The sequence below is a fragment of the Methylobacterium sp. WL64 genome (assembly GCF_008039945.1).
Taxonomy (GTDB): domain Bacteria; phylum Pseudomonadota; class Alphaproteobacteria; order Rhizobiales; family Beijerinckiaceae; genus Methylobacterium.
In genome coordinates this window covers 1-50,320 of the sequence record NZ_VRVA01000033.1, presented here as the reverse complement: position 1 = coordinate 50,320, position 50,320 = coordinate 1, and the positions used below count along the sequence as shown (strand labels likewise).

The 50,320-nt window shown below is 70.9% G+C and carries 50 protein-coding genes and 1 pseudogene; 35 read left to right on the top strand and 16 right to left on the bottom strand.

What is annotated here, in order from left to right:
* From FV242_RS15910 to FV242_RS15890, 5 genes are all read right to left on the bottom strand, one after another.
* On the bottom strand, window positions 1–438 hold a 438-nt coding region (locus tag FV242_RS15910; protein ID WP_187278438.1), incomplete at its 3' end, for an Hpt domain-containing protein.
* Window positions 439–451: 13 nt separating this feature from the next.
* Window positions 452–2,125 (bottom strand): methyl-accepting chemotaxis protein, encoded by a 1,674-nt coding sequence (locus FV242_RS15905; RefSeq protein ID WP_147939576.1) that lies wholly within the window; start codon window positions 2,123–2,125, stop codon window positions 452–454.
* 41 nt (window positions 2,126–2,166) lie between these two features.
* Window positions 2,167–2,769, bottom strand: coding sequence for a chemotaxis protein CheW (locus FV242_RS15900; protein WP_147939575.1), 603 nt, complete (start codon window positions 2,767–2,769; stop codon window positions 2,167–2,169).
* Complete coding sequence (locus tag FV242_RS15895; protein WP_147939574.1) at window positions 2,769–4,271, bottom strand: protein-glutamate O-methyltransferase CheR; 1,503 nt, start codon at window positions 4,269–4,271, stop codon at window positions 2,769–2,771. Before FV242_RS15895 ends, FV242_RS15900 begins: the two co-directional genes overlap by 1 nt.
* Before the next feature lie 7 nt (window positions 4,272–4,278).
* The gene (locus FV242_RS15890) at window positions 4,279–4,773 is read right to left on the bottom strand and encodes a chemotaxis protein CheW (protein ID WP_147909187.1); all 495 of its coding nucleotides are present in this window, start codon (window positions 4,771–4,773) and stop codon (window positions 4,279–4,281) included.
* 209 nt (window positions 4,774–4,982) lie between these two features.
* On the opposite strand from FV242_RS15890, the gene FV242_RS15885 reads away from it, so the two are divergent.
* From FV242_RS15885 to FV242_RS15855, 7 genes are all read left to right on the top strand, one after another.
* Entirely contained in the window at window positions 4,983–5,231 is a 249-nt protein-coding gene (locus FV242_RS15885; RefSeq protein WP_147857686.1) for a hypothetical protein, read from the top strand.
* Between the two features lie 316 nt (window positions 5,232–5,547).
* Window positions 5,548–6,369, top strand: coding sequence for a DeoR/GlpR family DNA-binding transcription regulator (locus tag FV242_RS15880; RefSeq protein ID WP_147939573.1), 822 nt, complete (start codon window positions 5,548–5,550; stop codon window positions 6,367–6,369).
* 85 nt (window positions 6,370–6,454) lie between these two features.
* Window positions 6,455–7,987 carry a glycerol-3-phosphate dehydrogenase gene (glpD, locus tag FV242_RS15875; protein ID WP_147939572.1) on the top strand — a complete coding sequence of 511 codons (1,533 nt, stop codon included), beginning with the start codon at window positions 6,455–6,457 and terminating at the stop codon, window positions 7,985–7,987.
* A 56-nt stretch (window positions 7,988–8,043) separates the two neighbouring features.
* A complete protein-coding gene (gene glpK / locus FV242_RS15870; protein WP_147939571.1) occupies window positions 8,044–9,549 on the top strand; it encodes a glycerol kinase GlpK in 1,506 nt (501 codons plus the stop codon).
* Between the two features lie 217 nt (window positions 9,550–9,766).
* On the top strand, window positions 9,767–10,498 hold the full coding sequence (locus FV242_RS15865) for an MIP/aquaporin family protein (protein ID WP_147939570.1): 732 nt from the start codon (window positions 9,767–9,769) through the stop codon (window positions 10,496–10,498).
* A 128-nt stretch (window positions 10,499–10,626) separates the two neighbouring features.
* Window positions 10,627–11,622, top strand: coding sequence for a lipoyl synthase (lipA, locus tag FV242_RS15860; protein WP_147909192.1), 996 nt, complete (start codon window positions 10,627–10,629; stop codon window positions 11,620–11,622).
* A 16-nt stretch (window positions 11,623–11,638) separates the two neighbouring features.
* Entirely contained in the window at window positions 11,639–12,109 is a 471-nt protein-coding gene (locus FV242_RS15855) for a type II toxin-antitoxin system RatA family toxin (protein WP_147939569.1), read from the top strand.
* 5 nt (window positions 12,110–12,114) lie between these two features.
* Here the strand turns inward: FV242_RS15855 and FV242_RS15850 are convergent, their stop codons facing one another.
* Both FV242_RS15850 and FV242_RS15845 read right to left on the bottom strand, forming a co-directional pair.
* Window positions 12,115–13,332 carry an FAD-dependent oxidoreductase gene (locus tag FV242_RS15850; RefSeq protein WP_147939568.1) on the bottom strand — a complete coding sequence of 406 codons (1,218 nt, stop codon included), beginning with the start codon at window positions 13,330–13,332 and terminating at the stop codon, window positions 12,115–12,117.
* Window positions 13,333–13,352: 20 nt separating this feature from the next.
* The gene (locus tag FV242_RS15845) at window positions 13,353–13,850 is read right to left on the bottom strand and encodes a CinA family protein (RefSeq protein WP_147939567.1); all 498 of its coding nucleotides are present in this window, start codon (window positions 13,848–13,850) and stop codon (window positions 13,353–13,355) included.
* A gap of 101 nt (window positions 13,851–13,951) precedes the next feature.
* On the opposite strand from FV242_RS15845, the gene FV242_RS15840 reads away from it, so the two are divergent.
* On the top strand, window positions 13,952–14,350 hold the full coding sequence (locus FV242_RS15840) for an MAPEG family protein (protein ID WP_147939566.1): 399 nt from the start codon (window positions 13,952–13,954) through the stop codon (window positions 14,348–14,350).
* A gap of 254 nt (window positions 14,351–14,604) precedes the next feature.
* Here FV242_RS15840 and FV242_RS15835 read toward each other — a convergent pair whose 3' ends face one another.
* Complete coding sequence (locus FV242_RS15835; RefSeq protein WP_147909197.1) at window positions 14,605–15,936, bottom strand: bifunctional 2-C-methyl-D-erythritol 4-phosphate cytidylyltransferase/2-C-methyl-D-erythritol 2,4-cyclodiphosphate synthase; 1,332 nt, start codon at window positions 15,934–15,936, stop codon at window positions 14,605–14,607.
* Between the two features lie 172 nt (window positions 15,937–16,108).
* Between FV242_RS15835 and dusB the strand changes: the two genes are divergently transcribed.
* The 3 genes from dusB to ntrC are packed head-to-tail and all read left to right on the top strand — an operon-like array spanning window position 16,109 to window position 19,779.
* Complete coding sequence (gene dusB / locus FV242_RS15830) at window positions 16,109–17,131, top strand: tRNA dihydrouridine synthase DusB (RefSeq protein WP_147939565.1); 1,023 nt, start codon at window positions 16,109–16,111, stop codon at window positions 17,129–17,131.
* A gap of 41 nt (window positions 17,132–17,172) precedes the next feature.
* Window positions 17,173–18,270 (top strand): nitrogen regulation protein NR(II), encoded by a 1,098-nt coding sequence (locus tag FV242_RS15825; protein WP_147939580.1) that lies wholly within the window; start codon window positions 17,173–17,175, stop codon window positions 18,268–18,270.
* A 48-nt stretch (window positions 18,271–18,318) separates the two neighbouring features.
* Complete coding sequence (ntrC, locus tag FV242_RS15820) at window positions 18,319–19,779, top strand: nitrogen regulation protein NR(I) (RefSeq protein WP_147939564.1); 1,461 nt, start codon at window positions 18,319–18,321, stop codon at window positions 19,777–19,779.
* Window positions 19,780–19,830: 51 nt separating this feature from the next.
* On the opposite strand, the gene FV242_RS15815 is transcribed toward ntrC, so the two are convergent.
* On the bottom strand, window positions 19,831–20,133 hold the full coding sequence (locus FV242_RS15815) for a hypothetical protein (RefSeq protein ID WP_246692262.1): 303 nt from the start codon (window positions 20,131–20,133) through the stop codon (window positions 19,831–19,833).
* 74 nt (window positions 20,134–20,207) lie between these two features.
* Here FV242_RS15815 and FV242_RS15810 point away from each other — a divergent pair, with 74 nt between their 5' ends.
* Window positions 20,208–20,381: an Rmf/CrpP family protein gene (locus FV242_RS15810; protein ID WP_187193593.1), complete on the top strand. Its 174-nt coding sequence runs from the start codon at window positions 20,208–20,210 to the stop codon at window positions 20,379–20,381.
* A gap of 29 nt (window positions 20,382–20,410) precedes the next feature.
* Here the strand turns inward: FV242_RS15810 and FV242_RS15805 are convergent, their stop codons facing one another.
* Both FV242_RS15805 and FV242_RS15800 read right to left on the bottom strand, forming a co-directional pair.
* A complete protein-coding gene (locus FV242_RS15805; RefSeq protein WP_147909202.1) occupies window positions 20,411–20,770 on the bottom strand; it encodes a type II toxin-antitoxin system HicB family antitoxin in 360 nt (119 codons plus the stop codon).
* Entirely contained in the window at window positions 20,767–21,033 is a 267-nt protein-coding gene (locus FV242_RS15800; protein ID WP_147939563.1) for a type II toxin-antitoxin system HicA family toxin, read from the bottom strand. Before FV242_RS15800 ends, FV242_RS15805 begins: the two co-directional genes overlap by 4 nt.
* A gap of 164 nt (window positions 21,034–21,197) precedes the next feature.
* On the opposite strand from FV242_RS15800, the gene metC reads away from it, so the two are divergent.
* From metC to FV242_RS15755, 9 genes are all read left to right on the top strand, one after another.
* A complete protein-coding gene (gene metC, locus FV242_RS15795; protein WP_147939562.1) occupies window positions 21,198–22,388 on the top strand; it encodes a cystathionine beta-lyase in 1,191 nt (396 codons plus the stop codon).
* A gap of 82 nt (window positions 22,389–22,470) precedes the next feature.
* Window positions 22,471–24,192: a glycosyltransferase family 39 protein gene (locus FV242_RS15790; protein ID WP_147939561.1), complete on the top strand. Its 1,722-nt coding sequence runs from the start codon at window positions 22,471–22,473 to the stop codon at window positions 24,190–24,192.
* The gene (locus FV242_RS15785; protein WP_147939560.1) at window positions 24,189–24,971 is read left to right on the top strand and encodes a glycosyltransferase; all 783 of its coding nucleotides are present in this window, start codon (window positions 24,189–24,191) and stop codon (window positions 24,969–24,971) included. The genes FV242_RS15790 and FV242_RS15785 overlap by 4 nt, the downstream gene beginning before the upstream one ends.
* The gene (locus tag FV242_RS15780) at window positions 24,965–25,300 is read left to right on the top strand and encodes a lipid-A-disaccharide synthase N-terminal domain-containing protein (RefSeq protein ID WP_147909207.1); all 336 of its coding nucleotides are present in this window, start codon (window positions 24,965–24,967) and stop codon (window positions 25,298–25,300) included. Before FV242_RS15785 ends, FV242_RS15780 begins: the two co-directional genes overlap by 7 nt.
* Window positions 25,297–25,896: a pyridoxamine 5'-phosphate oxidase family protein gene (locus FV242_RS15775; protein WP_147909208.1), complete on the top strand. Its 600-nt coding sequence runs from the start codon at window positions 25,297–25,299 to the stop codon at window positions 25,894–25,896. The genes FV242_RS15780 and FV242_RS15775 overlap by 4 nt, the downstream gene beginning before the upstream one ends.
* 250 nt (window positions 25,897–26,146) lie before the next feature.
* The gene (locus tag FV242_RS15770) at window positions 26,147–27,838 is read left to right on the top strand and encodes a methyl-accepting chemotaxis protein (protein WP_147939559.1); all 1,692 of its coding nucleotides are present in this window, start codon (window positions 26,147–26,149) and stop codon (window positions 27,836–27,838) included.
* A gap of 139 nt (window positions 27,839–27,977) precedes the next feature.
* Complete coding sequence (gene rarD / locus FV242_RS15765; protein WP_147939558.1) at window positions 27,978–28,877, top strand: EamA family transporter RarD; 900 nt, start codon at window positions 27,978–27,980, stop codon at window positions 28,875–28,877.
* Between the two features lie 48 nt (window positions 28,878–28,925).
* Window positions 28,926–31,325 (top strand): response regulator, encoded by a 2,400-nt coding sequence (locus FV242_RS15760; RefSeq protein ID WP_147939557.1) that lies wholly within the window; start codon window positions 28,926–28,928, stop codon window positions 31,323–31,325.
* Window positions 31,322–31,603, top strand: coding sequence for a hypothetical protein (locus FV242_RS15755; RefSeq protein WP_147939556.1), 282 nt, complete (start codon window positions 31,322–31,324; stop codon window positions 31,601–31,603). The genes FV242_RS15760 and FV242_RS15755 overlap by 4 nt, the downstream gene beginning before the upstream one ends.
* A gap of 30 nt (window positions 31,604–31,633) precedes the next feature.
* Here FV242_RS15755 and FV242_RS15750 read toward each other — a convergent pair whose 3' ends face one another.
* A complete protein-coding gene (locus FV242_RS15750; protein WP_147939555.1) occupies window positions 31,634–32,659 on the bottom strand; it encodes a P1 family peptidase in 1,026 nt (341 codons plus the stop codon).
* A gap of 95 nt (window positions 32,660–32,754) precedes the next feature.
* Here FV242_RS15750 and FV242_RS15745 point away from each other — a divergent pair.
* Window positions 32,755–33,623, top strand: a pseudogene (locus FV242_RS15745) (NAD(P)-dependent oxidoreductase).
* 13 nt (window positions 33,624–33,636) lie between these two features.
* Here FV242_RS15745 and FV242_RS15740 read toward each other — a convergent pair.
* Complete coding sequence (locus FV242_RS15740; protein ID WP_147939554.1) at window positions 33,637–34,488, bottom strand: S49 family peptidase; 852 nt, start codon at window positions 34,486–34,488, stop codon at window positions 33,637–33,639.
* 217 nt (window positions 34,489–34,705) lie between these two features.
* On the opposite strand from FV242_RS15740, the gene FV242_RS15735 reads away from it, so the two are divergent.
* From FV242_RS15735 to FV242_RS15705, 7 genes are all read left to right on the top strand, one after another.
* Complete coding sequence (locus tag FV242_RS15735; protein ID WP_147909654.1) at window positions 34,706–35,008, top strand: hypothetical protein; 303 nt, start codon at window positions 34,706–34,708, stop codon at window positions 35,006–35,008.
* 176 nt (window positions 35,009–35,184) lie between these two features.
* A complete protein-coding gene (gene gyrA / locus FV242_RS15730; protein WP_147939553.1) occupies window positions 35,185–37,959 on the top strand; it encodes a DNA gyrase subunit A in 2,775 nt (924 codons plus the stop codon).
* Between the two features lie 61 nt (window positions 37,960–38,020).
* A complete protein-coding gene (gene coaD / locus FV242_RS15725) occupies window positions 38,021–38,524 on the top strand; it encodes a pantetheine-phosphate adenylyltransferase (RefSeq protein WP_147909652.1) in 504 nt (167 codons plus the stop codon).
* Between the two features lie 27 nt (window positions 38,525–38,551).
* The gene (locus tag FV242_RS15720) at window positions 38,552–39,100 is read left to right on the top strand and encodes a peptidylprolyl isomerase (RefSeq protein WP_147909651.1); all 549 of its coding nucleotides are present in this window, start codon (window positions 38,552–38,554) and stop codon (window positions 39,098–39,100) included.
* A gap of 10 nt (window positions 39,101–39,110) precedes the next feature.
* Window positions 39,111–39,608, top strand: a complete 498-nt coding sequence (locus FV242_RS15715) for a hypothetical protein (protein WP_147909650.1) — start codon at window positions 39,111–39,113, stop codon at window positions 39,606–39,608.
* 66 nt (window positions 39,609–39,674) lie between these two features.
* Window positions 39,675–40,136: a peptidylprolyl isomerase gene (locus FV242_RS15710; protein WP_147855449.1), complete on the top strand. Its 462-nt coding sequence runs from the start codon at window positions 39,675–39,677 to the stop codon at window positions 40,134–40,136.
* Window positions 40,137–40,236: 100 nt separating this feature from the next.
* Window positions 40,237–41,124 carry an EamA family transporter gene (locus tag FV242_RS15705; protein ID WP_147939552.1) on the top strand — a complete coding sequence of 296 codons (888 nt, stop codon included), beginning with the start codon at window positions 40,237–40,239 and terminating at the stop codon, window positions 41,122–41,124.
* Window positions 41,125–41,132: 8 nt separating this feature from the next.
* Here FV242_RS15705 and mobA read toward each other — a convergent pair whose 3' ends face one another.
* Complete coding sequence (gene mobA / locus FV242_RS15700) at window positions 41,133–41,759, bottom strand: molybdenum cofactor guanylyltransferase MobA (protein ID WP_281407071.1); 627 nt, start codon at window positions 41,757–41,759, stop codon at window positions 41,133–41,135.
* 10 nt (window positions 41,760–41,769) lie between these two features.
* Entirely contained in the window at window positions 41,770–42,918 is a 1,149-nt protein-coding gene (gene apbC, locus FV242_RS15695; RefSeq protein ID WP_147939578.1) for an iron-sulfur cluster carrier protein ApbC, read from the bottom strand.
* Between the two features lie 175 nt (window positions 42,919–43,093).
* Between apbC and FV242_RS15690 the strand changes: the two genes are divergently transcribed.
* Window positions 43,094–43,411, top strand: coding sequence for a DUF1778 domain-containing protein (locus FV242_RS15690; protein WP_147939577.1), 318 nt, complete (start codon window positions 43,094–43,096; stop codon window positions 43,409–43,411).
* Window positions 43,408–43,926, top strand: coding sequence for a GNAT family N-acetyltransferase (locus tag FV242_RS15685; RefSeq protein WP_147939551.1), 519 nt, complete (start codon window positions 43,408–43,410; stop codon window positions 43,924–43,926). Before FV242_RS15690 ends, FV242_RS15685 begins: the two co-directional genes overlap by 4 nt.
* A gap of 16 nt (window positions 43,927–43,942) precedes the next feature.
* On the opposite strand, the gene FV242_RS35510 is transcribed toward FV242_RS15685, so the two are convergent.
* A complete protein-coding gene (locus FV242_RS35510; protein WP_147939550.1) occupies window positions 43,943–44,242 on the bottom strand; it encodes a hypothetical protein in 300 nt (99 codons plus the stop codon).
* Window positions 44,243–44,369: 127 nt separating this feature from the next.
* On the opposite strand from FV242_RS35510, the gene FV242_RS15675 reads away from it, so the two are divergent.
* The 4 genes from FV242_RS15675 (at window position 44,370) to FV242_RS15660 (ending at window position 50,259) form a co-directional block, all read left to right on the top strand.
* Window positions 44,370–44,873 carry a pyridoxamine 5'-phosphate oxidase family protein gene (locus FV242_RS15675; RefSeq protein ID WP_147856598.1) on the top strand — a complete coding sequence of 168 codons (504 nt, stop codon included), beginning with the start codon at window positions 44,370–44,372 and terminating at the stop codon, window positions 44,871–44,873.
* A 127-nt stretch (window positions 44,874–45,000) separates the two neighbouring features.
* Window positions 45,001–46,293 carry a nicotinate phosphoribosyltransferase gene (locus FV242_RS15670; RefSeq protein ID WP_147939549.1) on the top strand — a complete coding sequence of 431 codons (1,293 nt, stop codon included), beginning with the start codon at window positions 45,001–45,003 and terminating at the stop codon, window positions 46,291–46,293.
* A 310-nt stretch (window positions 46,294–46,603) separates the two neighbouring features.
* A complete protein-coding gene (locus FV242_RS15665) occupies window positions 46,604–48,067 on the top strand; it encodes an MmgE/PrpD family protein (protein ID WP_147939548.1) in 1,464 nt (487 codons plus the stop codon).
* Between the two features lie 137 nt (window positions 48,068–48,204).
* Entirely contained in the window at window positions 48,205–50,259 is a 2,055-nt protein-coding gene (locus tag FV242_RS15660) for an AI-2E family transporter (protein WP_147939547.1), read from the top strand.
* Window positions 50,260–50,320: the final 61 nt, after the last annotated feature.

Sequence of the window (50,320 nt, the reverse complement as noted above, 5' to 3'; positions counted from 1 at the left end):
GGGTTCGGCAGCCCGCGCGACCGGTGGCGGTGGCGCAGCCGGCGGCGGGGCTTCCTCCGCGGCCTCCCCGGGGAGGCCGAGGCATTGCCCGAGGGCCGATAGGGCGTCGGCCGGCATGTCCGGCCCGGCCCCGTCCTGGAGGCCGGCGACGTAGCTCTCGATCCGGTCGAGGGCCAAGTGGACGGCGTTGGCCGCCTCGCGGTCGACCGGTTGCGCGTTGGTGCGGACCCGCTCGAACAGGGTCTCCAGGCGGTGGGCGACCGCCTCCACGGCCGGGAGATCGACGGCGCGGGCGGCACCCTTGAGGCTGTGGGCGCGGCGGAACACGTCGTTCCAGTCCGGGGTCGCGCTCCCGAGCGCCGCCCGGATCGCCGTGACGTGCTCGCGGTGCTCGACCTCGAAGGCCGCGAGCAGGAGCTGGCGGATATCGGCGGGCAAGGCGGTACCGCCCTCAGTGCCGGTAGCGTTCGGCCAGGGCCATGAGGGCCTGGGCGAGTTCGGTGAGGTTGGCCGAGGCCGCCTCGACCTCGCGGGTGCCGGCCGCCGTCTGCTGGCTGGCCTGGCGGATGTTCTGCAGCGCGCCCATCACCTGCTCGATCCCGAGCTGCTGCTGGTTGGTCGAGGCCACGATCTGCTGGAACGTCTGCACGTTCTCCTCCACCCGCGCCGTGATCTCCTCGATCGTCCGCTGGGTGGTGTCCGAGCGCGTCTTGCCGGCCGCTGCGCGCTTGACCGCCTCCTCGGTGAGCATCACCGACGTGTTGATGCCCCGCTGGATCTCGCCCAGGATCCCCCGGACCTGACCGGTGGCCGCCTTGGCCTGGTCGGCCAGCAGCTTCATCTCGGAGGCCACAACGGCGAAGCTGCGCCCGCTTTCGCCGGCCGCCGCCGCCTCGATCGCGGCGTTCAGCGCCAGCAGGTGCGTGCGCTCCGAGATGTCGTTGACCGTCTCGATGATGTCGCCGATCGTCTGTGTCTTCTCCGACAGGCTGACGATGTTGCCGGCCACCGCCTCGGCCTGCTCGCGGATCGCGTCCATCGCCTTGGCGGTGTCGGAGACCGCGCGCAGGCCCTGCCGGGAGGTCTGGGCCGTGGCTTGGGCGGTGGCGATCACCTCGGTGGCACGCTTGCCGATCTGGGCGCCGGAATGGGTGATCTCGTCCACCGTGGCCGCAGTCTCCTGCACGGCCGCGAACTGCTCCTCGACCGACGCCGCCTGCTGCTGCGCCGAGGCGCGGATCTCGGCCGCGGCGGCGTTGAGGTCGGCGGTGGCCGCCCGGCTCGTGCGGGCGAGGTCCGACAGGTTGTCCACCATCGCGTTCAGGGTCCGCCCCAGGCGCGCGATCTCGTCGCCGCCGCGCATGTCGAGCCGGCCCGAGAGATCCCCGTCGCCGACCCGCTCCACGAAGCCCATCACGGTCTCCAGCGGGCGCACCACGGCCTGCCGGATCATCCAGGTGACGATGATCGCCAGCAGCACGGCTGCAGTCAGCGTCAGGTAGATCGACAGGCGCGAGCGCTCGTAGACCTCGTGGGCGGCGCGCTGCCCCAGGGCCATACCGCCGTCGAGCAGGGTGCGCAGGTTCGTGATGCCCCCCAGGAACGGCGCCTGCAGTCGGCTGATCTCGTCGTTGCGCGCCTCGACCCCGGCGACGTCCTGTCGGGCGATGGCGGCGAACTGCGCCTCGCCGACGCTCCGCACCTCCCGGAACGAGCGCTGCACGTCTGCCGCGGCCGTGGCGATGCGGTCCCAGACGGCGTTGCGCTCGGTGGAGATCGACTGGGTCCGGTACTCGCCGGCGAGTTGCATCGTGGCGGCGAGGCCGCTCTCGATCTGGGCGGCGGTCCGGCGCCAGGTCGTCAGGGTATCGTCGGCGCGCGCCGGCCGCCCTTGCGCCTGCGACAGCATCGCAATCACGGCGCTGCGCCGCAGGAGCCCGAGATCCCGGGCCTGGTTGCCGAGGTCGTCGAGCTGGCGCAGCACCGACATATCGCGCCGGACGATGGCGTCGGTGGTGTCGCGCACCGCCCCGATCTGCTCCAGCGCGTAGAAGCCGAGCGCCACGATCACCACGGTGACGGCCACGAAACCGAGGAGGATGCGTCTTCCGATCGAGAACGTCACGGTCGGGGCTGGCTCCGGTGGAGGGGCGCGCGGACGGGATTTTAGGGCAGTACGCGACGCAAGAGGCGGGGAAGGTCGACGACGACGAAATCCGGTCGGCCGTCGCCGGCCGAGGCGGGGGCATAACCCGAAGCGGCGGCATTGCCCAATCCGGCCGGATCGGCGTCCTCCGCGGTCGAGTCGACAGAGGCGGTGGCGATGCCCAGCACCCGGTCGACCGCCAGAGCGACGGGTTGAGCCTGGCCGCCGCGCAGCACGACGAGATGCCCGCCCCCGCGCTCGCCTTCGGGGGGCGATTCAGGGCGGCCCAGCGCCCGGGCAAGGCCCAGGACGCCGACGATCCGGCCCGACAGCGCGATCAGGCCGAGCAGCGCCGGCACCGCTCCCGGCATCGGCGTGCACGGGCGCATCGGCAGAACGTGCGCTACCGCGCCGAGCGGCAGCCCGTAGCGCTCGGCCCCGCAGGCGCAAACGAGGTGGTCGATGCCGGTCTCCAGCCCGGCAGAGAAGACTCTGCGCTGGGCCAGCGCTGCGGTGCGCTCGGCCACCAGGTCCCGGTCGGACTTGAACGCCCGGTCGGACTCGAGAGCCTGGTCGGACTTGGGGCGCCCGCCGCGATCCGGCGCGCTGGGCTGCGCTTCCATCAGGGGCTCCCGATGCCGCTGTCAGGGCCACGCTCCGGCCCGAGCCCGGCGCGGGCGGCGGTGGCACCGGCGGCGATCTCGCAGGCCGCGGCGCCGTCGCCCTCGAGCAGGAGCGTGTTCGGTCCGAGGGCTTGGCTCAACGCGATGGCGTTGTCGAGGGCGCGGGCCGCCTCGACGGGACGGTCGAGCCCGATCAGCAGCAGCCCGAGATGGTAGTGGGCCATCACGAAGCCCCGGTCGAGGTAGAGCGCTGCCCGCAGCGCGCGCTCGGCTTCGTCGTCCCGGCCGAGGGTGCGGGCGAGCAGGCCCTCGTAGAAGCGCAGGGCCGGATCGGTCGGGTCGTGCGCAAGGGCGCCGCGCAGGACCCGCCAGGCGGCGCCGGTTTCGCCGGCATCGGCGAGCGCACGGATGCGGGCGAGGTCACCGGCCGGCGCGTCCGGGTCGGCGGCCACGATCTCGACAGAGGACCGCTCGGCCACCTCCATTGCGGGCGGGCGCGGCTGCGCCAGGGTCGCCACGACGGTCTCGAGCGCCGCCCGCGGTTCCTCGACAGGCCGGGGGCGGGGCTCTGGCTCGGCCGGCGGCGGGACCGGCCGGGGCGCGGGCGGCACCGCGTCGGCAAGGCGGCGGTAGGCCACGGTCCCGGGCAGGCTTACGGGATCGAGGAACCCCGAGAAGGTCGGGTTCGGCTCGGCATGGCCCAGCAGCAGCCAGCCGTCCGGCCGAAGTCTGCGCCCGAGGCCGCGCACCACCGCGGCCACCGTCTCGGCCTCGAAATAGATCAGCACGTTGCGGCACAGGATCAGGTCGTACCCTTCGCCCGGCGGGGTCTTGGGCTCGATGAGGCTTAACAAGTTGCCCCGCTCGAACCGCACCAGCGCGCGGAATTCCGGCCGCAGGGCGTAACCGCCCTCGCGGCGGATCCCGGGGGCGGGGGGCAGGCGCGTGAAGTAGCGCAGCCGGTCCTCCGGCGGCATGGTGCGAAGCGCCCAGCGCCCGTACTCGGCGGCCCGGGCGGTGGCCAGCGCCTCGACGCTGATATCGGTGCCAAGGATCGCGATCCGCCAGTCGGGCAGGGCGTCGCCCAGGGCCTCGCGGACCAGGATCGCCAGGGAATAGGGCTCGGCGCCGGTCGAGCAGCCGGCGCTCCAGATCCGGAGGGTGCGGTCGAGGCTGTGAGCCGCGATCAGCGCGGGCAGGATCGTCTGGCGCAGGGCCTGGAACTGCTCCGCGTACCGGAAGAAGAAGGTCTCGCCGACGGTGATCTCGGCCTCCAGGCAGGCCCATTCCGCCTCGCCCCGGGACCGGTCGGCCAGCAAGACGCTGTAGGCGGCGCAGTCGGCGACGGCGGTGGCCCGGAAGCGCCGGCGCAGGCGCTCGATCAGGAGTTCGTCCTTGTCGATATAATAATGGTGACCCGTGCGGGCGATGATGCGTGCCTTCAGGGCAGCATAGGCGGGGTCGTCGCCCGGATGGGGGCGGGGCGGAACTTGGCGCGCCATCGTGGGATCACGCGGACGGCGGCAAAGCGGCGAGACGCTCGGCGGCGGCCCGGGTCAGCGCCGCGATCCGGGCCCGTTCCTGCGCGGTCAGCAACCCCTCGGGCGCCAGGGCGTGCACCAGGCTGTCGCCGATCACGAGTTCGGCGGCCACGCAGCCGTTGAGCGTCCCGGCCTCCTCGGCCGGCCGGATCGCGGAATCCGGGACGACCACGAGGTCGGCGGCGCGATCGACGAGGTACGCGACAGCGTCGTCGCGGGTCAGTACGAGATGCGCGTAGAGGCTCGGAGCCGTCGCGGCCTGGCGCAGGCCGAGCAGCGGGGCCAGATCGATCACCGGAATCGGCGCGCCGCCGAGGTTGAGGAAGCCGGCGAGCCAGCCGCCCGTGGCGGGGGGATTGTGCAGGGCCGGCAGGGGCAGGATCTCGGACACCGCCGCGCGCGGCAGGGCGCAGGGCGTGCCGGCGACATCCAGGAGCAGATAGGCCGAACCGCTGCTGGCCAAAGCCGCCCCCTCCCGAACGCATCCCGGGCGCGGTCGCGCCGGGACAGGTCGCGAAATAGGCCCTCGGACCCCGCCAAGCAATCATTCGTCTCCGAAACGCGGGATCGGGGAACCAAGTCTCCTCTGGGCCGCTTATTTTCCGACGCAGCGGCACCACCCAGACGACGGACGGCGCCTCGCCTGCGACAGTCTACGCCCAGGGATTGATCATGAGGAAACTTCTGTTGGCCGCCGCGTCGCTGACGCTGCTCGCGGGCTCCGCCTACGCCCAGGGCAACTCGCCCTACAACTCCTCCGGCGCCCAGGCGGGCGGTCCCCGCGGCGGCATGGAGCGCGCTGGCGAAGCCGCCGCCATGGAGCGCGGTGCAGCCCCGGTCGAGCGTCCGATGATGCGCAAGCGCATGAAGCACAAGCGCATGATGAAGCACCACCGCCGGATGCGTCACCACCAGATGTGATCTGCCGGGACGCCGCACGGCGGCGTCACCCGGACGATCAGGCCTGTCGCACCCGCGACAGGCCTTTTTTGCGGGCTTTTGGCCGCAGGCCCGCGGGATCGGTACGGCGAATACGAGCGGAGCCGCGCACAGCGCGAACCTCCCACGGGGCAGGCGTAGCCTCCGGCAGGTCTGTGAATCCATCGGTTCACAGCACCGAAGCGGTTGCCCGGCCACGCCCGCCGGTTCACTCTCCTGCGAAAGCCGCTGCACGCACACAATGTTCGCAAACGAACATCCGCGTCTTCGAGCGGATCGGGGAACGCCAGGAGTCTCGATGTCACGACCGCTCGACCGGAGATCCGAGGACAGGGTCGAGGTGTCCGGCGTCGAGGGGCGGCGCAGCGCCATCGTGGCATCCGTGCGTCAGCGGGGCTTCGTCACCATCGAGGCCCTCGCCGCGCAATTCGGCGTCACCGTCCAGACGATCCGGCGCGACCTCAACGAGCTGAGCGCGGAGGGGCGGCTGGAGCGCTACCGGGGCGGGGGCGGGCTGCCGTCGAGCGTCGAGAACATCGACTACGCCGACCGCCGGGTGACCCTGCTCCCCGAGAAGACCCGGATCGGCCGGTTGGCCGCCAGCCGGATCCCGTCCCACTGCTCGGTCTTCGTCAACATCGGCACGACCCCCGAGGCCGTGGCCCGGGAATTGACCCGGCACGACGACCTCAGCGTCATCACCAACAACCTCAACGTCGCGCTGTCGCTGGCCGAGGCCACGGAATTCCACATCGTCGTGGCCGGCGGCACCGTGCGCAACCGCGACGGCGCGGTGCTGGGCCAGCTCACCTGCGACACGCTCAGCCAGTTCCGAGTCGACGTGGCGGTGATCGGCATCAGCGGCATCGATGCCGACGGCGCGCTGCTCGACTACGACTACGAGGAGGTGCGGGCGACGCAGACCATCCTGGCCCATGCCCGCAAGACCTTCCTGGTGGCGGACCATACCAAGTTCACCCGGAGGCCGATGGTGCAGGTCGGTCGCCTGGATCAGGTCGACACGTTCTTCACCGACCGGATGCCGCCCCCGGAAATCATCGCGATGATTGAGCGGCAGGGCGTGACCCTGGCGGTGGCGGACAGCGCGGACGAACCGTAACGAACTTCGTTTTTTTCGCTTGCGAAAATGTTCGGGCGGCTCAATATGTCCTCAACCTGCCATCGAGGGCAGGAGAGGAGGAACAATGCCGGCTGCACAGCGCCAGCGCGAGCCGTCCGACGCCTACGATCTCCTGGTCATCGGCGGCGGCATCAACGGCACCGGGATCGCACGCGACGCGGCGGGCCGCGGCCTGTCGGTCCTGCTGGCCGAGCGCGGGGATCTGGCCGGCTTCACCTCCTCGTCCTCGACGAAGCTGATCCACGGCGGCCTGCGCTACCTCGAATATTACGAGTTTCGTCTGGTGCGGGAGGCCTTGGCCGAGCGCGAGCGGCTGCTGCGGCAGGCGCCCCACGTGATCTGGCCGCTGCGCTTCGTGCTGCCCCACGACGAGGGCCTGCGCCCGGCCTGGATGCTGCGCCTCGGCCTGTTCCTGTACGACCATCTCGCGCGGCTGCGGACCCTGCCGGGCTCCAAGTCCGTGGACCTGCGCAGCTCGCCCTACGGCGCGCCGCTGCAGAAGCGCCTGACCCGCGGCTTCGTCTATTCCGACTGCTGGGTGGAGGACAGCCGCTTGGTCGTGCTCAACGCCATGGATGCCCGCGAGCGCGGCGCCACGGTGCTGACCCGCACCGGCGTCGTCTCGGCCCGGCGCGATGGCGACGGCTGGGTCGCGACGTTGCAGGACGAGCGCGGCGGCGGCGAGCGGACCGTGCGGGCCAAGGCCGTGGTCAACGCCGCAGGCCCTTGGGTCAGCGCGACCCTGGGCGGCACGCTCGGCATCAACAGCCGCGCGGCGGTCCGTCTGATCAAGGGCAGCCACATCGTGGTGAAGCGCCTGTTCCCGGGCGACCAGGCCTACATCCTGCAGCAGCCCGACAAGCGCATCATCTTCGCGATCCCCTACGAGCGCGACTTCACGCTGATCGGCACCACCGACGTGCCGTATGACGGCGAGCCCGGGCCGGTCTCGATCTCCCGGGACGAGACCGATTACCTCTGCGGCTGCGTCAACCGCTCGTTCGACACGCGCATCACCCCGGCCGACGTGGTCTGGAGCTATTCGGGCGTGCGCCCGCTCTACGACGACGCCGCCGAGAACGCCTCCGCGGTGACCCGCGACTACGTCCTCGACGTGGAGGACCAGGGCGGCAAGGCGGCCGTGCTGTCGGTGTTCGGCGGCAAGATCACCACCTACCGGCGCTTGGCCGAGCACGCGATCGAGAAGCTCAAGCCGTTCTTCCCCGGCCTCAAGCCGGCCTGGACCGGCGATGCGGTGCTGCCCGGCGGCGCCATGCCAGACGCGGATTTCGACACGTTCCTCGCCAAGCTCCAGGCGGAAAAACCGTTCCTGCCCGCCGAGACCGCGCGGCGCCTCGCTCGCGCCTACGGAACCAAGGCGCGCGAGATCGTGGGGACCGCGCAATCCATGGCCGATCTCGGCGAAGTCTTCGATGGCGGCCTCACGGCGGCCGAGGTCGATTACCTGCGGGTCGCGGAATGGGCGGTCACCGCCGAGGACATCCTCTGGCGCCGCTCGAAGCTCGGCCTGCGCACCGGCCCGGAAAGCGCCGCACGCCTCGCCGCCTACCTCGACCGCAGGGCCGAGGCCGCATGATCTTGCCGAACCCGATCCGGCGCGAGACCGGTCGGGCATAACACAGGGAGGGAACGATGAGCCGTTACGTCGGGGCCATCGACCAGGGCACCACGAGCAGCCGCTTCATGGTGTTCGATCGCGAGGGCAGCGTGATCGCGCTGGCCCAGGCCGAGCACGCGCAGATCTATCCGGCTCCTGGCCATGTCGAGCACGACGCCGCCGAGATCTGGACCAAGACGCAGGGTGTGATGCGCGAGGCCCTGGACAAGGCCGGCCTCCAGCCCACCGACCTCGCGGCCGTCGGCATCACCAACCAGCGCGAGACCACGCTGATCTGGGACCGGCGCACCGGCAAGCCGCTGCACAACGCCCTGGTCTGGCAGGACACCCGCAACGACCGGCTGGTCTCCGAATTCGCCCGCGACGGCGGCCGCGACCGGTTCCGCGACCTCACCGGCCTGCCCCTGGCGAGCTATTTCTCGGGCCTCAAGCTGCGCTGGCTGCTCGATCATGTCGCGGGCGCCCGCGAGCGGGCCGAGGCCGGCGACGTGCTGTTCGGCAACATCGACACCTGGCTGGTCTGGAACCTCACCGGCGGCACCGAGGGCGGGCTGCACGTCACCGACGTGACCAACGCCAGCCGCACGCAGCTGATGTCGCTGAAGAGCCTGGAATGGGACGACGGCATGCTGAGCGTCTTCGGCATCCCGAAGGCGATGCTGCCGAGGATCGTCTCGTCGAGCGAGGTCTACGGCGAGACCAAGGCGCCGTTCGCGGGCGTGCCGATCGCCGGCATCCTGGGCGACCAGCAGGCGGCCCTGTTCGGGCAGACCTGCTTCGCACCCGGCGAGGCCAAGAACACCTACGGCACCGGCTGCTTCGCGCTGATGAACACCGGCACCGAGCCGGTCCCATCCAAGGCCGGCCTGGTCACGACCCTGGCCTACCGCCTCGACGGCCAGAAGCCCGCCTACGCGCTCGAAGGCTCCATCGCGATCACCGGCGCCCTGGTGCAGTGGCTGCGCGACAACCTCCACATGATCAAGGACTCGGCCGAGGTCGAGACGCTCGCAACCACCGTCGAGGACAACGGCGGCGTCTACTTCGTGCCGGCCTTCTCGGGCCTCTACGCGCCGCACTGGAACGAGGGCGCGCGCGGGCTGATCATCGGCCTCACCCGCTACGTCAACCGCGGCCACATCGCCCGCTCGGTGCTGGAAGCGACGGCCTTCCAGACCCACGAGGTGCTGGACGCCATGGCGCGGGATTCCGGCATTCCGGTCAAGGAATTGCGGGCCGATGGCGGGATGGTCGCCAACAACACGCTGATGCAGTTCCAGGCCGACATGCTCGACGTGCCGGTGGTGCGCCCGAAGGTCTCCGAGACCACGGCGCTCGGCGCCGCCTACGCGGCCGGCCTCGCGGTCGGCTACTGGAAGGGCCTCGACGACCTCAAGCGCAACTGGGGCGTCGACAAGCGCTGGACCCCGAAGATGGATGCCGGCCAGCGCGAGAAGATCGCCGCCGCCTGGGGCCGGGCGGTGCAGCGCTCCTTCGACTGGAAGCTCGACGAGGATTGAGCGGGCCGGTCCCGCGGCTCGATAGGGCGCGGGACCTTCGGCAGGGGTTCTGGGGCGGAGCCCCCCAGGATGGCCGGGCGTCGCCCCGCACACACGAAAGGGCCCGGGCCCTTTGAGACCCGCAAGTTCCGACCTCCAGCCGACGCCCGAGGTCGGCGACGGAAGAACCTCAAAAAAAGACTTTCGTAACAAGACGATCTTTGGGGGAGACCAGACCATGACGTCGCCATTCCTGGGTGAATTCCTCGGCACGATGACCCTGATCGTGCTCGGAGACGGCGTCGTCGCCGGCGCCCTGCTCAAGGGATCCAAGGCCGAGAACGCGGGCTGGATCGCGATCACCGCCGGCTGGGCCTTCGCGGTGCTCGCCGGGATCTTCGTCGCCACCGCCACCGGCAGCCCGGACGCGCACCTCAACCCGGCCGTGACCGTGGCGGGCGCCGTCAGCTCCGGGGATGTCTCGAAGCTCGCCGTCTACATCCCGGCCCAGATGCTCGGCGCCTTCGCGGGGGCGGCGATCGTCTGGCTGCACTACCTGCCGCACTGGGCGGCAACCCCCGAGCAGGACCTGAAGCTCGCCTGCTTCTGCACTGGGCCGGCGATCCGGGACGCCAAGGCCAACTGGACGTCGGAGATCATCGCGACCTTCTTCCTGATCCTGACCATCTCGGCGCTGGTGACCAACACGCTGGGCGTCTCCGGGGCGATCCCGCGCGGGGTCGCGCCCTACATGGTCGGCATGCTGGTCTGGGGCGTCGGCCTCTCGCTCGGCGGCACCACCGGCTACGCCATCAACCCCGCTCGCGACCTCGGGCCGCGCATCGCCCACGCAATCCTGCCGATCGCCGGAAAGGGCGCGTCCGACTGGGGCTACGCGCTGGTTCCGGTGGGCGGCCCGGTGATCGGGGCGGCACTGGCCGGCCTGCTCGTGCGGGTGCTCGGGATCTGACGGAAACGCGGCATCCTCAACCACCGCATGGCGTCCCGGCGTCGCGGTGGTTTGCGGCGCGGGGCCGGGCGCCTTAAGTCAGTCTCTACTGACCGACCGCGCCCCCGGGCGCTTCCCCGCGGTGTGGCATGGCCATCGTCCTCGACATCCTGAAGAACGATCCGCGCGCCGCGCGCCTGCGCCATCCCGAGAAGGCGCACCGGCCGGACCAGCCCGTCCAGGCGAAGAAGCCGGACTGGATCCGGGTCAAGGCGCCGGGCTCCAAGGCCTGGACCGAGACCCAGAAGATCGTGCGCGAGCACGGCCTCGTCACGGTCTGCGAGGAGGCCGGCTGCCCGAATATCGGCGAGTGCTGGGAGAAGCGGCACGCCACGTTCATGATCATGGGCGACACCTGCACGCGGGCCTGCGCCTTCTGCAACGTCCGCACCGGCCTGCCAGACGCGCTGGATCAGCACGAGCCCGAGAAAATCGCCGACTCGGTGGCCAAGCTCGGCCTGCACCACGTCGTGATCACCTCGGTGGACCGGGACGACCTGAAGGACGGCGGCGCGCAGCATTTCGCCCGGACCATCGCGGCGATCCGTCGTGCGAGCCCCGGTACCACGGTGGAGATCCTCACCCCGGACTTCCTGCGCAAGGACGGGGCCCTGGAGGTCGTGGTCGCGGCCAAGCCCGACGTGTTCAACCACAACTTGGAGACAGTCCCGGCAAAGTACCTGACGGTGCGGCCGGGCGCCCGCTACTTCCACTCGGTGCGCCTGCTGCAGCGGGTGAAGGAGCTCGACCCGACGATCTTCACCAAGTCCGGCATCATGGTCGGCCTGGGCGAGGAGCGCAACGAAGTGCTCCAGCTGATGGACGACCTGCGCTCGGCCGAGGTCGACTTCCTGACCGTCGGCCAGTACCTGCAGCCGTCCAAGAAGCATCACGAGGTCGTGCGCTTCGTACCGCCCGACGAGTTCAAGACCTACGAGACCACCGCCTACGCCAAGGGCTTCCTGCTGGTCTCGGCCACGCCGCTGACCCGCTCGTCGCACCATGCGGGCGAGGATTTCGCCAAGCTTCAGGCGGCCCGGCTCGCCAAGCATGCCTCCTCGCACGCCCCCGCCCTCTCGGCCTGAGCACGTCGGAACAGAAATGCCGTCCTTCCGGGTTACCCGCACGGTGCGGCATTCGCCGCAGCAGATGTACGATCTCGTGGCGGACGTGGAGCGCTATCCCGAGTTCCTGCCGCTGTGCGAATCCCTGCGGGTGATCCGCCGTCAGCAGGTCCAGCACCAGGACATGCCGGAGGGCGGTGAGGTGCTGATCGCCGAGATGGGCGTGGGCTACAAGGCGATCCGCGAGCGCTTCACCACCCGGGTCAGCCTCGATCCGGCCAACCACAAGATCGTGGCCGAGTACATCGACGGCCCGTTCCGGCACCTTGAGAACCGCTGGTTGTTCAAGGAAGCGCCGAATGGTGGCTGCGCCGTGGATTTCTTCATCACCTACGAGTTCAAGAGCCGGACGCTGGGCCTCCTGATGGGCACGATGTTCGACCGCGCCTTCCGCAAGTTCACCGACGCCTTCGAGGGCCGGGCAAACCGGATGTACGGCACCGCCTGAACGCGTCAGGGCCGGGCCGGCGCGGACACGTGCTCCGGCCGCACGCCCATCCCGATCATCCGGGCGGGCAGGACCTGAAGGATCGGCAGCCTGTCGAGGATCCGCAGGGCGAGCGGAGCCCGGAACGGCGCATCGGCCTTGAGCGTGGTGGCGATCACCCGGGCCTGGATGAACCGCTGTAGCGCCTGCGTCGCCCGGACCGGGAACAACCGCCGGGCCTGGACCCGCGCGAGGTCTGCCTCGGCGACAGGCCCGGACCGCAGTGGCCCGGCCAGGATGTTGGCCGCCGCCACCGCGTCCTGGATCGCGAGATTGATGCCGACCCCACCCACCGGTGACATCGCGTGCGCGGCATCGCCGATGCAGAGCAGGCCGGGGAGGTGCCAGCGCTCCAGCCGGTCGACGGTCACGGTCAGGAGCTTGACCGCGTCCCAGTCGGGAATGGACTCGGTGCGGTCGGCCAGGAACGGTGCCATCTCGGCCACCGCCGCCCGGAAGGCCGGCAGCCCCCTGGCGCGAAGCGTCGTGTCCCCGCCCTTCGGGACCAGGTAGGCGCATTGCCAGATGTCGCCCCGGTCGAGGGTGATCAGGAGACGCCCCGGCGCGAACCGCCCGGCCGCCGCCTCGGGGTCGCCGTCCCGGCGGGGCAGGCGGAACCACAGCACGTCGATCGGCGCCCCGAAGGCCCGGGGCACCAAGCCGGCGCGTTCGCGCATCCGCGAATGCCGGCCATCCGCGCAGAGCACGAGGTCGGCCCGGATCTCCACCGGCCCGTCCGGCCCCTCGGCCCGCACGCCCGCGACCCGGCCCTCCGCTTCGACGAGGTCGCGGGCCTCGGTCCGGCGGATCAGCCGGAACCCCGGATAGCGGGCCGCCTCGCCGGCGAGAAAGTCCAAGAAATCCCATTGCGGCATGAAAGACAGGAATCGGTTGCGGGTCGGCAGCCGGCTGAAATCGGCGACCCGGTAGCTCCGGCCGTTCACGACTCCCGAGAAGGACTCGACCCGCCGCTGGGGCAGGGCGCGAAAGCGCTCGCCGAGGCCGAGCTCGTCCATCAGGTCGAGGGTGGAGGGGTGGATCGTGTCGCCGCGGAAGTCGCGCAGGAAAGCCGCGTGCTTCTCCAGCACCGTCACGGCGATCCCGGCCCGGGCGAAGAGCAGGCCGGCCATCATCCCGGCCGGGCCGCCGCCGACGATGCAGAGCTGGGTCTTCAGGCTGGCCATCGACCCCTCCCGCCGCTGGATCAGTCCGCCAGCGCTCCTTCGAGCAGGCCGAGCGCGTCCGCGACCGCCGCGCGGCGGATCGCGCCGCGTCCGAGGTCGCCGTAGCGCCGCTCCAGGTGCCGGCGTCCGCCGTCGCGCAGGGCCAACCCGAAATGCACCAACCCGACCGGCTTCTCGGCGCTGCCGCCGCCGGGGCCTGCGATGCCCGTGATCGCCACCGCGACCGTGGCACGCGAGGCCGACAGCGCCCCGCAGGCCATCGCCCGGGCCACATCCTCGCTGACGGCGCCGTGCCGGCGGATCAGGTCGATCGGCACCCCGATCGCCTCCGCCTTGGCCTCGTTCGAGTAGGTGACGTAGCCGCGCTCGACCACCGCCGAGGAACCCGGCACCGCGGTGAGCAGCCCCGCCACCAGCCCCCCGGTGCACGATTCGGCCGTGACGATCGTGCGCCCGGCCTTGGCGTAGGCCGCGACCAGCGCCTCGGCGCGGTCCAGAAGCTCCGTGTCGTCGATCATCGCACGCGGTTCGCCCTGGGCCGGAGCGCCCTATCTCGTGTTGTGACGCAAGGCCGGCCCTGGCTCAAGGACCGGCTGCCCAGACAGGAAACCCAACACCGATGATCTTCCCCGCGACCACGGCCTTCTACGCCGCGCTGCTCGCCCTCGTGTATCTCGGCTTGTCCGGGTGGGTGATGGGATCCCGCGTCTCCGACAACGTCCTGTTGGGCGACGGCGGCGACGCATCCCTGCTCAAGCGGGTCCGCACCCACGCCAACTTTTCGGAATACGTCCCGCTGGCGCTGATCCTGATCGCCCTGCTGGAGGCTGGCGGCGGCGGCCACGGTCTGGTCCAGGGCCTGCTGATCGCCCTGCTGGTCGGCCGTATCCTCCACCCGATCGGCATGTTCGCCGCGCCGAACACCCCCCGCCAGTTCGCATGCCGGGGCGGCGGGATCCTGCTGACGATGGCCACGATCGCCATCGCGGCGATCGCGCTCCTGCTCCGGACGGCGTGATTTCCTTTTTTGGAGAGGGTGCCTTCGGCGTTCAACGCGGATGAGGGCGGGGGTCGGTCGGAAACCCTTCGGCCTCTTCCTCTCGCAGCGCTAACGGCTTCGCGCGACGGGCCGAACGGATCCCCTCGTCCCGCTCGCGGGGAGAGGGGAAGCCGCGCCGCAAAAGCAGAGACGTGAACATCGCGGCTGGGCGCAGCAAGACGTAGAACGCGGCGGCCAGAATATGCTTCGGTCCGCCAATGCGAACCAGCCGTTCACCCCTGCCGCATCGCTGTCTCGGCCTCGGCGTCGAGCACCGGGCCGTCCTCTTCGGGGAGGCGGATCGTGGCGGCGGCCTGGGCTGCAAGGCCTTCGGCACGGCCGACGAAACCGAGCTTCTCCGTGGTCGTCGCCTTGATCGAAACGGCAGTGAGCGGCACGCCGGCGATCTCAGCGATGCGGGCGCGGATCGCCTCCCGATGCTGGCCGATCCGCGGCGCCTCGGCCAGGACGGTGATGTCGAGATGGTCGATCCGACCGCCGCGGGCGCGGACGAGGGCACAGGCGTGGGCCAGGAACTGGTCCGAGGAAGCGCCCCGCCAACGCTCGTCGGAGGGCGGGAAATGCGTGCCGATATCGCCGTCCGCGATGGCGCCGAGCAGCGCATCGGTGAGCGCATGCAGCGCCACGTCGCCGTCGGAATGAGCCAGCACGCCGCGATCGGCCGGGATCTTGATGCCGCCCAGCCAGACGTGGTCGCCGGACGTGAAGGCGTGGACGTCGAAGCCGGTGCCGAGGCGGGTGACGTAGGCGGTCATGGCGCGGGCTCCGGGCGCTGGCGTTTCGGTTGAATCGGACGCGAAGGCCCGATCCGCCTCGATCAGGTCGGCGGGCTGGGTGATCTTGCGGTTGGCGATGTCGCCCAGGAACACCACCACCGGCAAGCCCGCCCATTCGGCGAGCGCGCCGTCGTCGGTGAAGCCGTCGAGGCCTTGCCCCGCGGCGTCGCGATGCGCGGCGAGGAGGGGGGCGAAGGCGAAGGCTTGAGGGGTCTGGACCGCACGCAGGTGCTCCCGGGGCGGGGTCTCGATCACGCGGCCGATACCGGGGGCGATCTCGGCGACGCGCTTGACCGTGTCGGTCACCGGCACGCCGGGTACCGCCGCGCCGTGGTCGCGGCCAGCCGCGATCGCCCGGGCGATCAAGGCCGCATCGACGTAGGGGCGGGCGGCGTCGTGGACCAGTACGATCTCCGGCGCAGCACCCGCCGCCAGCGCCTCGAGGCCGGCACGCACCGAGAGCTGGCGCGTGGCCCCGCCCTCGACGGGGGCGCCGATCTTTTCCCGGAGACCGGGGGCGAGTTCGTCCAAGCAACTGAGGAAGAAGTCTGCCGCGTCGGCGGCGATCACCGGCTGGATCCGGTCGATCGTGTCCTGGGCGGCCAGCGCCGCCAGCGTCCGGGTCAGGACGGCCTGGCCGCCGACCCTGCGGTACTGCTTGGGCGTGCCGCCGCCGATGCGGATGCCGCGACCGGCCGCCACGACCACCGCGGCGACGCCGGACTCCGTATCCGCGGGTCCGGTGGCAGGCGTGCCGATGGCGGGCATGGGCGGGAAACTCGTGGGATCCTGGCGCGGGAAACGGGGGCGGGCGCGCGGGCCAGCCGTGCTGCCGAACCTCTGCCGGTGAGGGTGCCCGTCGTTTAAGCGGGGGAGGGCCCGAAATCAACGCGCGGTATCCGCTTGCCAGCGGATCGCCCTTGCCTCATTGTTGTGCAGAATGGCGACTGATCATTATTTAAGCGCGCTGCGCCGTGGACGTCCGGGTGGCGGGGAGAAATCCCCCGCCCCGCTCTGCCTGCTCGCGCCCCTGTCCGGGGTCACCGACCTGCACATGCGTCGGATCGCCCGGCGCTGCGGCGCCGACGCAGTGGTGTCCGAAATGGTGGCGGCACGGGAGTTCACCCGCGGCGCCGGCGAGGCGACCCTGCGGGCCGACGGCTCCGGGGTCGACCTGCACGTGGTCCAGTTGGCCGGCTGCGAGGCGGAGCCCATGGCCGAGGCCGCACGCCTCGCGGAGGCCGGTGGCGCCGACGTGATCGACGTCAACATGGGTTGCCCGGCCAAGATCGTTACCGGAATCGCGTCGGGCTCGGCCCTGATGCGCGATCTCGACCATGCCGAACGGCTGCTCGCGGCCGTGCGCGGCGCGGTGTCGGTGCCGGTCACCGTCAAAATGCGGCTCGGCTGGGACGACGCGACCCGCAACGCCGTCGATCTGGCGACCCGGGCCGAGCGGCTCGGGCTCAACGCCGTCACGGTCCACGGGCGGACCCGGCAGCAATTCTACAAAGGCGTCGCCGACTGGGCCGCGATCCGCCCCGTGGTCGAGGCGGTGTCGATCCCGGTGATCGCTAACGGCGACGTGGTCGACCTCGCCAGCGCCCGGGCGTGCCTGGCCGCCTCCGGCGCCGCCGGGGTGATGATCGGGCGCGCGGCCACAGGGCGGCCCTGGCTGGTCGGGCAGGTCGCGGCGGCGCTGGCCGGCCGGCCGACGGATCCGCCGTCTCGGGCCGAGCAGGCCGGGATGGCGGCCGCGCATTACGCCGGGCTGCTGTCGCTCTACGGCCGCCATATGGGCGTGCGCCACGCCCGCAAGCACCTCGCCGCCTATGCCGAGACCGGCGGGGCGCTGGAGCCGGCCGAGCGCGCCGCCCTCCTCACCACCACCGATCCCGAGGTGGCGCTGGGCCTTCTGGCCCGTGCCTTCGGGGCGGCCGAGATCATCCGGGAGGCCGCGTGACCGAGGACGCCTTTCCGCAGGAGCCCGGCGGCCGGCGCGCCATGTCCGGGGAGGCCGTGCTCAACGCCCTGCCGCTGCCGGTCCTGACCATCGGGGGCGACGAGCGGATCCTCCACTGCAACCACGCCGCGGAGGCGTTCTTCGACTATTCCGCGCGCCTGATGCAGCGGCGTCGCCTGCGCGACATCATCCCGTTCGCGTCGCCGATCATCGCGCTCGTGGCCGACGTCCGGCGCCGCCGGGCCAGCGTCAGCGAGTACCGGGTCGAGCTGACCCAGCCCCGCCTCGGTCTGGAGCGTAGCGTCGACGTGTTCGCCACGCCGCTCGCCGACGACGACGACGCCGTGGTGATGATGCTCCAGGAGCGCACCATCGCGGACAAGATGAACCGCCAGCTCACCCATCGCGGCGCCGCCCGCTCGATGGTGGCGCTCGGTGCGATGCTGGCCCACGAGATCAAGAACCCGCTCGCCGGCATCCGCGGCGCCGCGCAGCTCCTGGAGGGCACCGGCGCCGAGGAGGACCGGATGCTCACCCGGTTGATCTGCGACGAATCCGACCGGATCGTGCGGATCGTCGAGCGGATGGAGCTGTTCGGTGACGAGCGCCCGGCCGATCGCGGCGCGGTCAACGTCCACGGGGTGCTCGACCAGGTGAAGCGCTCGGCCCAGAGCGGGTTCGCGCGCCATATCCGCTTCGTCGAGACCTACGATCCGTCGCTGCCGCCGGTGCTCGGAAGCCGCGACCAGTTGATCCAGGTGATCCTGAACCTCGTGAAGAACGCCGCCGAGGCGATCGGCCCGGATGCGGTCGAGGGCGAGATCACCCTGTCCACCGCGTTCCGCACCGGCCTGCGCCTGCAGGTGCCGGGCTCGCGCGAGCGGGTCAGCCTGCCGATCGAGGTCGCGATCCGCGACAACGGCCCGGGCATCTCGGCCGACCTGCTGCCGGACCTGTTCGACCCCTTCGTGACCACCAAGTCGCAGGGCTCCGGCCTCGGACTTGCATTGGTCGCCAAGATCGTGGGCGACCACGGCGGCATCGTCGAGTGCGATCCCGCCCCCCGCCGCACGACGTTCCGCATTCTTCTGCCGATGTCGAGCGCCCGCGACGGGCGTGAATCGTCGGTCGACCCTTGAAATCGTCTTGTGTTTCGGCCGCCCGGCCGGACGTCTGAGTAGAGAGTCATGCCGAACGGCCACATCATCGTCGCCGACGACGACGCCGCCATCCGCACGGTGCTGAACCAGGCACTATCCCGGGCGGGCTACGAAGTCCGCTCGACGGGCAATTGCGCAACCCTCTGGCGCTGGGTCGCGCAGGGCGAGGGCGACCTCGTCATCACCGACGTGGTGATGCCCGACGAGAACGTGTTCGACCTGCTGCCCCGCATCAAGCGGGTGCGGCCGGAACTGCCGATCATCGTCATGAGCGCGCAGAACACCTTCATGACGGCGATCCGCGCCTCCGAGCGCGGGGCCTACGAGTACCTGCCGAAACCCTTCGACCTGAAGGAGCTGATCGCCATCGTGGGCCGCGCGTTGTCGCGTCCCCGCGGGGCGCCAACGGCCGGCGCGCCGCCCGACAACGAGGATATCCCGCTGGTCGGGCGCTCGCCCGCCATGCAGGAGATCTACCGGGCGCTCGCCCGGCTGATGCCCACCGACCTCACCGTGATGATCACCGGAGAGTCCGGTACCGGCAAGGAGCTGGTCGCCCGGGCGCTGCACGATTACGGCCGCCGCCGCACCGGCCCGTTCGTGCCGGTCAACATGGCCGCGATCCCGCGCGACCTGATCGAATCCGAGCTGTTCGGCCACGAGAAGGGCGCCTTCACGGGCGCGCTCCAGCGCTCCGCCGGCCGGTTCGAACAGGCCGAGGGCGGCACCCTGTTCCTCGACGAGATCGGCGACATGCCGATGGAGGCCCAGACCCGGCTCCTGCGCGTGCTGCAGCAGGGCGAGTACACCACGGTCGGCGGCCGCGTTCCGATCAAGACCAACGTCCGGATCATCGCGGCGACCAACAAGGACCTGCGGATCTCGATCCAGCAGGGGATCTTCCGCGAAGACCTGTTCTTCCGGCTGAACGTCGTGCCGCTGCGGCTGCCGGCCCTGCGCGAGCGGTCCGAGGACGTACCGGACCTGATCCGGCACTTCTTCGTGCTGGTCGAGCGCGAGGGCCTGACCCGCAAGTCGCTCGACGGCGACGCCATGGAGCGGCTCAAGCGGTACCGCTGGCCCGGCAACGTCCGCGAGTTGGAGAATCTGGTCCGCCGGCTCGCCGCCCTGTACCCGCAGGAGACGATCACCGGCCCGGTGATCGAGGCCGAGCTCGATACCCTGCCGCTCGCCGCCCCGGCCTCCGCCAACGGCAGCGCCCGCAAGGCCAACGGCGAATCAGAGACCCTGTCCAGCGCGGTGGAGCGCCACCTGTCGGACTACTTCTCCGGCTACCGGGACACGCTGCCGCCGCCCGGGCTCTATCACAGGATCCTGCGGGAGATCGAAGGCCCGCTGATCGGCGCGGCGCTCGCTGCCACGCGGGGCAACCAGATCCGCGCGGCGGAACTGCTGGGGGTCAACCGCAACACCCTGCGCAAGAAGGTCCGCGACCTCGACCTGCAGGTTTTCCGCACCGCCCGGTAGGGGGCCGGCGGACGAGCCGCCTGGCGGGACCCCGTGACGGGCCCCGTCCGCTCAGCGGCGCGGCAGGATCGGGTCGCCGCGCATCAGGGCGTTGAGCCGCTCGGTATCGAACCCGTTCGGGATGCTGGGCACGGCCGCCTTGGGCGTCGGCACGGCCTTGACCGGCGCTGGAAGCGACCCGGTGGCCGAGGGCTCGGCTTGGGCGGCGCGCACCACGGCCGGCGGCGCCAGGTGGGCGAGCCGGTCGGCGCTGACGAAGGCGACGATCGCCGTCGAGACCAGCACGAGGACGCCGCCGAAAAGGGAACGCAGGATACGCACGCAGACGACCCGGAACGCGACTGGAGACGGCAACAGATTACCCGCCGGCCCGTTAACGAAGCCCACCCCAAATCGTCGGGATGGGTGCCAATGTTCGGGAGGCGATATTGACCAACGTCCAGGCCACCGCCAGCGACAGCGCGTTCATTCAGGGGCGCAACGCCCGCCTGTACGGCAAGCCGGCAAGCGAATGTCCCTATCCGGACGGCTCGGAAGAGCATGCCGCCTGGATGCAAGCTTACGAGGAGGCGGTGGTCTCCGATCCGCCCGAGACGCCGTGAGCGATGGGGCCAGGTCGGCGTTAAGCGGTTCAGGCCTCCTCGGTCACGGACCGCATGAGGTTTGAGCCCGCCCGACGCAGGACATCTTCGGCCCATTGATTGAGGCTCGTTCCGGCTAGTTCCGCCGCGCGGGCTGCCTGGGCATGGATTTTCGGGTCAATCCGGAGCATCAGCTTGCCGGAATAAGCCTTTTCCGGCTCCTTTCCGATCGCTCGGCACGCCGCGGTGTAGTCGTCCACCGCCTCATGAAACGCGGCCTTCAGCTCGGGCACGGTGTCCGCGTGAAAGCTGATCACATCGTTGATGCCAGCGATTTGGCCGACGAAAAGCTCATCCTCCTCGTCAAACGCGACGCGGGCACGAAAGCCCTGATAGGTCATCGTGTTCACGGCGACTCTCCCGGTGTGACACCGATTTTGACGAGAAACTGGCGTGTGGCGCGCACCTGATAGCGCGCGGCCTCGTTGGCCGGATGCGGCCGATGGAAAGCAGCCACGACGCCTCTGTACGCGAAACGCACCCGTGACCCGGTCCCTTCGATAAGCCGACATCCGACTGCCAGCAGCAAGCTCTCGATGGCGTGCCATTCGATCGAGGCCGGCACCGGATCCTTGTAGATGGCGCGCAAAGTACGCGCATGCCGGCTGTTCATTTCGCGCCCGATCTCGGCGCACGAGATATCACGAACTGATATCGCCCTAGGCTCATGGGGTCAATCTGGAGGTCGTGCGTCCGCCCCTCTAGCGGCGTCACGCTTGACCTCGCCCAAGCCCGCGGGCTTCGTGTGTCGCAGCGCAACGCGATCCCAGAGCCACAATGTCCCTGACGCCCAAGCCCGAATCCAAGGACAAGTACGGGGCTGCGACGCGCCTCGTCCATGCGGGCCGCGATCCGGGCGCGCAGCACGGCTTCGTCAACACGCCAATCTATCGCGGCTCGACCGTGCTCTATCCGACCTACGACGCGATCAAGAACCGGCGCGGGCGCTACAATTACGGCACCTCGGCGACGCCCACGATGGATTCGCTCACCGATGCCTGGACGGAGCTTGCCGGCGCCGCCGGCACCGTGGTGACGCCCTCGGGATTGTCGGCCCTCACCATCGCGTTGATGGCCGCGGTCTCGGCCGGCGACCATCTCCTCGTCACCGATTCCGCCTACCGGCCGACCCGGCAGTTCTGCGACGGCGTCCTGGCCCGGTTCGGCGTCGCGGTCACCTATTACGATCCGACCGTGGGAGCCGGCATCGCGGAGCTGATGCAACCGAACACCAAGGCGGTGCTGGTCGAGGCGCCGGGCTCCCAGAGCTTCGAGATGCAGGACATCCCGGCCATCGCCGAGGTCGCACATGCGCGAGGCGCCTGCGTGATCATGGACAACACCTGGGCGACGCCGCTGCTGTTCCCGCCCCATGAACGCGGGGTCGACATCGCGGTCGAGGCCGGCACCAAGTATCTCAGCGGCGGTTCGGACCTGCTGATCGGCCTGACCTCCGCCAACGCCGCGTATTACCCGGCGGTACGGCGCACCTTCGATCACCTCGCCCCCTGCGCCGGCGCCGAGGACATCTTCCTGGCGCTCCGGGGTATGCGCACCATGGCGCTGCGCCTGCGCGAGCACGGCCGGGCCGGGCTCGAGATGGCCCGGTGGTTCCAGGCGCGGCCGGAGGTGCTGCGGGTGCTGCATCCGGGGCTGCCGGAGGATCCCGGCCACGCGATCTGGAAGCGCGACTTCTCCGGCGCTTCCGGGCTGTTTGGGGTAATCCTGAAGCCCGTGCCCGAGGCGGCGGTCGCCGCGATGCTGGACGGGCTGGAGCTGTTCGGGATGGGCTTCTCGTGGGGCGGCTTCGAGAGCCTGGTGATCCCGTTCGACTGCGCCGGCTACCGGACGGCGACCCAGTGGGCGCCCGGCGGCCCGGCCCTGCGCTTCCATATCGGGCTGGAGGACATCTCCGACCTCCAGGCCGATCTCGACGCCGGCTTCGCGCGCCTGCGGGCCGCGTCCTGACGGTGCGCCGTCACCGCGCGCGATGACGGCGGACTGACGGGGCATTTGACCTTCCCGTCCGATCCTGATTGACCGGCCGGGCATGACCACGAGCCTCTCAGCCGACGGCATTCCGCGCCGCGCACCTGTCGATCGGATCGGCCGCGGGCTCGACGCGCTGAGCCTGACCCATGCCCGCGCCGCGGCCGCCCTGCTGGCGCTCTGCCTGCTGCTGTTCCTGCCCGGGCAGATCTCCCTGCAGCCGATGGACCGGGACGAGCCGCGCTTCGCCCAGGCCTCGAAGCAGATGCTGGAGAGCGGCGACTTCGTCGACATCCGCTTCCAGGGCGAGGCCCGGCACAAGAAGCCGGTCGGGATCTATTGGGCGCAGGCCGCCGCGGTGGCGGCGGGCGAGGCGCTCGGCGTGCCCGACGCGCGCCGGCAGATCGCCCTCTATCGCATCCCGTCGCTGATCGGCGCGACCGCCTCGGTGCTGCTCGCCTACTGGGCCGCGCTCGCCTTCCTGCCCCGCCGCCTCGCGCTGCTGGCGGCCGCCCTGTACGGCGCCGGGCTGATGCTCTCGGCCGAGGCGCATCTGGCCAAGACCGACGCGCTGCTCGCCGCCTGCGCCACCGCGAGCCTGGGGGCGCTCGCCCGGGTATGGCTGGCGTCCCGGGCCGGCGGACCCTTGGGCCGCGCCGTCTTCCCCGCCTTCTGGCTCGGGATGGCGCTCGGCATCCTGATCAAGGGCCCGATGGTGCCGCTGTTCGTGGTGCTGCCGGCCCTGATCCTGTCGGTGGTGGCGCGCTCGGGTCGCTGGCTCCTGGCGCTGAAGCCGTGGGCGGGGCTGGCACTCACGCTGCTGCTGGTGGCCCCCTGGTTCGCGGCGATCGCCTGGAAGAGCGGCGGCGCCTTCTATGCTGAGGCGGTAGGGCACGACATGCTGGCCAAGGTCGGCGGCGGGGCCGAGCGGCACTGGGCCCCGCCCGGGGCCTACGCGCTGGCGTTCTTCGCGACCTTCTGGCCCGGCGCGGCCTTCGCGGCGATGAGCCTGCCGCTGGCCTGGCGCGCCCGGCGCGAGCCGGCCTTCGCGTTCCTGATCGCTTCCGTGCTGCCGGCCTGGCTGATCTTCGAGGCGGTGCCGACCAAGCTGCCCCACTACGTCCTGCCGCTGATGCCGTGGCTCGCCATCCTCACCGCCCTGGCCCTGTCCCGCGGTGCGCTCGACCCGCGTCTGCGCGGGGCGCGGGCGACCGCCCTGCTCGTGCCGGCGATTCCTGTGGGTCTGACGCTCGGTCTGTGCCTGGCCGGCTGGCGCCTGGACAGCCACACGCTCCCCTGGGCCGCGCTGCCGCTGCTCGCCGCCGCCTGCGCGGTGGCAGTCCTGGCCTGGATGGCCTTCGCGGGCGGCAGGCCCGAGCGCGCCCTCGTGCTCGGGGTACTCGCTTCCTGCCTGCTCGGGCCGGCGGTACTCGGCGTGGCGCAACGCTCGCTGCCGGCCCTGAAGGTCTCGCCGCGGCTCGCCGCCCTGCGCGACCGCGTGGGCTGCGCGAACCCGCAGGTCGCGAGCCTCGGCTACCGGGAGCCGAGCCTGGTGTTCCTGGCCGGCACGGATCTCGCCCTCCCGCCGGACGGCGCCGCCGCCAGGCAATTCCTGGAGGCGGGCGGCTGCCGGCTGCTGTTCGTGGAAGCCCGGGAACGCGACGACTTCAACGCCGCCTGGCCGGTGGCGCGGGGCGCGCCCGCGCCGCTCGCCGAGGTCGAGGGCTTCAACCTCAACACCGGCCGGCGAGTCTTCGTGACCGCCTACGGGGTGGCCCCGTGACCGGCGCGCCGAACCTCAGCGTCGTCGTGCCGGTCAAGAACGAGGCCGGCAACATCGCCCCCCTGGTGGCCGAGATCGAGGCCGCCTGCACGCCGCTCGGCTTCGAGCTGATCTACGTCGACGACGGCTCCACCGACGGCACGCCGGCGGCCCTGGCGGCGGCCCGCGCCGGCCGGCCGTGGATGCGGGTGGTACGGCATGCGCGCGGTGGCGGCCAGTCCGCGGCGGTGCGCAGCGGCGTCCTGGCCGCGCGGGCGCCGGTCGTCGCGACCCTCGACGGCGACGGCCAGAACGACCCGGCCTTCATCCCGGCCCTGCTGGCCGCCCTGGAGGCGGGCGGCGCGCTGGCCGGGCTCGCCCAGGGCCAGCGGCGCGGACGCAAGGATGGGCGCTTCAAGATGCTGCAATCGCGCATCGCCAACGGCGTGCGCGGGCGCATCCTCAAGGACGCCACCCGGGATACCGGCTGCGGCCTGAAGGTCTTCCGCCGGGCCGTGTACCTCCGGCTGCCCTATTTCGACGCCCTGCACCGGTTCATGCCGGCCCTGATGGTGCGCGAAGGGTTTTCGGTGGTCCACCACGACGTGATCGACCGGCCGCGGCTCACCGGCGTCTCGAATTACGGCCTGTTCGACCGGCTCTGGGTCGGGCTCCTCGACCTCGCCGGGGTCTGGTGGCTGATCCGACGCAAGCGCGCCGACCCGCAGCCCGCCGAGATCGCCGCCGCCGACACCGCCTCCGACACCGCCATGCCCGCAGACCAGGATGTCGGATGCTGATCCAGCTCGCGCGCGATCTGCCGGACTATTTCTACGACGTGTTCGTCACCCGGCTCGACTTCTGGGTGGTGTTCGGCATCATCGCTCAGCTGGTGTTCGGCTCCCGCTTCATCCTGCAATGGATCGCCAGCGAGCGCGCCGGCCGGAGCGTGATGCCGCTCTCGTTCTGGTTCCTGTCGATCCTGGGCGGTCTGATGACCCTGGTCTACGGATTCGTGCGCCGGGAACCGGTGATCATCATCGGCCAGGGCCTGTCCACCGGCATCTACCTGCGCAACCTGGCGCTGATTTTTCGCGAGCAGCGGCGACGTCGGAGCGACCCGGCATGACCCGCGCTCCCGTGCCGGCCTTCTACGACGACCTCGACGCCAGCTTCGCCGAGCTGTGGCGGCTCTTGGACGAGGGCGCCGCGCAGGGCCGGAGCGGCTTCCACCTGCCGGCCCTGGCGACGCTCGGACCCGAAGGCCCCCGCCTGCGCACGGTGGTGCTGCGCGCCGCCGACGCGAGATCCGGCATCCTGCGGTTCCATTGCGACCGCCGCTCCGACAAGGCCGCCGAGATCCTGGCGCACCCGGCCTGCGCACTCTCCGCCTACGACGCGGCGGCCAAGATCCAGATCCGGATCGAGGGCCGGGCGACGCTCCACACGGACGATGCCGTGGCGGAGGAAGCCTGGGCCGGCTCCCGGGCGATGAGCCGGGTCTGCTACGGCGCCGCCCCCGCTCCGGGCACGGCGCTGCCCACGGGGGACGCCTACACGCTGCCCGACGAGACGGCGGCGGCGACCCTCGGCCGACCGCATTTCGCCGTCGTCAGGGTACGGGCCGCGCGCCTCGACTTCCTCTACCTTGACCGCCGCGGCCATCGCCGGGCCGCCTGGACCCGGGGCCAGGGTGACTGGACCGGCAGCTGGATCGCCCCGTAAGCTTCACACCGCGGAATGACGGCATTCGGATCGCGCAAACAGCATTAAAATAACGTTCTTTCTTCATTCAAACGCCAGCCTCGCTAAATAATAAGCTTTCATAGCGTCGCTTGATCGAGACAATGCCGTTTCTGTTCTCTCGGAACGGGCGGCGTAGACATCGATCGGCAACAATCCATCTTGCCGCCATCCACATTAATCGACACAGATCTCTCGGGCACGTTCGCCATCGCGCCAAGCAGAGGCTTCCATGGAACTGATAACCAAGATCAATATTCCCACGAAGCTCTTTTCTGTCATTGCGTTGATGAGTATACTTTTCTTCGGATCAGCTTGGTACACATCACAGAACGTCGCCGGAATCGACGTCGCCTACACGATCCTGCTCGACAAGGAATCGAAGGCGGTCGTCCGGGTGGCGCGTTTGAACCGCGTCGTCGCGCAGCTGAGCTACGTGGCCTTCCGCAGCGCGGCAGAAGCCGGCACGGCGGACGGGACCCGGGTCGGCATGGGCCTCGAGGGCCTCGTGGCCGAAGCCGCGAAGTTGGTCGAAGACGCCCGTCGCGACGCACCCGCCTTCCGGGAGCGGATCGACCGGATCGCTACGCAATTCGACCTCTACGCCCGAACCGTTGGGGACATGCGCAGCCTCGCCGACAAGGGCCAGGGCAGCGAGGCCCTGGTGCTCGCACACCGGACGGCCGAACCGATCCGGGCGGACCTGACCGAGGCCGCCCGCACCCTCGTGGACGACATGGATGTCTCGGTCCAGAAGCGGTCGGACGACCTCACCGTCGAGACCAACGCGACCCACTCCCTGCTGCTGACCGTGTCGCTCATCGGTATCGCCACGGGCATCGTCAGGGGCGGCCTGGTCGTGATCTACGGCGTGACGCGCCCGATCCGCCGACTGACGGATGTGCTGCGGCGCATGGCGGACGGCGAGATCGGGGCCGAGATCCCGGAGGCGCGGCGCGGCGACGAGATCGGCCTGATCGGCCGCGCCGTGGAGGGCATCAAGGCGCTCGTCGCCCAGAAGGCCGCCGAGCAGGCCGAGATCCGGCGGATGGCGGACGAGGCCGCCGCCGAGGCGCGCCGCCAGGCGATGCTGGAACTGGCCGACGGCTTCCAGGGCACGGTCGGCCGGATCATCGGCCAGGTCTCGTCCTCGGCCACCGAGCTGCAGGCCACCGCGCAGGCCATGACCGCCACCGCGACCCAGACCGCCAGCCAATCCACCGCCGTGGCGGCCGCCGCCGAGGAGGCCGCCTCCAACGTCAACACGGTGGCGAGCGCGGCCGAGGAGCTGGGCTCGTCGGTCCAGGAGATCAGCCGGCAGGTGGACGGATCCGCCAAGCTCGCTCAGGGCGCCGTGTCCGAGGCAGACCAGACCGCGACGCTGGTGCAGGAGCTGAGCGCCGTCGCCGCCAAAATCGGTGACGTGGTCCGGCTGATCACCGACATCGCGGCCCAGACCAACCTGCTCGCCCTCAACGCCACGATCGAGGCCGCGCGCGCCGGCGAGGCCGGGCGCGGCTTCGCCGTGGTGGCGGCCGAGGTGAAGGAGCTGGCCAACCAGACCGCCCGGGCCACCGAGGAGGTCGCCGGCCAGATCGGCCAGATCCAGACATCCACCGGCGCGGCCGTCTCGGTGATCGCGGCGATCACCGCTCGGATCAAGGAGATCGAGGCGGTCGCCACCACCATTGCGGCCGCGGTGGAGGAGCAAGGGGCGGCCACCCAGGAGATCGTGCGCAACGTCGGGCAGGCGGCGCAGGGCCCCGGCGAGGTGACCAGCAACATCGCCGGCGTGGCCGGCGCCGCCGCGGAGACCGGCCGGGCGGCCGGCCAAGTCCTCGACGCGGCCTCCGAGCTGTCGCGCCAGTCCGAGCATCTCAGCGGCGAGGTCGACCGGTTCCTGGAGACGATCCGAGCCGCCTGAGCCGGGGGGCGCGCCGCGCGCGTCCACCCGGGATGGCGGCCGGGATAGCAGCTCTGCGTCGCGCACCCCTGTCATGGGCGCGACGCGGGGCGTAAAGCCGCAGCACCGTCCGCCCGCTCGGGTCGATCGGGAGGACAATGTGGGCCTGGTCTACGCGCTCGCCGCCTATCTGAGCTGGGGCCTGCTGGTCCCGGTGCATTTCCGCATGCTCGGGGCGTTCAGCCCCAACCACATCCTGGCCGAGCGGATCGTCTGGTCGAGCCTGTTCGCAGGCGCCCTGGCCCTGGCGCTCGCGGCGCGGCGGCGCCTGAACCTGCCGCTGCCCCTGCGCCCGCGCCACGCCCTGCTGGCGGTCTCAGCCGCGATGATCGGGGTGAACTGGCTGCTCTACCTCTACGCGATCGACCGCGGACACCTGCTCGACGCGAGCCTCGGCTACTACATCAATCCCCTGGTGAGCGTGGCGTTCGGGCGCGTGGTGTTCGGCGAGCGGCTGCGGCCCCTGCAGGTCGTGGCGGTCACGATCGCGGCGACGGGCGTGGCCGTCGCCGTAGTGTGGGCGGGGGAGTTACCGGCCCTCTCGCTGTCGCTCGCGGTCAGCTTCGCACTCTACGGGCTGGTGCGGAAGTTTGTGGGAGTCGATGCCCTGGTCGGGTTCCTGACCGAGACGCTGCTGCTCCTGCCGCTCGCGATCCTGTGGCTCGTGCTCTCGCCCGAGCCGTTCCTGCCGGCCGAGCCCAGGAACCTAACGCTGCTGATGCTGACCGGGCTCACCACGGCGCTGCCGCTGATCTGGTTCGCCGCCGCCGCGGTGCGCCTGCGGCTGACCACGCTGGGCCTGCTGCAATACGTCGCCCCGACCTGCCTGCTCGGCCTGAGCGTCCTGGTCTATGGCGAGCACGTGGAGCCGCACCGGGCGGCCATGTTCGCCCTGATCTGGCTGGCGCTGGCCCTCTACAGCATCGATGCCCTCCGCGGCCGGCGGCCGGTGGACCCTGTGGTTGAGGTCCGGTCGGATCCCGACCCGATGCGTGTATAAGGAATACCCTGCGCCCCGCGGGGCGAGCGACGGGATTTCGGCGAGCCGATGAGAGAATCCGAGGGCGGCCAAGGCGTCGTCACCGATGCCGATTACAGGAATCTCGCCGAGACGCTGCCGCAGCTGGCTTGGATCGCCGAGGCCGACGGGACCATCGTCTGGTACAACCAACGCTGGTACAATTACACGGGCAGCACCCTGGACGAGATGCGCGGCTGGGGCTGGCGCGCCGTCCACCACCCCGACCACGTCGATGCCGTCACCGAGCGCTTCCGGGCGGCGATCCTGCTCGGCCAGTCCTGGGAGGACACGTTTCCGCTGCGCGGGCGCGACGGGATCTACCGCTGGTTCCTGTCCAAGGCGCTGCCGCACCGGGACGAGGCCGGGACCATCCTGCGCTGGTACGGCACCAACACCGACATCTCCCGCCGCCGCGCCGTCGAGGAGCGCCTGCGCGATTCCGAGCAGCGCTTCCGGGCACTGGTGGACGCCTCCGCGGCGGTGATCTGGAACACCAACGCGGTGGGCGAGCTGATGCCGCCGCAGGTCCGGTGGAGCACCTATACCGGCCAGACCGAAGAGGCCTACCAGGGCTGGGGCTGGGTCGACGCGGTCCATCCCGACGACAGCGCGCACGCGGCCGATGCCTGGGCCGCCTCCGTGGAGGCGCGCAAGCCCTACGAGGTCGAGTACCGCCTGCGCCGGCACGACGGCGCCTGGCGGGCCATGGAGGTGCGGGGCGTGCCCGTGCTCGCCGCGGACGGCACTTTGCGCGAATGGGTCGGCACCTGCGTCGACGTCACGGAGCGCGAGGAGGCCGAGGAGGAGGTCGAGCGGGCGCGCCAGGCCGCAGAGGCGGCCAACCGGGCGAAAAGCCAGTTCATCGCCAACATGAGCCACGAGCTGCGCACGCCGCTCTCGGCGGTGATCGGCTATTCCGAGATGCTCGGCGAGGAGCTTGAGGATATCGGCCAGGCCGCCCTGCTGCCGGACCTGCGCAAGATCGAGGCGGCCGCCCGGCATCTGCTGTCGCTGATCAACGACGTGCTCGACATCTCGAAGATCGAGGCCGGGCGCATGACCGCCTCGGCCGAGACGTTTTCCGTCTCGGACCTGCTGCGGGACGTGGTCGATTCCACCGGCTCGCTGGTGGAGAAGAAGGGCAACCGCTTCGTCCTCGATGTGGGCGATGAGGCAGGCGAGGCCGGCCTTGGGTCGATGCACCAGGACCAGACCAAGATCCGCCAGTGCCTGCTCAACCTGATCGGCAACGCCGCCAAGTTCACCGAGAAGGGGACGATCCGCCTCACCGTGCGGCACCACCGGGAGGAGGCGGCGGACTGGCTGTCCTTCGCGGTCACCGATACCGGCATCGGCCTGTCCGAAGCGCAGATCGCGCGCCTGTTCGAGCGCTTCGTGCAGGCCGACGACTCGACCACCCGCCAGTTCGGCGGCACCGGCCTCGGCCTCGCGATCACCCGGGCCTTCTGCCAGACCATGGGCGGCGACATCGCGGTGACCAGCACGGAAGGGCAGGGCGCGACCTTCACGATCCGCCTGCCGGCGGTGCTCAAGCCGGAGGACGAGCCGCAGGAGGTCACCGCCGAGGCCGAGGCGACGGCGGTCGAGTCGCACGAGCAGCACGAGACGGTCCTGCTGGTGGACGACGACCCCGCCGCCCGGGAGCTGCTCCAGCGCTTCCTCGAGCGCGAGGGGTTCCACGTCCGCACCGCCAATGACGGCAGGGCGGGCCTGACGCTCGCCCGGGCGCTCAAGCCGCGGGCGATCCTGCTCGATGTCGAGATGCCGCGCATGGACGGCTGGGCGGTGCTGCACGCGGTCCGCAGCGATCCCGATCTCGCCGGGACGCCGGTGATCATGACCTCGGTGGTGGCCGAGCAGGGACTCGGTCAGGCGCTCGGCGCCACCGACTACTTCGTCAAGCCGATCGACTGGGACCGGCTGAAGAGCATGATGGAGCGCTACCGCCCGGAGGGCCCGGGGGAGGCGCGCGTCCTCGTGGTCGATGACGACCCGGATGCCCGCGAGCGCCTGCGCCGGTCGCTCGGCCGCGAGGGTTGGACCGTGGACGAGGCCGAGAACGGCCGGATCGCCCTGGAGCGGGTCAGCCAGACGCGCCCGAGCCTGATCCTGCTCGACCTGATGATGCCGGAGATGGACGGGTTCGGCTTCCTGCGGGCGCTGCGCGCCCGGCCGGACGGCGACGTGCCGGTGGTGGTGCTCACCGCCAAGGAGATCACCAGCGCCGAGAAGGCGAGCCTCGGCGCCCAGGCCGACCGGGTGATCGCCAAGGGCTCGATGAGCCTCGCCGAGATCGGGCGGCAGCTGCGGGTGCTCTACGCGCGCTCGACCGCCGAGCCGGTCCCGGGCCGGCTCCAGGGCCTGATCGAGCGGCTCGCCGAGAACGATGTGGGAGAAACACAATGAGCGACAACGGGATCGATCCGGACAAGGCGGCGGCGATCCGCCTGCGGGCGCGGCTGGCGGTGGTGGAGCGGGCGGCGTGGTTCGGCCTCGTCCACGCGATGAAAACGCAGCCCGCCGAGACCGAGGCCTACATCGCCTCCGAGCGGACACGCTGTGCGGAAGGCTTTGCCGGAATTGCCTGGGCCAAGGACCTCACCGATGCCGAGCGCAAGATGCTCGGCGCGGAGGTCGATGCCGGGCTGGCGCAGCTGATCGCGGATGCGCGCGGAGAGGTGTGACCACCGCGCCTGCGCGCATCTGCGCTGGTCTCATCCCCCACCGAAACGATCGCGCCAGGCCGGCGGCAGGCCCATGACCGACAGCGGCGGTGCGGGCGCCAGCCCAGGCAGGCTATGCGCTGAGAACACGCCGATCGCCACGCTCCGGGCCAGCACCCGCGCGGCGGCGTCGCCCAGGCGGGCGAGATCGGCCACCGGGTCGGCGAGCGGCACGGTGCCGGTCGACACCGCGAAGACGAGGTCGCCGTCGAGGGGTGTATGGACCGGGACCAGGGCGCGGGCGAGGCCGTCCTGCGCGGCCACCGCGAGGCGCCGGCACTGGGCCTTGGTCAGGGCGGCATCGGTGGCGACCACCGCGAGCGTCGTGGCCGAGCCGGGCAGGATCCGGGCCGGGAAGGCGAGGGAATCCGCCGGCACCCGGGCGGGGGAGCCGAGGCCGCCGAACTCGTCGCCCACCTCGAACGGCGCGGCCCAGAAATGCGGCCCACCGCCGATTGTGGCGCGGCCGAAAGCGTTGACCGCCGCCAGCGCGCCGACCGTGAAACCGGTGCCCGGCACCGTCGCCGAGGCCGAGCCGATCCCGCCCTTCAGGTTTCCGGTGCGCGCGCCCGTGCCGGCCCCCACGGAGCCCAGGGCGAAGTCGTCCGACGCGGCAGCGGCCGCCAGGAAACCCAGCTCGCGATAGGGCGGGTAGCGGCCCCAATCCTTGTCGCCGCCGTTGAGCAGGTCGAACAGGACCGCCCCCGGCACGATCGGCACCTGCAGCGGGCCGACCGGAAAGCCGCGTCCGGCCTCGGCGAGCCACGCGGTCACGCCCGCGCCCGCGTCGAGCCCGAAGACCGAGCCGCCCGAGAGGACCAGGGCGTCGATCCGCTCCACCGTGCGCTCGGGATCGAGCAGGTCGGTCTCGCGGGTGCCGGGGCCGCCGCCGCGCACGTCCACGGAGGCGATGACGGGCGCGTCGAACAGGATCGCGGTGACCCCGCTGGCGACCGTCGGGTCGCCGGCGTGGCCGACCCGCAGGCCCGGAATGTCTGTGATGCGGTTGCGCAGCATGGCGCGAGCTTGCCATGCCCGGCGATCGGGACAAATCCCCGCCTGCGCCGTCGGGGCCCGGCCCGGGTCGGCACGGCGGCAACGAGGAGCGCGGCATGGACGTCGGATTCATCGGATTGGGGCGGATGGGCCGCGGCATGGCCGCCAACCTCGCGCGGGCGGGCCACCGGGTCCGGGCCTGGAACCGCTCGCCCGAGGGCGCCCGCGGCATCGAGGGCGTGACCCCGGTGGCGAGCGCCGCCGAGGCGTTCGCCGGGGATGCCGTCGTCACCATGCTGGCCGACGACGCGGCCCTCGAGTCGGTGATCGTGGCCGGCGGCCTGCTCGACCAGCCGGAGCGCCCCGGCGTGCATATCGGCATGAGCACGATCTCGGTGGCGCTCGCCCGGCAGCTCGCCGCAATCCACGAGCGGGCGGGCGTTCCTTACGTCTCCGCACCGGTCTTCGGGCGGCCGGACGTGGCCGAGGCCGCCAAGCTCAACATCGTGGCGGCCGGCGCGGCGACCCGCTCGAGCGCGCCGCGCCGCTGCTCGACGCCATGGGCGCCAAGACCTGGCCCTTCGGCGACGAACCGTCACGGGCCAACGCGGTCAAGCTCGCGGGCAACTTCATGCTGATCTCGGCGATCGAGGCCATGGGCGAGGCCTGCGCGCTGACCGAAGGCCACGGGGTCGCGGGCGCCGACTTCCTCGACCTGATGACCAATACGCTGTTCGCTTCGCCGGTCTACAAGGGCTACGGCGCCTCGATCGCCCAGAACCGCTACGAGCCGCCGGGCTTCGGATTGAGGCTCGGCGCCAAGGACGTGCGGCTGGCGCTCCAGGCGGCGGAGGGCGCGGGCGTGCCGATGCCGTTCGCCAGCGTCCTGCGCGACGGGTTGATCGAGGCGATCAGCTACGGCGACGGCGAGAAGGACCTGGCCGCCCTGGCGCGGGTCTCGGCCCGGCGCGCCGGACGGGGCTGAGGCGCCCCCGGCGTCAGAGCCCGAAGCGGGCGAAGGCCGCGCGTTCCTCCAACGCGGCCACCGCCTCCTCGGCGATGCCGCCCGGGGCCCCGCCCCGGCGCAGCAGGCGGGACAGGAACCCGCCCCGGGCCTCGGCCACGAGCCGCAGGTCGACCGTGTCGCCGAAGCGCGCCCGCATGGTCGAGCGGATATCGCCCAGCGCGTCGACCAGCCCGAGGCCGACCGCCTGACGCCCGGTCCAGACCGCGCCGGTGAACAGGTTTTCCGACGTCGACAGGTTCGGGCGCCGGCTCGTGACGAGGCCGGTGAACAGGTCCTGGATGTCGGCCTGGAGACGCTTCAGACGCGCGACATCGGCGGGGTCCTCCGGGCGGAACGGGTCGAGCATCGACTTGGCTTCGCCCTGGGTGTGCACCCGACGCTCGATGCCGATCTTCTCCAGGAGACCCTGGAAGCCGAAGCCGGCCGAGACCACCCCGATCGATCCGACGATCGAGGTCGGGTCGGCGACGATCTCGTCGGCCGCGCAGGCGATCATGTAGCCGCCCGACGCCGCCACATCCTCGACGAAGGCCACGACCAAGAGCTTCTTCTCGTCGGCCAGGGCCCGGATGCGGCGGTGGATCAGGTGCGACTGCGCCGGGGCGCCGCCCGGCGAGTTGATCACGATCGCCACCGCCTTGATCCCCGGCATCGTGAAGGCCCGCTCCAGGCTGCCGGCGACGCCGCCGATCGAGAGCCCCGGGCGGATCGGCGAGACCGCCCCGATCGTGCCGGACAGCCGGACCACGGCGACCCGCGGGCGGCGGTCGCGGAAGCGGCGCGGCAGGAAAGCCCGGAGGGCGTCAGGGAGAGCGAACGGCATGGAGGCTCTTCGGGAAAGGCGGGACGCGGAGGTGCTTCCGCCCGAGGTGGGCGTTCCGGCGGCCGGCGCAAGGGAACCGGGACAGCAGGGCCCAACCGTCTGCGCAGTCAGACCGGATCGAACCGTTTGCCCACCTTGGCGGTTCCTGCCGACGGCGCACGGATCGCGCCGGCCCGGATCGGCTGGACGCTCCGGGTCCTCAAACGGGAGAGAGACGATGCGACCCTGGCCTATCCTGGTCCTGCTCGCTGCGCTGATCGGGGGCTTCGCCGACGCCCCGGCGCGCGCGGCGCCCCTGCCGGTCCCGGCGACCGCCGAGGCGGCAGCCCCCGCCCCGACGGTGCAGCTCGCCCGGTGGCATTACCGGCGCCACTGGCACCGGCGCCATCACTGGCGGCGGCACTGGCACCACCGGCGCCATCACTGGCACCGCCGCCACCATTGGCACCGCCATCACTGGCACCGGCGCCCCGTCGCGTACCGCCGGCATTTCGGCCCGCGGCACCCGACGTTCTACTGACGCGTGCAGCGCGCGCCCCGGCCGGATCGGGCCGGGGCGCGGCCTTGTGTCCGGGCCCGGAAAAGCTTATTTAACCACCTGATATTACTGCTGTTCCGCAAGGCCGTCCGGGCGCCCCGCGCGCCATCCGGACGGTCGCCAGCACCGCCCCTCCGGGCCCGATAACGGATACTTCCTTGGCCGAGACCGATCCGACTGGCGCTCCCCCGCCCGCCAGCGACATTCGCCCCGTCTCCATCACCGACGAGATGCGCCGCTCGTACCTCGATTACGCCATGAGCGTGATCGTGAGTCGCGCGCTTCCCGACGCGCGCGACGGCCTGAAGCCGGTACACCGGCGCATCCTCTATTCCGCCTTCGAATCCGGGCACCTGCCGGAGCGGAAATACGTCAAGTCGGCCCGCATCGTGGGCGACGTGATCGGTCTGTACCACCCGCACGGCGACCAATCGATCTACGACGCCTTGGTGCGGATGGCGCAGGATTTCTCCATGCGCCTGATGCTCATCGACGGGCAGGGCAATTTCGGCTCGGTCGACGGCGATCCGCCGGCGGCCATGCGCTACACCGAATCGCGCCTGGCCAAGCCCGCGACCGCGCTGCTCTCCGACATCGACAAGAACACCGTCGACTTCCAGCCGAACTACGACGAATCGCGCGAGGAGCCCAAGGTCCTCCCGGCCCGGTTCCCGAACCTCCTGGCCAACGGCGCCGGCGGCATCGCGGTCGGCATGGCGACCAACATCCCGCCGCACAATCTGGGTGAGCTGATCGACGCCTGCGTGGCGCTGATCGGCGATCCCGGGCTGACCATCGAGCAGCTGACCGAGATCGTTCCCGGGCCGGACTTCCCGACGGGCGGGATGATCCTCGGCCGCGCCGGCACCCGGCAGGCCTACGCCACCGGCCGCGGCTCGGTGATCATGCGCGCCAAGTCGCATGTCGAGGAACTGCGCAAGGAGCGCGAGGCGCTGATCTTCACCGAGATCCCGTATCAGGTGAACAAGGCGACGCTGGTCGAGAAGATCGCCGAGCTGGTGAAGGAGAAGCGGGTCGAGGGCATCTCGGACCTGCGCGACGAATCCGACCGCAGCGGCATGCGCATCGTGGTCGAGATCAAGCGCGACGCCATGGCCGAGGTGGTGCTGAACCAGCTCTACCGGTTCACGCCGCTGCAATCTTCCTTCGGCTGCAACATGGTCGCCCTCAACGGCGGCCGGCCGGAGCTGATGAACCTGAAGGACCTGCTCCAGGCCTTCGTCGACTTCCGCGAGGAGGTCGTCTCCCGGCGCACCAAGTTCCTGCTCGGCAAGGCCCGCGAGCGCGCCCACGTGTTGTGCGGCTTGGCCATCGCGGTCGCCAACATCGACGAGGTCATCCGCCTGATCCGCACCTCGCCGGACCCGAACACCGCCCGCGAGGCCCTGATGGCCCGCGACTGGCCGGCCCACGACATCGCGCCGCTGATCGCGCTCGTGGACGACCCGCGCCACCGGGTCGCCGAGGACGGCACCTATCGCCTGTCCGAGACCCAGGCCCGCGCCATCCTCGACCTGCGCCTGCAGCGCCTCACGGCGCTTGGCCGCGACGAGGTCGGGGACGAGCTGAAGTCGCTCGCCGACGAGATCGCCGACTACCTGGACATCCTGCGCTCACGCGCCCGCATCCAGGCGATCGTGACGGACGAGCTGATCGAGGTCCGGCAGCAATTCGCCACCCCGCGCCGGACCGAGATCGTCGACTTCGATTCGAGCGTCGAGGACGAGGACCTGATCGCCCGCGAGGACATGGTCGTGACCGTGTCCCATGCCGGCTACGTCAAGCGCGTGCCGCTCTCGACCTACCGGGCCCAGCGCCGGGGCGGAAAGGGCCGCTCGGGCATGGCGACCCGCGACGAGGATTTCGTCACCCGCCTGTTCGTGGCCAACACCCACACGCCGGTGCTGTTCTTCTCCAGCCAGGGCCAGGCCTACAAGGAGAAGGTCTGGCGCCTGCCGATGGCCGCTCCGAACGCCCGCGGCAAGGCGCTGGTGAACATCCTGCAGCTGCAGGACACCTCCGAGCGCATCACCACGATCATGCCGCTGCCCGAGGACGAGGCGTCCTGGGAAACCCTCGACGTGATGTTCGCCACCGCGAGCGGCAACGTCCGGCGCAACAAGCTGTCGGACTTCGTCCAGGTGAACCGCAACGGCAAGATCGCCATGAAGCTCGATCCGGGCGATCACATCGTCCATGTCGAGATCTGCCGGCCGGACCAGAACGTGCTGCTGACGACCGCGATGGGGCAGTGCATCCGCTTCCCCGTCGAGGACGTGCGCGTCTTTAAGGGCCGCGACTCGACCGGCGTGCGCGGCATCCTGCTGGCCAAGGACGACCGGGTCATCTCGATGACGATCCTGAACGCCTTCGACGCCAGCGCCGAGGAGCGGACCGGCTACCTGAAGATGCGCCGCGCCGTCACTGGCGAGGTGGAGGAGGGCGCCGAGGTCGAGGCCGAGGACGGCGCGGAGGCCGCCGCGATCTCGCAGGAGCGCTACGCCGAGATGGGCGGGGCAGAGCAATACGTGCTCACCCTGTCCGAACGGGGCTACGGCAAGCGGTCCTCGTCGTTCGAGTACCGGACCTCGGGCCGCGGCGGTAAGGGCATCACGGCCATGCGGGTCAACGACCGCAACGGCAGCCTCGTGGGCTCCTTCCCGGTGGAGGCGACGGACCAGATCATGCTGGTCACCGACCGCGGACAGCTCATCCGGGTGCCGGTGGACGACATCCGCATCGTCGGCCGCGCCTCGCAGGGCGTCACCGTGTTCAACACCGCCAAGGACGAGAAGGTCGTGTCGGTCGAGCACATCGTGGGAGAGGACGAGGGCAGCGCCGAGGCCGGCCTGGAGAGCGGCATCGAGGCTGGTCCGGAGGACGGCACCGAGGACGGCACCGAAGAGGTGTGAGGCTTCGGCCCGCACAGCCCGAGGTTCCGTCGCGCGCAAAAATGCTCTAGGTCGGGCCGCGATGACGCGCACCGCCCTCTATGCCGGCTCGTTCGATCCGGTCACGAACGGCCATCTCGACGTGGTCCGCCAAGCCTGCCGGCTGGTGGACCGCCTCGTGATCGCCATCGGCGTCCATCCCGGCAAGGCGCCGCTGTTCTCCGCGGAGGAGCGCGCCGCCCTGCTCGCCGAGACCTGCGGGCCGGTGGCCCAGGCCGAGGGCGCGACGCTGGAGATCGCGACGTTCGCCGACCTCGCGGTGTCGGCGGCCCGGCGTTGCGGGGCGTCGATCTTCATACGCGGCCTGCGCGATGGCACGGATCTCGACTACGAGATGCAGCTCGCGGGCATGAACGGCGCCATGGCGCCAGAGGTGCAGACCGTGTTCCTGCCCGCCTCGACGCAGGCGCGCCCGATCACCGCGACGCTGGTGCGCCAGATCGCCGGCATGGGTGGGGATGTCTCGCCCTTCGTGCCGGCGGCCGTCGCCGACCGCCTCCGGCAGCGTTTCGCCACCACAGCCTGATCCTCTGACCTTTCTGGAAGGAATCCGATGAATCGCCGCCACGCCCTCCTCGCGCTCGCCCTGACGCTCGGCTCCGTCCCGGCCGCCCGGGCCGCCGACGCCAACACGGTCTTTCTCGACACCAAGGATGGGCGCATCACCATCGCGTTGCGGCCGGACCTCGCCCCGAAGCACGTGAAGCAGATCAAGACGCTGGTCGGCCAGGGCTTCTACGACGGCCTGAAGTTCCACCGGGTGATCGACGGCTTCATGGCCCAGACCGGCGACCCGAAGGGCAACGGCACCGGCGGCTCCAGCCTGCCGAACATCCCGGGCGAGTTTTCGCAGACGGCCGAGTTCCGCCGCGGCACGGTGGGCATGGCCCGCTCTTCGGATCCGAACTCGGCCAACTCGCAGTTCTTCATCTGCCTCGGCGACGCGCCGTTCCTGAACAAGCAGTACACCGTCGTGGGCAACGTCACGGACGGGCTCGACGTGCTCGACAGGATCAAGAAGGCCGCCCCCGGCGCCCCGGGCGGCGCCGTGCAGGATCCGGACAAGATCGTCCGCATGACCTTGGCCGAGAAGGCCAAGTAGCCCCTCGCCGATGTGGCACCGGCTGGCCCTCCTCGGCGCGCTCGCCCTCGCCCCGGCGACGGCGCGCGCCTATGATGGCGTCTCAGCCTATGGCGGCTACGCGTACGCGCCCGGCGGCGGTTATCCGCTGAGCCTGCCGCAGACCCTGCGCGGCACCGTCGCGGTACCGCTCGCGCATCGGCCGGCCCGGGCGGCCGATACCCTGGCCGAACTCTACCCGGTGCTGGCGGCCTGCTGGCAGCCGCCGGCAGGGCTGGGGCGGCCCGACGGCGGGGCAGCCGATATCGAGATCACCGCGCGGCTGTCGCTCCGGCGCGACGGCAGCCTGATCGGCCGCCCGCGCATCACCTACGCTGCGGGTTTCCAGACCGGCCGGCGCCGCAGCCTGGTGCGGGCGACCCTGGACGCGCTCACCGGGTGCATGCCGGCGCGGATCACCCCGGGCCTCGGCCGGGCGATCGCGGGGCGGCCCGTAGCCCTGCGGTTCGTCTACCGCCCGCCGGCCTGACCGTTTCGCCGCGCTCGCCGGATCGGGTGGGCGCCGCTACATTCTCACCAACAGGAAGGACCTACCATGGCCGACACCGAAAACCTCATCCTCGAGACCACCAAGGGCCGCGTCGTGATCGGGCTGCGCCCCGACCTCGCCCCGGGCCATGTCGAGCGGATCAAGACGCTGGCCGCCCAGGGCTTCTACGACGGCGTGCCGTTCCACCGGGTCATCGACGGCTTCATGGCCCAGACCGGCGATCCGACCGGCACCGGCTCGGGCGGCTCCGAGCTGCCGGACCTGAAGGCCGAGTTCAACGCCGAGCCGCACGTACGCGGCACCTGCTCGATGGCCCGCACCAACTTCCCGCACTCGGCGAACTCGCAGTTCTTCATCTGCTTCGACGACGCGCGCTTCCTCGACAAGCAGTACACGGTGTGGGGCAAGGTCGTGGACGGCATGGACGTGGTCGACACGATCAACAAGGGCGAGCCGCCGCGCTCCCCGGACAAGATCGTGAAGGCGACGGTCGGCGAAGCGGCCTGAAACGACCGGACGTGTCCGCCCGCCCGGGCGGACACGTCCGCGTACCGATGGGACGATTGTCCCTTGGCAGGACGCGCGCGGCCTGTGAGGTTGCCGCGCCATGCAAACCGCCACGCTTCCGCTTCGGGACCTCTGCCTCGCCGTCGCGGTGGTCGCCGTCTGGGGTACCAACTTCGTGGTGATCCGGATCGGGCTCGACCACCTGCCGCCGCTGCTGTTCGCGGCGCTGCGCTTCACGCTGGCGGCGTGCCCCGGCGTGTTCCTCATGCCCCGGCCCAACGTCGCCTGGCGCAATCTCGCCGCCTACGGGCTGCTGATCGGGGCCGGGCAGTTCGGGCTCTTGTTCATCGCCATGCGCGGCCACATCACCCCCGGCCTCGCGTCGCTGGTGATCCAGGTCCAAGTGTTCTTCACGATCGGATTGTCGATCCGGCTCACCGGCGAGCGGGTCCTTGGCTACCAATGGGCCGCCCTGGCACTGGCGGCGGCCGGCATCGGCGTGATCGCGCTGCATGCCGACGGGGCCACGACGCCCTTTGGCCTCGGCCTCATCGTCCTCGCGGCGGCGAGCTGGGCCGGCGGCAACGTCGCGGCGAAGCGCAGCGGCGTCCGCGCGATGCTGCCCTACGTGGTCTGGGCCAGCCTGTTCTCCGCGCCGCCGCTCTTCGCGCTGTCCTTCCTGCTCGAAGGCTGGGATGCGATCCGCGCCGGCCTCCAGAATGCCGATGCGGCGACCTGGGGGGCGGTGATCTGGCAAACCGTGGGCAATACCCTGTTCGGCTACGCCGTCTGGGGATGGCTGCTCTCCCGCCACCCCGCCGCGCGCATCGTCCCGATCGCGCTGCTGGTACCGGTCTTCGGGATGGCCGGATCCGCCGTCTGGCTCGGTGAGACGCTGCCGGGCTGGAAGCTCGGCGCGGCCGGTCTCGTCCTCGGGGGCCTCGCCCTCGGCATCCTCTATCCACGCTGGCAAGCGCGCCGGGCCTGAGGCCGGGCTCAGCCGCGCCCGAGGCCGGCCAGGATCGCGGCCTCGGCAGCCGCCATGTCGTCGGGCGCGTTGAGATTGCAGAACGGATCCAGGGGCTCCGTCGGCCAGGAGACGGTCGCCGCGCCGTGGCGCGCGATGAACGCCCCGACCCGCCGCTCGTCCCGCTCCACCAGGGCGCGGCGCAGATCCGCCCGCAGCCCGACCGGCCAGAGCGCCACCGTGTAATGCGCGCGCGCGCCCGAGGCGGCGAGGGCGATCGGCGCGTCCCGCAGGGCCGGTTCGAGCCGCATGGCGAGATCGTCCGGCAGGAACGGGGCGTCCCCGGGGGCACTCAGCACATGGGTGACGTCCGGGTGCCGCACGGCGGCGAAGTCCAGACCCGCCAGCAGGCCGGCCAAGGGACCCGGGCGCCCCGGCACGGGATCGGGCAGGATCGGCCCCGGAAACCCGGCGAACCGATCCGGGTCGCCGTTGGCGCTCAAGGCCAGACCCGCGCCGCATTGCGGGGCGAGCCTCTCCACGACGCGGTCGAGAAGCGTCCGGCCAACCAGCCGCATCAGCGGCTTGTCGACCCCGCCCATCCGGCGGCCGAGGCCGCCGGCGAGGATCAGGCCCAGGACGTGCGGGCGATCCACCGGGAGACGCTCACTCGATGACGATCCTCGGCGCGGTGCGCCCGGCCGGGGCACCCGAGAGGTTCGCCCACAGGGACGCGGCGATGTCGCGGTAGACCTTGGCGTGGGGGCCGTCCGGATCGGTCGCCACCACGGGCCGGCCGGAATCCGAGGTCTCGCGAATCGTCATGTCGAGCGGCACCTCGCCGAGGAACGGCACGCCGAGGCGCTGCGCCTCGATGCGGGCGCCGCCATGCCCGAAGATGTGTGAGGCGTGGCCGCAATTCGGGCAGACGAAGGTCGCCATGTTCTCGATCACCCCGAGGATCGGGACCGCGACCTTCTTGAACATGGTCACGCCCCGCCGGGCGTCGATCAGCGCCAAGTCCTGGGGCGTCGAGACGATCACGGCGCCCGAGAGCGGAGTCGCCTGGGCCATGGTCAGCTGGGCGTCGCCGGTGCCGGGGGGCATGTCGACGATGAGCACGTCGAGTTCGCCCCACAGCACGTCGCGCAGCATCTGGGTGATGGCCGACTGCACCATCGGCCCGCGCCAGATCATCGCCGTCTCGGGCTCGATCAGGAAGCCGATCGACATGACCTTCAGCCCGTAGCCGACCATCGGCTCCATGGACTTGTTGTCGACGACGGTCGGCTTGCCCGACAGGCCGAACAGCTTCGGCACGGACGGCCCGTAGATGTCGGCATCGAGCAGGCCGACCTTCAATCCCTGGGCCTGCAGGGCCAGCGCGAGGTTGCAGGCGGTGGTGGACTTGCCGACGCCGCCCTTGCCGGAGGCCACCGCCACGATGTGGCGCACGCCCGCGATTTGCGGACCCTGGTTCGGGGGCGCGCCGGGCCGCGGCGGCGCGACCGGCGGCGGCGTCACCGGGCGGGGCGCGGCGTCGCTCTGTGCGGGCATGCCCGGACCGCGCTCCGAGGTCAGGCTCGCGAACACCCCCGAGACGCCCGGCATCTGCAGGATGCGCCCCTCCGCCTGTCGCCGCACCGGCTCGAACCGTTCGGCCTCGCTCGGATCGACCAGGATCGAGAACATCACGCGGTTATTGGGATCGACCACGACCTGGGAGAGCCGGCCGGAGCCGGGCAGGGTGGTGCCGGCGGCATCGACGGTGACGGATTGGAGCGCGCGCAGCACGTCGTCGCGGGTGATCGCCAAATCGTCCTCCACCGGGGGAAAGCAGGTCTCGTTCCCGCTGCATGTAACCAAGCCCGGCGAGAACGCCAGACCCCGCCCTGGCTATCGAGCCCCTCCACTGTCTGCGACGCGTAGCAGTTTTCTCTCGAAATTGCCGGCCACCGGCCGTACATTCCAGGTTGGTACGGAGGTGGCGATGCGCGACGCTCGACGGGCGGAAGGCAGTTCGAAGAACCGACGACGGGCCGATCGGTTGGAGGCCCGCGTGACGGCGGAGCAGAAGGCCCTCGTCGCGCATGCCGCAGCGCTCGAAGGACGCAGCATCACCGACTTCGTCCTCGCGAGCGTCCAGGATGCCGCCAAACGCGCCATCGCGGAGCATGAGGTAATCCAGCTCAGCGTTCGGGATTCCCGCGCCTTCGTGGAGGCGCTCCTCGCGCCGCGCGAACCCAGTGCGCGGATGCTGGATCGCGTCGCCACTTACCGAACGCTGATCGGTGGCTCCAAGACGTGACCGTCGGCGCAAGACCGATCATCGAGCTGTTCGATGCCGGTCGGCACGAGCGATCCCGCTTCGCGTGCGGCGTCGATGCCCTCGATCGCTATCTCCGCTCGCAGGCCGGTCAGGATGCGCGCCGCCGGGTGGCGGCCCCGTATGTCCTGCTGGAGCCTCCGGAACCCACCATCCTGGGCTTTTATACGCTCGCCAACACCGCGATCCGGGCCACCGAATTGCCGGCGGAATTCGTCAGGAAACTGCCGCGCTACCCCGTCCTGCCGGCGACGTTGCTCGGCCGGCTGGCGGTCGACGCGACACGGCGCGGCAAGGGGTTCGGCACGCTTCTCCTTCTGGATGCGCTGCTGCGCTGCCTCAGGAGCGAGATCGCATCCCTGGCGGTGGTGGTCGACGCGAAGGATGAAGCAGCGGTCTCGTTCTACGAACGCCATGACTTCCTCCGGCTGCCGGATCAGCCCCGCCGTCTCTTCAAGCCGATGGCCGAGATCGAGACGCTGTTTGGCGATTCGTGAGGCGTGCCCGTCGGCCTCACCGCCGCCCTGGTGGAAGCGCAATGAGATTGCATTCCTCCATCGGCCCTCGCATCGCGCTGCCGTCGCCGCGTCGGTAGAATCCGTGGCGGACACGACGGCATCCGAGCGGCCCGCGCAGGCGCTTCACCCGTTCGATATGGACGCTGCCGGCACGGCGCCCCGAAAAATCGTGGCCGCCGATCCGGACACCTGGCCCGAACCGCACCTCGGCGCAGGCCGGCGCGGCCGCCAGCCAGATCGATCCGATGAGCGCCGCCAGGCCCAGGCGAGCCGTCCACCGCCCGTTCGCTACCATCCCGAAACCACCTGAACCAAGCGGGCCTTCGCCCGTTGTCGAGGCGACTTGCGGGCGGGGCCTTCCTGGAGGGGGCTGCCCGCGCGACTCGAACGCCACGTCGGCGACAGTTAAGGAGATCGGTTTCATGCATCAGGGCAACCACCGCGACCACGAGGGCGCGAAGAAGCTGTTCGAGCTGGTCAAGGACGTGAAGATCGCCATGATGACCACCGTCGATGCCGACGGAACGCTCAACAGCCGCCCGATGTGGAACAACGACGCCGACGAGAACGGCGACCTGTGGTTTTTCACCAAGCTGCACTCGCCCAAGACGGCCGAGATCAGCAAGGACAACCAGATCAACCTGGCCTACTCCGACCCGTCGAGCCAGACCTACGTGTCGGTCGCCGGCAAGGCCGAGATCGTGCGCGATCAGGCCAAGATCGACGAGAAGTGGAATGAGAGCCTGAAGACCTGGTTCCCCAACGGCAAGAACGATCCCGAGGTCGCGCTGATCCGCGTCCACCCGGAGAAGGGCGAGTACTGGGACAGCCCTAACAGCACGATGCTGCATCTCTACGGCTACGTGAAGGCCTCGCTCACCGGCGAAAGCCCCAAGACCGAGACCAAGAAGGTCGACCTCGCCTGATCTCGTGTGACTTGGCGATGCGGATGACGGGGCGGCGCGCCAGATCGGCGGGCCGCCCTTCTTCTTGACGTCACGGCTTGCGGCATGCGCTCTGCGCCGGTGGCGCGCGTGAAAGAGTCCGAACGGCATGATTGATCTGGCGAAGCGGGTCTACGATCACAGCTTCCGCATCGACCCGATCGTGCGGTCCTTGCTCGACACCGATTTCTACAAGCTGCTGATGGCGCAGACGATCCTGCGCCGGCATCCGCAGATCGACACCACCTTCGGGATCACCAACCGTACCAAGCGCATCCGCATCGCCGACGAGGTCGATGCCGGGCTGCTGCGCGAGCAGCTCGACCACGCCCGCAGCCTGCGGCTCAGCAAGGGCGAAGTGACCTGGCTGCGCGGCAACGTGTTCCGCGGCCAGGGGCGGATCCTGGGCCCCGAATTCGTCGCGTGGTTCGAGGGCTTCCAGTTGCCGGACTACGAGCTCGCGGTCCATGACGGCCAGTACGAGTTGACCTTCCACGGTCCCTGGATCGAGACCACGATGTGGGAGGTCCCGGCGCTCGCGATCCTCAACGAACTCCGTGCGCGCGCGGTGCTGCGTGGCCTCGGCAAGCTCGACCTGCAGGTGCTCTACGCGCGCGCCATGACCCGGGTCTGGGAGAAGATCCAGCGGCTGCAGCGGTTGCCGGACCTGTCGGTGGCGGATTTCGGCACGCGGCGGCGCCACGGCTTCCTGTGGCAGGATTGGTGCGTTCAGGCGATGGCCGAGGGACTTGGCCCCGCATTCCTGGGCACCTCGAACTGCCTGATCGCGGCGCGGCAGGAGGTCGAGCCCGTGGGCACCAACGCCCATGAATTGCCGATGGTCTACGCGGCGCTCGCCGAGGACGACGCGGCGCTGGCCGCCGCGCCCTACGCGGTGCTGGCCGACTGGCAGGAGGATTACGACGGCAACCTGCGGGTCATCCTGCCCGACACCTACGGCACCACCGGCTTCCTGGCGAACGCCCCGGACTGGGTGAGCGACTGGACCGGGATCCGCATCGATTCGAAGGACCCGATCGCGGGCGGCGAGGAGGTGATCCGGTTCTGGCGAGAGCGCGGCTACGATCCCGCGGACAAACTCGCGATCTTCTCCGACGGCCTCGACATCGACGAGATCGAGCGCATCCACGCCCATTTCCACGGGCGCATGCGCATCGGCTACGGCTGGGGCACCCTGCTCACCAACGATTTCCGCGGCCTCCTGCCGGACGGCAAACTCGATCCGGTCTCGGTGGTCTGCAAGGTCGTGGAGGCGAACGGCCGCCCCACCGTCAAGCTGTCCGACAACCCCACCAAGGCGCAGGGACCGGAAGACGAGATCGCCCGCTACCGCCGGGTGTTTGGGGTCGGCGAGCAGGACGTGCTGCCGGTGCTGGTGTGAGGGACGCCCGGCTTCGCCACCCCGGCCGATGAACCGCACCCTTTCCCGGACGCCGGGCCTGTCAGGGGACGGTGATCCGGGACCCAGCACGCAGAGCGCCGTGCCGCGGCACCGTCGCTGAACCCCACGGACGCTGCGCGTCGTCGTGCGCCGGGTCCCGGGTCACAGTCCGCTCATGCGCCTTGCGCGCAGGGACAGGCGGGGCCTGCGCGCGGATACGAAACGTTCCCCCCTGACGGACCCGAACTTTATTCAGTATCGTGTCGACCAACAGGGCCGCCGTCTGCGGACGCCCCCAAGGGAGAACGCCATGACCTTCAATCGCCGCGCGCTCATCGGCGCCGCAAGCCTCGCCCTGGCGGCGCCGGCCGTGCAAGGGGTGCAGGCCGCCGAGGCCGTCGACCCCGCGAAGAAGCCGGCCGCCAAGGCGCCGCCGCCCGTTACGAAAATCCTCGCGCAGTGGATCCTGGCCTCGTCCTACGACACCCTGCCCGAAACGGTCCGCCGTGAGGGCGTGCGCAGCTTCCTCAACTGGGTCGGCGTGGCGATCGGCGGCTCGCACCACGAGACCGTGGACGTGGCGATCTCGGCGCTGCAGCCGTTCTCGGGGCCGCCGCAGGCCGGGCTGTTCGGCCGGTCGGAGCGGTTCGACATCATGAACGCCGCCTTCCTGAGCGGCGTGGCGAGCCACATCTTCGACTTTGACGACACCCACCTCAAGACGATCATCCATCCGGCCGGGCCGGTCGCGTCGGCGATCCTGGCCTATGCCCAGATGAAGCCGGTCTCGGGCAAGGACTTCCTCGATGCGCTGGTGGTCGGAATCGAGACCGAGTGCCGGATCGGCAACGCGGTCTACCCGAACCACTACGATGCCGGCTGGCACATCACTGGCACCTGCGGGCCGTTCGGCGCCGCTGCGGCAGTCGGCAAGCTGATGGGGCTGACCGAGCAGCAGATGGTCTACGCGCTGGGGCTCGCCGCCTCGCAGCCGGTGGGCCTGCGCGAATCGTTCGGCTCGATGAACAAGAGCTTCAACCCGGGCCGGGCGGCCTCGAACGGCCTGTTCGCGGCGATCCTGGCCGCGAAGGGCTTCACGTCGTCGGACGGCATGATCGAGGCCAAGCGCGGCTGGGCCAACACCATCTCGACAAAGCAGGACTGGTCCGAGATCACCGACGGCCTCGGCACCCGCTACGAGGCCCTGCTCAACACCTACAAGCCGTTCGCCTGCGGGATCGTCATGCACCCGACGATCGATGCCGGCGTGCAGATCCGCGATCAGGACCACGTCCGGCCGGAGGACATCGCCCGGGTCGACCTCAAGGTCCACCCGCTGGTGCTCGAGCTGACCGGCAAGACCGCGCCGAAGACCGGCCTGGAGGGCAAGTTCAGCATCTACCACGCGGCCGCGATCGCCCTCGTGGAGGGCGCGGGCGGCGAGAAGCAGTTCAGCGACAGGGCCGTGAACGACCCGCGCGTCGTGGCTCTGCGCCAGAAGGTGGTGCCGGTGATCACCCCGGGCATCGACGCCGCGCAGGTCGACATGACCGTGACGCTGAACGACGGGCGCAGCTTCCACCGCCGGATCGAGCACGCGATCGGCAGCGTCGAGACGCCGATGTCGGACGCGCAGCTGGAGGCGAAGTTCACCGACCTCGCCGCCGGGATCCTGCCGGACGCCCAGGCCAAGCGGGTGATGCAGATGTGCTGGTCGCTCCCCGAATTGAAGGACGTGGGCGATGTGGCCCGGGCCGGGGTCCAGGGGGCGTAACCGGAGCGCGCGCAACTCTGGGTAACGGATCCGCGAGCCGCGCGGGATCGTTTTCGGACCCCGTGCCGTTCCCATGCCGCGAGGCCCCGCGACCCCGGCGGGCGCCCGCCTGTCGCGTTCGGGGTGTGGATCGCAGCATGGGAACGAGAAGCCCGGTCGGGGCGCAGCCTGAGCGCGCGCTGGTTGCGCCGCGCCCCACGCGCGTCGCCGCGGCCGAGACCCCGCGGTCCGCGATGGCCTCGCCGATCCTGGTCGGGGCCACCATCGTGGCGGTGCTGTATTTCGGCCGCGAGATCTTCATCCCGATCGCGATCGCGCTGCTCCTGTCCTTCGTGCTGACGCCGCTGGTGAACCGCCTGCGGCGCCTGCGCCTGCCGCGGCTGGTGGCGGTGGGCGTGAGCGTGTTTCTGACGCTCGGCATCGTGGCCGCCCTGGCGACGCTGATCGGCATCCAGGCGGCCGACCTCGCCGGCGACATCCCGCGCTACCGCACCACCATCGAGCGCAAGATCGAGGGCCTGCGCGCCTCGCCGGTGGGCCATATCACCGATTACGTCGCCAATATCGGCCGGGCGCTCCATGCCGGCGGCAAGGAGGCGGAGGCGGGCAAGGAGCCCGCGAAGGCGCCGGCCGGTCCGGAGCCCGCGCGCCCCGCCCCGCCGGCCTCCGAGCCGGCGCGGGGATCGGCACTGGACCAGGCCGGGCCCGGCCAAAAGCCCGTCCTGGTCGAGGTGGCCTCGACCCAGCCGGGGCCGCTCGAGACGCTCGGCACCCTGCTGTCGCCGGTGCTGCAGCCGCTGGCCACGGTGGGCATCGTCTTCGTGGTGCTGCTGTTCGTCCTGATGCAGCGCGAGGACCTGCGCGACCGCATGATCCGGCTCGCGGGCTCCAGCGACCTGCACCGCACCACCGGGGCGATCGACGACGCGGCCGGGCGCCTCAGCCGCTACTTCGTGGTGCAGCTCGCCCTCAACACCGCCTTCGGGGTCGTGATCGGGATCGGCCTCTACGTCATCGGCGTGCCGAACCCGGTGCTGTGGGCGATCTTCGCGGCGCTGATGCGGTTCGTGCCCTACATCGGCGCGTTTCTGTCGGCGATCCTCCCGATCACGCTCGCCGCCGCGGTCGATCCCGGCTGGAACATGATGATCGCGGTGACGATCCTGTTCCTCATCCTGGAGCCGCTGACCGGCCAGGTGTTCGAGCCGATCGTCTACGGCCAGTCCACCGGGCTCTCGCCGCTCGCGGTGCTGGTCTCGGCCCTGTTCTGGACCTGGCTGTGGGGGCCCGTGGGCCTGCTGCTGTCGACGCCGCTCACCGTCTGCCTGGTGGTGCTGGGACGGCACGTCGAACATCTCGAATTCCTGGACGTGCTGTTCGGCGACCGGCCGGCGCTCACGCCCGTGCAGAATTTCTACCAGCGCATCCTGGCCGGCGATTCCGAGGAGGTGCTGGGCCATGCCGAGCTGATCCTGCAGCAATGCTCGCTCTCGTCCTACTACGACGAGGTGGTGCTCAAGGCGCTCGAACTCGCCGCCCGCGACGCGGCGCGGGGCGTGCTGACCGCCCAGCAGAAGGGCGCGATGCGCACCGCCCTGGGCGAGCTGATCGCCGACCTGTCCGAGCGCGGCGACGCCACCGCCGAAAGCACGGGGGAGGGTGGCGAGCACGCCTGCAGCCCGATGCCGGTCGGCCCGGCCCCGGATGCGCTGCCGGAAGCCTGGACCCGCGCGGGCGCGGTGCTCTGCATCTCCGGACGCGGCTTCCTCGACGGCGCGGCGGCCGCGATCCTAGCCCAGATCCTGGAGAAGCGCGGGATCGGCGTCCGCACCGTGCCGTTCTCGGACGCCGCCACGGCGCGGATCGGACGGTTCGAGCCGGGCCCGGCCCGGATGGCCTGCGTCGTCTCGCTGGCGCTGAACGGCGAGCCGACGCACCTGCGCCGGCTGGTCGGGCGGCTGCAGGCGCGGATGCCCGGCGTACCGGTCCTGCTCGGCTTGTGGCTGGCCCAGAACGGCCAGTCGGACCGGGTGGCGCGCGTGCCGGACGGCTCCACCGAGGCGTCCGGACAGGTCGCGTCCTTGCGCGAGGCGCTCGAGGCGGTGCTGGCCGCCGTGCAGGCGGATATCGCGGGCACGGCAGCGCCCGCGGCCGGCGCCGAGGCGCGGTTGCCGGAACCCGCGGAGGCGTGAGGCTTGAAGCGGAGGAGCTTGCGGCCAAGGAGCTTGGGGCGAAGGGGCTTGGGGCGAAGGG

Coding starts and splice junctions, on each gene's coding strand:
- FV242_RS15780 (WP_147909207.1), top strand. CDS start 24,965: ATGCTGATCCAGCTCGCGCGCGATCTGCCGGACTATTTCTACGACGTG.
- FV242_RS15740 (WP_147939554.1), bottom strand. CDS start 34,488: ATGCCGTTCGCTCTCCCTGACGCCCTCCGGGCTTTCCTGCCGCGCCGC.
- ntrC (WP_147939564.1), top strand. CDS start 18,319: ATGCCGAACGGCCACATCATCGTCGCCGACGACGACGCCGCCATCCGC.
- FV242_RS15855 (WP_147939569.1), top strand. CDS start 11,639: ATGCCGTCCTTCCGGGTTACCCGCACGGTGCGGCATTCGCCGCAGCAG.
- FV242_RS15790 (WP_147939561.1), top strand. CDS start 22,471: ATGACCACGAGCCTCTCAGCCGACGGCATTCCGCGCCGCGCACCTGTC.
- FV242_RS15735 (WP_147909654.1), top strand. CDS start 34,706: ATGCGACCCTGGCCTATCCTGGTCCTGCTCGCTGCGCTGATCGGGGGC.
- lipA (WP_147909192.1), top strand. CDS start 10,627: ATGGCCATCGTCCTCGACATCCTGAAGAACGATCCGCGCGCCGCGCGC.
- dusB (WP_147939565.1), top strand. CDS start 16,109: ATGGCGACTGATCATTATTTAAGCGCGCTGCGCCGTGGACGTCCGGGT.
- FV242_RS15710 (WP_147855449.1), top strand. CDS start 39,675: ATGGCCGACACCGAAAACCTCATCCTCGAGACCACCAAGGGCCGCGTC.
- metC (WP_147939562.1), top strand. CDS start 21,198: ATGTCCCTGACGCCCAAGCCCGAATCCAAGGACAAGTACGGGGCTGCG.
- FV242_RS15775 (WP_147909208.1), top strand. CDS start 25,297: ATGACCCGCGCTCCCGTGCCGGCCTTCTACGACGACCTCGACGCCAGC.
- FV242_RS15880 (WP_147939573.1), top strand. CDS start 5,548: ATGTCACGACCGCTCGACCGGAGATCCGAGGACAGGGTCGAGGTGTCC.
- FV242_RS15675 (WP_147856598.1), top strand. CDS start 44,370: ATGCATCAGGGCAACCACCGCGACCACGAGGGCGCGAAGAAGCTGTTC.
- FV242_RS15825 (WP_147939580.1), top strand. CDS start 17,173: ATGTCCGGGGAGGCCGTGCTCAACGCCCTGCCGCTGCCGGTCCTGACC.
- FV242_RS15720 (WP_147909651.1), top strand. CDS start 38,552: ATGAATCGCCGCCACGCCCTCCTCGCGCTCGCCCTGACGCTCGGCTCC.
- glpD (WP_147939572.1), top strand. CDS start 6,455: ATGCCGGCTGCACAGCGCCAGCGCGAGCCGTCCGACGCCTACGATCTC.
- FV242_RS15660 (WP_147939547.1), top strand. CDS start 48,205: ATGGGAACGAGAAGCCCGGTCGGGGCGCAGCCTGAGCGCGCGCTGGTT.
- coaD (WP_147909652.1), top strand. CDS start 38,021: ATGACGCGCACCGCCCTCTATGCCGGCTCGTTCGATCCGGTCACGAAC.
- FV242_RS15665 (WP_147939548.1), top strand. CDS start 46,604: ATGACCTTCAATCGCCGCGCGCTCATCGGCGCCGCAAGCCTCGCCCTG.
- FV242_RS15670 (WP_147939549.1), top strand. CDS start 45,001: ATGATTGATCTGGCGAAGCGGGTCTACGATCACAGCTTCCGCATCGAC.
- glpK (WP_147939571.1), top strand. CDS start 8,044: ATGAGCCGTTACGTCGGGGCCATCGACCAGGGCACCACGAGCAGCCGC.
- FV242_RS15850 (WP_147939568.1), bottom strand. CDS start 13,332: ATGGCCAGCCTGAAGACCCAGCTCTGCATCGTCGGCGGCGGCCCGGCC.
- FV242_RS15835 (WP_147909197.1), bottom strand. CDS start 15,936: ATGCCCGCCATCGGCACGCCTGCCACCGGACCCGCGGATACGGAGTCC.
- FV242_RS15840 (WP_147939566.1), top strand. CDS start 13,952: ATGATCTTCCCCGCGACCACGGCCTTCTACGCCGCGCTGCTCGCCCTC.
- FV242_RS35510 (WP_147939550.1), bottom strand. CDS start 44,242: ATGGTAGCGAACGGGCGGTGGACGGCTCGCCTGGGCCTGGCGGCGCTC.
- FV242_RS15900 (WP_147939575.1), bottom strand. CDS start 2,769: ATGGAAGCGCAGCCCAGCGCGCCGGATCGCGGCGGGCGCCCCAAGTCC.
- FV242_RS15770 (WP_147939559.1), top strand. CDS start 26,147: ATGGAACTGATAACCAAGATCAATATTCCCACGAAGCTCTTTTCTGTC.
- FV242_RS15865 (WP_147939570.1), top strand. CDS start 9,767: ATGACGTCGCCATTCCTGGGTGAATTCCTCGGCACGATGACCCTGATC.
- FV242_RS15755 (WP_147939556.1), top strand. CDS start 31,322: ATGAGCGACAACGGGATCGATCCGGACAAGGCGGCGGCGATCCGCCTG.
- FV242_RS15885 (WP_147857686.1), top strand. CDS start 4,983: ATGAGGAAACTTCTGTTGGCCGCCGCGTCGCTGACGCTGCTCGCGGGC.
- FV242_RS15845 (WP_147939567.1), bottom strand. CDS start 13,850: ATGATCGACGACACGGAGCTTCTGGACCGCGCCGAGGCGCTGGTCGCG.
- FV242_RS15705 (WP_147939552.1), top strand. CDS start 40,237: ATGCAAACCGCCACGCTTCCGCTTCGGGACCTCTGCCTCGCCGTCGCG.
- FV242_RS15760 (WP_147939557.1), top strand. CDS start 28,926: ATGAGAGAATCCGAGGGCGGCCAAGGCGTCGTCACCGATGCCGATTAC.
- FV242_RS15800 (WP_147939563.1), bottom strand. CDS start 21,033: ATGAACAGCCGGCATGCGCGTACTTTGCGCGCCATCTACAAGGATCCG.
- FV242_RS15715 (WP_147909650.1), top strand. CDS start 39,111: ATGTGGCACCGGCTGGCCCTCCTCGGCGCGCTCGCCCTCGCCCCGGCG.
- FV242_RS15750 (WP_147939555.1), bottom strand. CDS start 32,659: ATGCTGCGCAACCGCATCACAGACATTCCGGGCCTGCGGGTCGGCCAC.
- FV242_RS15690 (WP_147939577.1), top strand. CDS start 43,094: ATGCGCGACGCTCGACGGGCGGAAGGCAGTTCGAAGAACCGACGACGG.
- FV242_RS15895 (WP_147939574.1), bottom strand. CDS start 4,271: ATGGCGCGCCAAGTTCCGCCCCGCCCCCATCCGGGCGACGACCCCGCC.